Source organism: Rhizobium zaerense, from assembly GCF_051810725.1.
GTDB lineage: Bacteria > Pseudomonadota > Alphaproteobacteria > Rhizobiales > Rhizobiaceae > Rhizobium > Rhizobium leguminosarum_I.
The window spans coordinates 576,605-634,275 of record NZ_CM132690.1 but is presented as its reverse complement, the minus strand read 5'-3'; the positions used below and the strand labels follow the sequence as shown (position 1 = coordinate 634,275).

Annotated in this window: 45 protein-coding genes, 1 tRNA gene and 3 pseudogenes (2 of these 49 running past the window's edge); 25 read left to right on the top strand and 24 right to left on the bottom strand. The window is 60.8% G+C overall.

Annotation, left to right across the window (positions count from 1 at the left end; all coding sequences use genetic code 11):
* Together pyc and ACS4RR_RS03065 are read right to left on the bottom strand one after the other, a co-directional pair.
* A protein-coding gene (gene pyc, locus ACS4RR_RS03070) for a pyruvate carboxylase (protein ID WP_456189689.1) crosses the window boundary here: on the bottom strand, nt 1-1,854 show its 5' portion. Its footprint begins 1,611 nt before the window's first position; 1,854 of the gene's 3,465 nt are visible here — the first part of the coding sequence; the start codon lies at nt 1,852-1,854; the stop codon falls past the left edge of the window.
* Nucleotides 1,855-2,070: 216 nt separating this feature from the next.
* On the bottom strand, nt 2,071-2,826 hold the full coding sequence (locus ACS4RR_RS03065; protein ID WP_170258200.1) for a LuxR family transcriptional regulator: 756 nt from the start codon (nt 2,824-2,826) through the stop codon (nt 2,071-2,073).
* Between the two features lie 318 nt (nt 2,827-3,144).
* On the opposite strand from ACS4RR_RS03065, the gene ACS4RR_RS03060 reads away from it, so the two are divergent.
* Together ACS4RR_RS03060 and ACS4RR_RS03055 are read left to right on the top strand one after the other, a co-directional pair.
* Nucleotides 3,145-4,908: a glucan ABC transporter ATP-binding protein/ permease gene (locus ACS4RR_RS03060; RefSeq protein ID WP_026154346.1), complete on the top strand. Its 1,764-nt coding sequence runs from the start codon at nt 3,145-3,147 to the stop codon at nt 4,906-4,908.
* A gap of 442 nt (nt 4,909-5,350) precedes the next feature.
* Nucleotides 5,351-5,701, top strand: coding sequence for a VOC family protein (locus ACS4RR_RS03055; protein ID WP_170260795.1), 351 nt, complete (start codon nt 5,351-5,353; stop codon nt 5,699-5,701).
* A 49-nt stretch (nt 5,702-5,750) separates the two neighbouring features.
* Here ACS4RR_RS03055 and ACS4RR_RS03050 read toward each other — a convergent pair.
* From ACS4RR_RS03050 to ACS4RR_RS02990, 13 genes and pseudogenes are all read right to left on the bottom strand, one after another.
* Nucleotides 5,751-6,987: pseudogene (locus tag ACS4RR_RS03050) on the bottom strand (OpgC family protein).
* Between the two features lie 100 nt (nt 6,988-7,087).
* Complete coding sequence (locus ACS4RR_RS03045) at nt 7,088-15,607, bottom strand: glycoside hydrolase family 94 protein (RefSeq protein ID WP_260109696.1); 8,520 nt, start codon at nt 15,605-15,607, stop codon at nt 7,088-7,090.
* Between the two features lie 628 nt (nt 15,608-16,235).
* Entirely contained in the window at nt 16,236-16,400 is a 165-nt protein-coding gene (locus ACS4RR_RS03040; RefSeq protein WP_017966088.1) for a hypothetical protein, read from the bottom strand.
* A gap of 127 nt (nt 16,401-16,527) precedes the next feature.
* Nucleotides 16,528-16,716, bottom strand: coding sequence for a hypothetical protein (locus ACS4RR_RS03035; RefSeq protein ID WP_222384373.1), 189 nt, complete (start codon nt 16,714-16,716; stop codon nt 16,528-16,530).
* Between the two features lie 162 nt (nt 16,717-16,878).
* Nucleotides 16,879-17,628, bottom strand: a complete 750-nt coding sequence (locus ACS4RR_RS03030; protein WP_170277792.1) for an ABC transporter ATP-binding protein — start codon at nt 17,626-17,628, stop codon at nt 16,879-16,881.
* Nucleotides 17,625-18,458, bottom strand: coding sequence for an ABC transporter ATP-binding protein (locus ACS4RR_RS03025; protein WP_456189688.1), 834 nt, complete (start codon nt 18,456-18,458; stop codon nt 17,625-17,627). The genes ACS4RR_RS03030 and ACS4RR_RS03025 overlap by 4 nt, the downstream gene beginning before the upstream one ends.
* Nucleotides 18,455-19,389: pseudogene (locus ACS4RR_RS03020) on the bottom strand (ABC transporter permease). Before ACS4RR_RS03020 ends, ACS4RR_RS03025 begins: the two are co-directional and overlap by 4 nt.
* Nucleotides 19,386-20,453 carry an ABC transporter permease gene (locus tag ACS4RR_RS03015; RefSeq protein ID WP_260109698.1) on the bottom strand — a complete coding sequence of 356 codons (1,068 nt, stop codon included), beginning with the start codon at nt 20,451-20,453 and terminating at the stop codon, nt 19,386-19,388. Before ACS4RR_RS03015 ends, ACS4RR_RS03020 begins: the two are co-directional and overlap by 4 nt.
* Nucleotides 20,454-20,471: 18 nt before the next feature.
* Nucleotides 20,472-22,115 (bottom strand): ABC transporter substrate-binding protein, encoded by a 1,644-nt coding sequence (locus ACS4RR_RS03010; protein WP_260109699.1) that lies wholly within the window; start codon nt 22,113-22,115, stop codon nt 20,472-20,474.
* Nucleotides 22,116-22,158: 43 nt separating this feature from the next.
* Nucleotides 22,159-23,217: a dipeptidase gene (locus tag ACS4RR_RS03005; protein WP_260109700.1), complete on the bottom strand. Its 1,059-nt coding sequence runs from the start codon at nt 23,215-23,217 to the stop codon at nt 22,159-22,161.
* Nucleotides 23,218-23,395: 178 nt separating this feature from the next.
* Nucleotides 23,396-24,421, bottom strand: coding sequence for an ABC transporter permease (locus ACS4RR_RS03000; RefSeq protein ID WP_162115016.1), 1,026 nt, complete (start codon nt 24,419-24,421; stop codon nt 23,396-23,398).
* 34 nt (nt 24,422-24,455) lie between these two features.
* A complete protein-coding gene (locus ACS4RR_RS02995; protein ID WP_260109701.1) occupies nt 24,456-25,997 on the bottom strand; it encodes a sugar ABC transporter ATP-binding protein in 1,542 nt (513 codons plus the stop codon).
* Nucleotides 25,998-26,066: 69 nt separating this feature from the next.
* Nucleotides 26,067-26,996, bottom strand: coding sequence for a sugar ABC transporter substrate-binding protein (locus ACS4RR_RS02990; protein WP_017966078.1), 930 nt, complete (start codon nt 26,994-26,996; stop codon nt 26,067-26,069).
* Nucleotides 26,997-27,369: 373 nt separating this feature from the next.
* Between ACS4RR_RS02990 and ACS4RR_RS02985 the strand changes: the two genes are divergently transcribed.
* Entirely contained in the window at nt 27,370-27,867 is a 498-nt protein-coding gene (locus tag ACS4RR_RS02985; protein ID WP_170279964.1) for a DUF1993 domain-containing protein, read from the top strand.
* A 6-nt stretch (nt 27,868-27,873) separates the two neighbouring features.
* On the opposite strand, the gene ACS4RR_RS02980 is transcribed toward ACS4RR_RS02985, so the two are convergent.
* Nucleotides 27,874-29,433 carry an alkaline phosphatase family protein gene (locus ACS4RR_RS02980; protein WP_260109702.1) on the bottom strand — a complete coding sequence of 520 codons (1,560 nt, stop codon included), beginning with the start codon at nt 29,431-29,433 and terminating at the stop codon, nt 27,874-27,876.
* On the bottom strand, nt 29,411-30,394 hold the full coding sequence (galE, locus tag ACS4RR_RS02975; protein ID WP_170277798.1) for a UDP-glucose 4-epimerase GalE: 984 nt from the start codon (nt 30,392-30,394) through the stop codon (nt 29,411-29,413). The genes ACS4RR_RS02980 and galE overlap by 23 nt, the downstream gene beginning before the upstream one ends.
* A 248-nt stretch (nt 30,395-30,642) precedes the next feature.
* Here galE and ACS4RR_RS02970 point away from each other — a divergent pair, with 248 nt between their 5' ends.
* Nucleotides 30,643-31,287: a ThuA domain-containing protein gene (locus ACS4RR_RS02970; protein WP_260109703.1), complete on the top strand. Its 645-nt coding sequence runs from the start codon at nt 30,643-30,645 to the stop codon at nt 31,285-31,287.
* A 155-nt stretch (nt 31,288-31,442) separates the two neighbouring features.
* The gene (locus ACS4RR_RS02965) at nt 31,443-32,012 is read left to right on the top strand and encodes a GNAT family N-acetyltransferase (RefSeq protein WP_170260805.1); all 570 of its coding nucleotides are present in this window, start codon (nt 31,443-31,445) and stop codon (nt 32,010-32,012) included.
* A 33-nt stretch (nt 32,013-32,045) separates the two neighbouring features.
* On the opposite strand, the gene ACS4RR_RS02960 is transcribed toward ACS4RR_RS02965, so the two are convergent.
* Nucleotides 32,046-32,300 (bottom strand): DUF2934 domain-containing protein, encoded by a 255-nt coding sequence (locus tag ACS4RR_RS02960; RefSeq protein WP_017966072.1) that lies wholly within the window; start codon nt 32,298-32,300, stop codon nt 32,046-32,048.
* A gap of 237 nt (nt 32,301-32,537) precedes the next feature.
* Here ACS4RR_RS02960 and ACS4RR_RS02955 point away from each other — a divergent pair, with 237 nt between their 5' ends.
* The 3 genes from ACS4RR_RS02955 to ACS4RR_RS02945 all read left to right on the top strand — a co-directional run bounded on the left by ACS4RR_RS02955 (nt 32,538) and on the right by ACS4RR_RS02945 (nt 36,201).
* A complete protein-coding gene (locus tag ACS4RR_RS02955) occupies nt 32,538-33,968 on the top strand; it encodes a DUF6880 family protein (RefSeq protein WP_260109704.1) in 1,431 nt (476 codons plus the stop codon).
* Nucleotides 33,969-34,006: 38 nt separating this feature from the next.
* Entirely contained in the window at nt 34,007-34,564 is a 558-nt protein-coding gene (locus ACS4RR_RS02950) for a DsbA family protein (protein WP_260109705.1), read from the top strand.
* A gap of 188 nt (nt 34,565-34,752) precedes the next feature.
* Nucleotides 34,753-36,201 (top strand): adenylate/guanylate cyclase domain-containing protein, encoded by a 1,449-nt coding sequence (locus tag ACS4RR_RS02945; protein ID WP_260109706.1) that lies wholly within the window; start codon nt 34,753-34,755, stop codon nt 36,199-36,201.
* A gap of 119 nt (nt 36,202-36,320) precedes the next feature.
* Here the strand turns inward: ACS4RR_RS02945 and ACS4RR_RS02940 are convergent.
* Nucleotides 36,321-36,410, bottom strand: a tRNA-Ser gene (locus ACS4RR_RS02940).
* 305 nt (nt 36,411-36,715) lie between these two features.
* Between ACS4RR_RS02940 and rplU the strand changes: the two genes are divergently transcribed.
* The 4 genes from rplU (at nt 36,716) to ACS4RR_RS02920 (ending at nt 38,707) form a co-directional block, all read left to right on the top strand.
* On the top strand, nt 36,716-37,033 hold the full coding sequence (gene rplU, locus ACS4RR_RS02935) for a 50S ribosomal protein L21 (protein ID WP_003543907.1): 318 nt from the start codon (nt 36,716-36,718) through the stop codon (nt 37,031-37,033).
* A gap of 34 nt (nt 37,034-37,067) precedes the next feature.
* Nucleotides 37,068-37,337: a 50S ribosomal protein L27 gene (rpmA, locus tag ACS4RR_RS02930; protein WP_003543909.1), complete on the top strand. Its 270-nt coding sequence runs from the start codon at nt 37,068-37,070 to the stop codon at nt 37,335-37,337.
* A 126-nt stretch (nt 37,338-37,463) separates the two neighbouring features.
* Nucleotides 37,464-38,120, top strand: coding sequence for a GNAT family N-acetyltransferase (locus tag ACS4RR_RS02925; RefSeq protein WP_017966066.1), 657 nt, complete (start codon nt 37,464-37,466; stop codon nt 38,118-38,120).
* Nucleotides 38,117-38,707: a GNAT family N-acetyltransferase gene (locus tag ACS4RR_RS02920; RefSeq protein WP_170257973.1), complete on the top strand. Its 591-nt coding sequence runs from the start codon at nt 38,117-38,119 to the stop codon at nt 38,705-38,707. The genes ACS4RR_RS02925 and ACS4RR_RS02920 overlap by 4 nt, the downstream gene beginning before the upstream one ends.
* A 46-nt stretch (nt 38,708-38,753) precedes the next feature.
* Here ACS4RR_RS02920 and ACS4RR_RS02915 read toward each other — a convergent pair whose 3' ends face one another.
* Nucleotides 38,754-39,620, bottom strand: coding sequence for an endonuclease/exonuclease/phosphatase family protein (locus ACS4RR_RS02915; protein ID WP_456189687.1), 867 nt, complete (start codon nt 39,618-39,620; stop codon nt 38,754-38,756).
* An 84-nt stretch (nt 39,621-39,704) separates the two neighbouring features.
* Here ACS4RR_RS02915 and obgE point away from each other — a divergent pair, with 84 nt between their 5' ends.
* From obgE to modC, 7 genes and pseudogenes are all read left to right on the top strand, one after another.
* A complete protein-coding gene (obgE, locus tag ACS4RR_RS02910) occupies nt 39,705-40,793 on the top strand; it encodes a GTPase ObgE (protein ID WP_260109708.1) in 1,089 nt (362 codons plus the stop codon).
* Nucleotides 40,780-41,948 (top strand): annotated as a pseudogene (gene proB, locus ACS4RR_RS02905) (glutamate 5-kinase). The gene obgE and the pseudogene proB overlap by 14 nt, the downstream one beginning before the upstream one ends.
* Nucleotides 41,941-43,224, top strand: coding sequence for a glutamate-5-semialdehyde dehydrogenase (locus ACS4RR_RS02900; RefSeq protein ID WP_260109710.1), 1,284 nt, complete (start codon nt 41,941-41,943; stop codon nt 43,222-43,224). The pseudogene proB and the gene ACS4RR_RS02900 overlap by 8 nt, the downstream one beginning before the upstream one ends.
* Nucleotides 43,199-43,861 (top strand): nicotinate-nucleotide adenylyltransferase, encoded by a 663-nt coding sequence (locus ACS4RR_RS02895; protein ID WP_260109711.1) that lies wholly within the window; start codon nt 43,199-43,201, stop codon nt 43,859-43,861. The genes ACS4RR_RS02900 and ACS4RR_RS02895 overlap by 26 nt, the downstream gene beginning before the upstream one ends.
* A gap of 526 nt (nt 43,862-44,387) precedes the next feature.
* Nucleotides 44,388-45,179: a molybdate ABC transporter substrate-binding protein gene (gene modA, locus ACS4RR_RS02890; RefSeq protein ID WP_170260818.1), complete on the top strand. Its 792-nt coding sequence runs from the start codon at nt 44,388-44,390 to the stop codon at nt 45,177-45,179.
* 266 nt (nt 45,180-45,445) lie between these two features.
* Nucleotides 45,446-46,147, top strand: a complete 702-nt coding sequence (gene modB, locus ACS4RR_RS02885; RefSeq protein WP_456189686.1) for a molybdate ABC transporter permease subunit — start codon at nt 45,446-45,448, stop codon at nt 46,145-46,147.
* Nucleotides 46,144-47,211 (top strand): molybdenum ABC transporter ATP-binding protein, encoded by a 1,068-nt coding sequence (modC, locus tag ACS4RR_RS02880; protein ID WP_162114995.1) that lies wholly within the window; start codon nt 46,144-46,146, stop codon nt 47,209-47,211. The genes modB and modC overlap by 4 nt, the downstream gene beginning before the upstream one ends.
* Here modC and ACS4RR_RS02875 read toward each other — a convergent pair whose 3' ends face one another.
* Nucleotides 47,212-47,589, bottom strand: coding sequence for a winged helix-turn-helix domain-containing protein (locus ACS4RR_RS02875; RefSeq protein ID WP_162114994.1), 378 nt, complete (start codon nt 47,587-47,589; stop codon nt 47,212-47,214).
* Nucleotides 47,590-47,799: 210 nt separating this feature from the next.
* On the opposite strand from ACS4RR_RS02875, the gene rsfS reads away from it, so the two are divergent.
* The 6 genes from rsfS to ACS4RR_RS02845 all read left to right on the top strand — a co-directional run bounded on the left by rsfS (nt 47,800) and on the right by ACS4RR_RS02845 (nt 53,590).
* Nucleotides 47,800-48,243: a ribosome silencing factor gene (rsfS, locus tag ACS4RR_RS02870; RefSeq protein ID WP_003589592.1), complete on the top strand. Its 444-nt coding sequence runs from the start codon at nt 47,800-47,802 to the stop codon at nt 48,241-48,243.
* A gap of 118 nt (nt 48,244-48,361) precedes the next feature.
* Nucleotides 48,362-48,844, top strand: coding sequence for a 23S rRNA (pseudouridine(1915)-N(3))-methyltransferase RlmH (gene rlmH, locus ACS4RR_RS02865; protein WP_011654027.1), 483 nt, complete (start codon nt 48,362-48,364; stop codon nt 48,842-48,844).
* Between the two features lie 188 nt (nt 48,845-49,032).
* On the top strand, nt 49,033-50,433 hold the full coding sequence (locus ACS4RR_RS02860) for a murein hydrolase activator EnvC family protein (RefSeq protein WP_260109713.1): 1,401 nt from the start codon (nt 49,033-49,035) through the stop codon (nt 50,431-50,433).
* Nucleotides 50,423-51,745, top strand: a complete 1,323-nt coding sequence (locus ACS4RR_RS02855) for a S41 family peptidase (RefSeq protein WP_017966053.1) — start codon at nt 50,423-50,425, stop codon at nt 51,743-51,745. Before ACS4RR_RS02860 ends, ACS4RR_RS02855 begins: the two co-directional genes overlap by 11 nt.
* Nucleotides 51,746-51,822: 77 nt before the next feature.
* Complete coding sequence (locus ACS4RR_RS02850; protein WP_260109714.1) at nt 51,823-53,019, top strand: divergent polysaccharide deacetylase family protein; 1,197 nt, start codon at nt 51,823-51,825, stop codon at nt 53,017-53,019.
* Nucleotides 53,020-53,056: 37 nt separating this feature from the next.
* Nucleotides 53,057-53,590 carry an RNA pyrophosphohydrolase gene (locus ACS4RR_RS02845; protein WP_162114990.1) on the top strand — a complete coding sequence of 178 codons (534 nt, stop codon included), beginning with the start codon at nt 53,057-53,059 and terminating at the stop codon, nt 53,588-53,590.
* Nucleotides 53,591-53,676: 86 nt separating this feature from the next.
* Here the strand turns inward: ACS4RR_RS02845 and bfr are convergent, their stop codons facing one another.
* The 3 genes from bfr to ACS4RR_RS02830 form a co-directional block, all read right to left on the bottom strand.
* Complete coding sequence (gene bfr, locus ACS4RR_RS02840; RefSeq protein ID WP_017966050.1) at nt 53,677-54,162, bottom strand: bacterioferritin; 486 nt, start codon at nt 54,160-54,162, stop codon at nt 53,677-53,679.
* A complete protein-coding gene (locus ACS4RR_RS02835; RefSeq protein ID WP_017966049.1) occupies nt 54,128-54,526 on the bottom strand; it encodes a (2Fe-2S)-binding protein in 399 nt (132 codons plus the stop codon). Before ACS4RR_RS02835 ends, bfr begins: the two co-directional genes overlap by 35 nt.
* Nucleotides 54,527-54,651: 125 nt before the next feature.
* Nucleotides 54,652-57,671, bottom strand: partial view of an error-prone DNA polymerase gene (locus ACS4RR_RS02830; protein ID WP_260109715.1) — the 3' portion only. Its footprint extends 445 nt past the window's final position; 3,020 of the gene's 3,465 nt are visible here — the last part of the coding sequence; the start codon falls outside the window, past its right edge — the gene reads right to left on this strand; it ends in the stop codon at nt 54,652-54,654.

Genomic DNA, 57,671 nt, shown 5'->3' with positions numbered 1-57,671 from the left:
CATCTGCAGCAGGAGGTTCGGCGCGCCCTCGCGGATCAGCGCCAGGCGCTCCCACGGGTCCTCGGTCAGAAAACGCATGGAGACGTCGAAGGTCGCGCCGCCCCAGCATTCAAGCGACAGCAGGTTCGGCAGCGCGTGCGCATAGGTTCCGGCAATGCGGGCGATGTCATAGGTGCGCATGCGGGTGGCGAGCAGCGACTGGTGGCCATCGCGCATCGTCGTGTCGGTCAAAAGCACACGCTTCTCGTTGCGCATCCATTCGCCGAATTTCTTCGGGCCGAGCGTGTCGAGGAGCTGCTTCGTGCCGTCCTTGACCGTATTGCCGTTGGCGTAGGGGACCACCGGCTCGGCCGCATTTTCCAGCGGCCTCGGCCTGTCCTTGGCTTCGGGGTGACCATTGACGGTGACGTCTGCGAGATAGGTCAGGAGCTTCGTGGCGCGGTCCTGGCGCTTCACCTGCTGGAAGAGTTCCGGCGTCGTGTCGATGAAGCGTGTCGTGTAGCTGTTGTCCCTGAACTTTGGATGGCCGATGATCGCTTCGAGGAAGGTCAGGTTGGTTGCCACGCCGCGAATACGGAATTCGCGCAGCGCCCGGTCCATGCGGGCGATTGCTTCGGAAGGATTGGGCGCCCATGCCGTGACCTTGACGAGAAGCGGATCGTAAAAGCGGGTGATGATGGCGCCCGAATAGGAAGTGCCGCCATCGAGGCGGATGCCGAAACCAGACGCTGACCGATAGGCAGTGATACGGCCGTAATCCGGAATGAAGTTATGCTCCGGATCTTCCGTGGTGATGCGGCATTGTAGCGCATGGCCGTTGAGGCGGATATCTTCCTGGCGCGGCACGCCCGATTCCGGCGTGCCGATCGCAAAGCCGTCGAGGATGTGGATCTGCGCCTTGACGATGTCGATGCCGGTGACGACTTCGGTCACTGTATGCTCGACCTGGATGCGCGGATTGACCTCGATGAAGTAGAATTTTCCGGTATCGGCATCCATCAGATATTCGACGGTACCGGCGCCGATATAATTGGTCGCGGCCGCGATCTTCAGCGAATAGGCGGCGAGTTCCTGGCGCTGCGCTTCCGAGAGGTAGGGCGCCGGGGCGCGCTCGACAACCTTCTGGTTGCGGCGCTGGATCGAGCAGTCACGCTCGAAGAGATGCACGACATTGCCATGCGTATCGCCGAGAACCTGGCTTTCGACATGGCGGGCACGCTCGACGAGCTTTTCCAGATAGACCTCATCCTTGCCGAAGGCGGCCATCGCCTCGCGTTTGGCCTCCGTCACCTCGCGGGCGAGATCCTGCGGATCGCGGATCGCGCGCATGCCGCGCCCGCCGCCGCCCCAGGAAGCCTTCAGCATGACGGGATAACCGATCCCTTCCGCCATCTTCGCCACTTCCGCCATGTCCTCCGGCAGAGGCCCGGTGGCCGGCACCACAGGAACGCCGACCGAGATTGCCAGGTTGCGCGCTGCGACCTTGTTGCCGAGCTGGCGCATCGTATCAGCCCTTGGGCCGATGAAGATGATACCGGCCTTGTTGCAGGCATCGACGAATTCGGGGCTTTCCGACAGCAGGCCATAGCCGGGATGAATGGCATCGGCGCCGGAGAGTTTCGCAACGCGGATCACCTCCTCGATCGACAGATAGCTCTCGATCGGACCCATGTCCTTGGAAAGATGCGGGCCGCGGCCGACCTGGTAGCTCTCGTCCGCCTTGAAGCGGTGCAGCGCCAGCTTGTCCTCTTCCGCCCAGATTGCCACCGTTTTTATTCCAAGTTCGTTGGCCGCACGGAACACGCGAATGGCAATTTCAGAGCGATTGGCAACGAGAATCTTGGAAATGGGCAAAACGGTCTCCTCGGACGTTCAGACGCGGGCATGCTGCACCCGCGAAGGAAATTCTTAACTTCTTGTCACAGAAAGTTCAATTTATCTTGCGACTGCGAAATGCAATTTTTCGACATTCTGGAGCAACTCCAGAAAAAGTGCGAAGCGGTTTTCCGTCCGGAGTTGCATCAAAATAAAAACCAGAGCAATTCCGCTTCGATGAGAGGCGGAATTGCTCTAACTTATCAGTCCATGACGGAAGGCAATCGCCACCGCCTGCTGCCTGTTTTTCGCCTTCAGCTTGTTCTGCAGGCCGTTCATATACCAGTCGACCGTGTGGTTTGAGATCTTCAGCACCTTGCTGATCTCCATCGACGTCATGCCTTCGGCGAGATAATGCAGGATTTCCATCTCGCGCCGCGTCAGCGGCGTATCGGCCGGCAACACGGTTTCCAGCGCCGGCGCCTCGCCTTTCAGATCGAGCAGCCGCCAGAAGGCTTTGCGCGCCACCGCCTCCAACAGTGCGATCTCCACCGGCGACAACTCGATCGGCTTGCCGGCGAGACTGAGGCTGGCGAGAATGCCGTTACGTCCGTGGATCGGAAAGATGTAGCCATCCTCCATTCCATGCCCGAAGGCATCGACCATCATCTGCTCCATGCGGCGCTGATGCGCATCCTTGTGGAAGGCCGCCATTGCCTCCCGCCAGCGGTAAGGCCGCTGCGCATGAGCGAGATAGCGCACCATCGGATCAATCAGAGCATATTTTTTCGCAGTGTATATTTGCGGCCATTGTTCCGGCCAGCGGCCGGCAAGCGCCGCAGCCCAGGGCTCTGGGTTCTGCTGCACCGGGTTCCGCGGCGCATGGCGCAGCAGACCGTAATATTCGAAGCCGCAACCGTGGAGGATCTGCTCCAGTTCGGTGACGACAGCTTCAGGATTTGAGCATTCTTCCAGAATTACAAGCAATTGAATTAACAAATTAATATTCACAAAAATGCCCCTTGCCCGGACCTGATGCCCGCCTGAGGCCGTCGGCGGCTGGTCAAACTGGTCGCGAAACGGTCTTCAATAAATGCAGTCTGTAATTTAATGCTGTGCTAAATATTGAATAAAATGCAAGTGCAAATTGCTGCGAGATATAGCCGGATGGCAATTTCGACGCCACGGCCATCCCGTCGCGTCCTGCGACAGTACCATCGTGTCAGTCATCACATCGACTGAACCCCGAATACTCCGTTAATCGCCCGTTCAGGTAGCCTTTTGTAGCATCGCATCATCCCGTTTTCGCAGATGCACAAGAGGTTCGACGTGACGCTATTTAAGGTCTATGCAAGGGCTCTGCGCTATCTTGGCGTCTACAAGCTGCGCGTATCCCTGGTCGTTGTCGCAAACATTGTTCTTGCGACGATTACCATCGCGGAGCCGATCCTGTTCGGTCGCATTATCGATGCGATTTCGGGCAAGGGCGAGGTCAAGCCCATCCTCTTCATGTGGGCGACTTTCGCCGTCTTCAACACCATTGCCTTCGTCCTGGTGGCCCGCGAGGCCGACCGGCTGGCCCATGGCCGGCGGGCGACGCTGTTGACGGAAGCCTTCGGCCGCATCATTTCCATGCCGCTTGGCTGGCACCATCAGCGCGGTACCTCCAACGCGCTGCATACATTGCTGCGCGCCTGCGAAACGCTGTTCGGCCTCTGGCTGGAATTCATGCGCAACCACCTGTCGACGGTCATCGCGCTTGCCCTTCTGGTGCCGACAGCGATGTCGATGGACCTGCGCCTTTCCGCCGTGCTTATGGTGCTCGCCATTGCCTACTGGCTGATCGGCCGCGTCGTCATGAGCCGCACCAAGGACGGCCAGGCTTCGGTCGAGAACCATTATCACACCGTCTTCTCGCATGTCAGCGACTCGATCAGCAACGTTTCGGTCCTGCACAGCTACAACCGCATCGAAGCCGAAACCCGAGCGCTGAAATCCTTCGCCGACCGTCTGCTCGAAGCTCAGTATCCGGTGCTCGACTGGTGGGCGATCGCCAGCGCACTGAACCGCATGGCGTCGACCATCGCGATGATGGTGGTCCTGATCATCGGCACCATGCTCGTCCAGGCCGGCCAGCTGCGTGTTGGCGACGTCATCGCCTTCATCGGCTTTGCCAACCTGTTGATCGGCCGTCTCGACTTGATGCGCCAGTTCGCGACGCAGATTTTCGAGGCCCGCTCCAAGCTCGAGGACTTCTATACGCTTGAAGACTCGGTGCGTGAACGTGAAGAGCCAGCCGGCAACGGCGAGATCAAGGACGTCAAGGGCGCGATCGAATTCCGCGACGTCTCCTTCGGCTTCGGCAACAGCTCACAGGGCCTGCACAATGTTTCTTTCTCGGTGAAGGCAGGCCAGACGGTCGCGATCGTCGGCCCGACCGGCGCCGGCAAGACGACGCTCGTTAACCTGCTGCAGCGTGTCTACGATGCCCAGGGCGGCAAGATCCTCGTCGACGGCACCGATATCACCAAGGTGACCCGCAAGTCGCTGCGTCGCCACATCGCTACCGTCTTCCAGGATGCGGGCCTGTTGAACCGTTCGATCAGCGACAATATCCGCCTTGGCCGCGAAGGCGCCAGTGAAGAGGAAATGCGCCGTGCAGCCGAAGCCGCCGCCGCTGCCGACTTCATCGAAACCCGCGAGGATCGCTACGATACGCATGTCGGTGAACGAGGCAACAAGCTCTCCGGCGGCGAGCGCCAGCGCATCGCGATTGCCCGCGCCATCCTCAAGGACGCACCGATCCTGGTGCTCGACGAGGCGACCTCGGCGCTCGACGTCGAGACCGAGGCCCGCGTCAAGGCCGCGATCGACAATCTGCGTGAGAATCGCACTACCTTCATCATCGCCCACCGCCTGTCAACGGTCCGCGAAGCCGATATGGTGCTCTTCCTGGATGACGGCCGTGTCGTCGAACAGGGCAGCTTCGACGAGCTCAGCCACAGCAACGGCCGCTTCGCCGCCCTGCTGCGCGCCAGCGGCATCCTGACGGATGAAGAGGTCCGCAAGGCCCACACCACCGAAGCTGCCTGATCGGTTCGGGTTTCAAGATAAAGGCCGGAAGGGTAGCTCCTTCCGGCCTTTTTGTTTGCCTGGGTTAGGCGGCTGCATCGAACTGCATTCAAGATGCCACGCCTTAAGACTTTGCTTTCTCCCAATACCGCTGTGGACGATATGCATTGCAGTGTGCCGTGTGGCCACCCCCCTCTGCCCTGCCGGGCATCTCCCCCACAAGGAGGGAGATCGGCTGGGCGCGATGGTTTCCCCAACCACTGACCAACTGATGTTCCGCACCGTAGTAGAGAGAGATTGAGGGCCAACCACTGGCCAATCTCCCCACTTGTGGGGGAGATGCCCGGCAGGGCAGAGGGGGGTGCCACACGCCGTCACGTCGCCATTTCAAGCCAAACCCCAATTGACCACCGTGCCCATGTTCCTACCTTCCGCCTTGTCACCAAGCATCGGGAGGAAGCCCATGAAGGTCCTGCGCATCGTCGCCAATATCCAGGCACCGGATATCACGCCGGCCCGGCGCTTCTATCAGGATATCCTCGCTCTTGACGTCATCATGAATCACGGTTGGATCGCGACCTTCGGTGCCGCAAGGCCGATGAACGTCCAGCTGAGCATCGCCAGCGAAGGCGGCTCCGGGACGCCGGTTCCTGATCTTTCGATCGAGGTTGATGATCTCGATACGGCTTTCGAAGCGATGTCGGCTGCCGGTTTTCCGATCGAGTACGGCCCGGCCGACGAGCCTTGGGGCGTCAGGCGCTTTTATGTCCGCGATCCCTTCGGCAAGCTCGTGAACATCCTCATTCACAATTGAGCCGGCGGCCATCGGCCGCCGGCTCCTCCATGTCGGGCAAATCCGGGCCCTATTTCCGATCGTTCCGGCGATAGGCATTTGCCGCCCCGCCGATGCGGACGGGAACGGGGATGGTCGGTATCGGCGACAAGTTTCCCCTTGACCTTGCCCTGCTGGCGCTTGCGCTCGAGATAATAGGCATAGGCGAATTGTGTCGCGACTCCAGCGATCACGAAGAGCGGACCGACCAGTTGGTCCTTGTTGGTGATGTAAAGCACCACCTGGCCGATCATGGCGAGGATCGTGCCGGCAACGAAAATGTTCAGCGAGTGGCGGCCGAGGATCGTCAGCGGATGGTCCGCAGGACGGCGCAGGATACGCGAGAGTGCCGGGATGCTGATAACGAGATAAGTCAGCGCCAGCACATGTAGCAGCCGCGGCAGCGACAGGAAGGTCTTGTCGAAACCGGTGATGACGGGCGGCAGGCCAAGGGCTGCCAGCGAGTTGCCGAAAATCCAGAGATGGCCGGTCACCCAGATGAAGGACGAGATGACGTAACCGGCAGCGGTCGCCAGCAGCAACGGATGCTGCGGGATCGAGCCGCCGCGCTTGATATGCAGCATCGAGACGATGCCGATCGAAAACAAGAACTGCCAGGAGAGCGGATTGAGGAACCAGTAGCCCTCGATCAGCATGTTGTACGGCGCCACCTCGTAGATGCCCGCAAGCAGCCAGACCGTGCCCGAGACGCCGAGCGCCAGCCATGGGCTGCGCGCATTCAAGAGCAGGATGATCGGCACCATCAGCATCAGCGCCCCGTACATCGGCAGGATATTGTTGTAGCCGATCTGGTGGCCGAGCAGGAGCAGCGCCGGAATGCCTTCCTTCAGGTTCATCAGAACCGCCAGAATATTGATTTCGACCAGCAACCCCGGCCGATGGAACAGCCAGGCACCGCAGATGAAGAGCGCCAGCGTCATGAAGGTGGTGATCATGTGGGCGAGATAGAGCGTGAAGGCGCGCTTTGCCGCCTTGATCGCCACCGTGAGCCGGTTGCCCGGCTGGAAGCGGCCCCCATAGGCAAGGCCGACGGCAATGCCCGAAATCAGCACGAAGGCTTCGGCGGCATCGGAGAAGCCGAAATTCTTCGTCGTCACATATTCGAAGATCTGTCCGGGAACATGATTGATGAAGATCATGATCAGGGCCACGCCGCGTAAGACGTCGAGCCTCGTATCACGTACTGGCGCAACTGCGGATAGGGAACTGCGCCCCGTGGCGATGGCTTCGGTCGGCGTGCTTGCCATGGGTCTCTCCTTATTATCCGGTTTGCAAACGCGACGACGGCCAAAAGGGTTCCCTTTTGGCCGTCGCGAATCGCCGTGTTTTTCAGCGTGGAGAACGCTGTTATCCGAGCGGATATCCCTCTTCGGGATCGGTGACTTCGCAGCCGTTTATCGACAGAGTGTAGCCGCTGTCATTGGACGCTTTTGAGACCGAAATGCGGTATTTGCCGCCGCCTTGCTCCACCTCTGCCGCAAAACCGTCCCATTCCGAAGGGAGCGACGGGCGCACGTAGAGCCGGCCGTCTTTCAGCCGGATACCGAGGATGCCCTCGACGGCGGCGCGGTAGAGCCAGCCGGCTGACCCGGTATACCAGGTCCAGCCGCCGCGCGACTTATAAGGCTCGTTTCCGTAGACGTCGGCCGCCACGACATAGGGTTCGACGCGGTATTGCTCCGCTGAAGCCTTGTCGAGCGCGTGGGTGATCGGGTTGAGGATCTGGAAGCAGCGGAAGGCATCGTCGCCCCGCTTCAGCTCCGCCAGCGCCATCACGACCCAGGTCGCTGCATGGGTATATTGCCCGCCGTTTTCGCGCACACCCGGCGGATAGGCCTTGATATAGCCGGGATCCCTGGCGGAATTGACGAAAGGCGGCGTGAACAGCCGGATGATGCGGGCATCCTCGTCGACCAGCTGATCGAGCACCGCATCCATCGCCGTGACGGCGCGGGCCGGATCGCCCTCGCCGGACAGCACGCTCCAGGACTGCGCGATCGAATCGATCCGGCATTCGGGGCTTTCCCTGGAGCCGAGCAGCGCACCGTCGTCGAACGTGCCGCGGCGATAGTAGCCGCCATCCCAGGCCGCAGTTTCCAGCGCCTTCTTCAGTTCGGTGAGATGCGCCGACCAGCGCTCTGCACGGGCCGTGTCGCCGCGCTGCTCGGCATAGGGAACGAAGGAGCGCAATGCCCCCGCCAGGAACCAGCCGAGCCAAACGCTGGTGCCGCGGCCGCCGATGCCGACGCGGTTCATGCCATCGTTCCAGTCGCCGCCAAGAAATAGCGGCAGGCCGTTAGCCCCCTTGCGAGCGATGGCGAGATCGAGCGCCAACGCCGCGTGTTCGTAGACGCTTGCCTTGTCCTCGGAAATCTCCGGCTTGTAGAACGAGTCGTGCTGGCCTTCGAGCAGTGCCGGCCCTTCCAGGAAGGCGATCTCCTCGTCGAGGACGTTTTTGTCGCCGGTGACGTTGCAATAGTGATGGATCGCGTAAGCGAGCCAGACGACGTCGTCCGAAATCAGCGTGCGCACGCCCGCACCCGTTCCCGGCAGCCACCAATGTTGCACGTCGCCTTCGCGGAACTGGCGCGAAGCGGCATTCAGGATCTGCCGGCGGGCAAGCGAGGGTTCGTGCAGCACGAAGGCCAGCGTGTCCTGCAGCTGATCGCGGAAGCCGAAGGCGCCGCTTGCCTGGTAGAAGGCGGTGCGGGCCATGATGCGGCAGCCGAGACTCTGATAAGGCAGCCAGGTATTGACGAGATTGTTCATCCCGCGATCTGGCGTCGATATCTGCAGCCTGCCGGTGAAGTCCCGCCAGAAGGCGCGGTTCGCCTCGACCGTCTCGTCGAACGAAGCCTTGCGGATATCGGCGATGACAGTGCGCGCTTCTTCTTCCGTCGGCGTATCGCCGAGGAAGAAGGTGAAGTCGCGCTCCTCGCCGGCGCCAAGTTCGATGTCGATCGCAAGCGCCGCGGCCGGATCACCATCGAGTTCGGTCGCGCCGGAAAGAGCGGCGGCGGAGATGACGGACTGCGGCGCCTGGATCGTTCCCGCCTTGCCGATGAATTCGCGCCGGCTTGCCGAGAAGCTCGAAAGCGTCTCGCTCGCCGCGAAGAAGGCGGTGCGGTTGGAAAAATCGATGCTGTAGGGATTGGTGGCAAACAGCGCCCCCGTCTCCTCGTCATGCTGCGACAGGATGAAAGGCACCGTGCGTGCAGGATTGCTGCCGAGGACCCATTCGACATAACCGTAGAGACGCAGCTTACGGGTGGCCGAACCGGTATTACGCAGGCGCAGGCGTTGCAGTTTCACCGGCTTTTCGCGATCGACCGTCTGCGTCAACTCGAGTGCGATCTCGTGCTGAACGCTGGATAAGACGGAATAGCCGAGCCCGTGGCGGGCTTCGAAACGGATGTCCGGCCGGCGGGAAAGCGCTGCGAACGGCGTCATGACGGCACCGCTGTCGAGATCGGTGAGATAGAACGCCTCGCCCGAACGGTTGACCACGGCATCGTTCGACCAGGAGGTCAGTTGATAGTCGCGCGAATTGACGCTCCAGGTGAATCCGGCGCCCTCGGCCGACACGTGGAAGCCGAAGCTGTCGTTGGAAATGACATTGATCCAGGGCTGCGGCGTCGCATGACCTCCGGGCAGGCGAACGACATACTCACGCCCATCTCGGGCAAAGCCGCCGATGCCGTTCCAGAAGTCGAGATCGCCTTCCTCCTCGATGACGACGGCGGGCACGACAGGCGCTGGCACAGGGGCAACACGCTTGACGGGGGGCTTGTTGCGCTCGGCCCGTTCGATCTCCTGCAGTTCCTCCTTGGAGGGTGCAAACAGCGCCACGGCGCGGTTGATCTGGTCGACCACCTTGCCGTTCTTGGTATGCAGCGTGACACGCGAAGCCGCGATCAGCGCGTGATAGGTGCTCTCCTCCATCAGGTCCTTGCGAACCGCAAAGATATGCTGGCGCAATCCGTCGGCCTGGCCGATGCGACGGACGTTCTCGCACATGGCGTCGAGTGCATGCTGCATGTCCTGCGCATAGGAGGAGGCGCGTTCGTTCATGATGACGAGATCGGCGGTGACGCCGCGCGAGCGCAGATATTCCTGCGCCAGCAGCGCCTCGCGGGCGATCTCGAGATCCATGTCGTCGTTGATGCGCAGCGTGAAGATCGGGAAGTCGCCGGAGATTGCCAGCGGCCACAGCGCCGATTGCGACTGCAAGCCGGCCTCGACGGTCGCCTCGTCCTTGCGCAGTTGCATATCGGGATAGACGAGATAGCGTCCGAGATGCTGGAAGGCCGCCGCCTGCTGCGAGGTGACGCCGACATGGCGCATCTGCACCTGCGTGCGTGTCCAGGCCTGAACGAGCTCGTGGGTGAAGGCGTCGGGATGACGGTAGCGATTGACCGCCTTGTCGACTTCGTCGCGGCTCGGCGCCGCAATCGTCCAAAAGATCACGCTGACTTTCTTGCCGGCCGGCACGCGGACGGTGCGACGCAGCGACATCACCGGATCGAGCACGAAACCATCGCTGCCGGAAAGCGTGGCACCCGGATCGAAGGCGGCCGCATCGGCAAGGCTGCGGCCACGGCCGATGAACTTACGCCGGTCAGTCTCGAATTCGGTATGGCGGGTGTCGCCGGCATTGTCGACGATCAGATGTGCGATGCTGATGTTCGGCTCGTTCGGGTCGCGCTTGTTGCGTTCGGCGCGGATGACGTCGCCGCGCTTGCCGATCTCGGTCTTGACGAACATGCGGGCGAACGCCGGATGCGCATTGTCGGTGTCGTCGGAAGTGATCACCGGTTCGAGATAGGAGGTGACCTCGATGAACCGGTCCTCCGTGCCCATGTTCAGCAGGGTGACGCGTCGGGCCTCGGCATCATGCTCGGTCGCGATGATGCATTCCACCTCGCTTGTGAGGTCACCGACCGTCTTGGTGAACTGCGCCTTCTCGTCGGCAAATTCGACCTTGATTTTTTCGCCTTCGACACCCTTCGGCTCAGATGTCGTCGACCACCATTCGTTGGTGGCGGTATCGCGCAGGAAGATGAAGCTGCCCCAGCGGTCTTCGGTCGGATCGGCTTTCCAGCGGGAAACGGAAAGGCCGTTCCAGCGGGAATAACCGGCACCGGTCGCCGTCAGCATCAGCGAATAATGACCGTTCGACAGGAACACGAGCTCGCGGTCGCGCGATGCCGGATCGCTGATTTTCCTGAGCTCCGGCCGCAGGAGATCGTCCTGGATGCTGGCCGGCGTGTCGGATTCATGCTTGCCGCTCATGACGGGAATGTCGCGCGGCGCCTTTTCCTGCAGCAGCAGCTCCGCTGCCTCGATGACGGGATCGGAGTGGAAGAGCTCGCGCAGATGACCGTTGAAGGCGACGTTGGCCACCGCCGCGATCGACATGCCGTGATGGTGGGCATAATAATTGTAGACCACCGCGCATTTCTTGCCTTCCGGCACGCGCGTCGGCGTGAAGTCGACGGCGTCGTGGAAACCGAACTTGCCGAGCGCCCCGACCTTGCGCAGCCTCTGCAGGTTTTCGAGCGCGGCCGGCGGGTCGTACTGGCTGGCAAGCAACGATGCATAAGGCGCGATGACGGCATTGTGGCCGAGGCCGCGCTTCAGGCCGAGCGTCGGCACGCCGAAATTCGTGTACTGATAATTGAGGTTGTGGTCGCGGGCATTGAAGGCTGCCTCCGAAATGCCCCAGGGAATGCCGAGCTTGCGGGCGTAGTTCATCTGTTCGACGACGACCAGATTGTTGGTCTGGTTGAGAATACCCCCGCCGCGCTCCTGCATGACGAGCGGCGGCATCAGATATTCGAACATCGAGCCGGACCAGGAGACCAGCGCACCGCGCGACCCCACAGGTACGACCTGGCGGCCGAGGCGATACCAGTGTTCCGTCGGCAGATCACCCTTGGCGATGCCGAAGAGGCTGGTCAGGCGGCATTCCGAGGCGAGAAGGTCGTAGCAGGCCTGGTCGAGTTCGCCGCTTTCGACGCGGTAGCCGATCGACAGCAGGCGCCGCTCCGGCCGGAACAGGAAGCCGAAATCCATCGAGAAGGCAAGATCGCGGGCCTTGTCGCGCAGCGCCACCAGGCGCGGCCTCAGCGCATCGACTTTGGAAAGATCGAAGGTGCTGTCGGAAATATGCGCCTCGCAGACCTTCACCAGCGATGCCGCCCACAGGGTGACCTCTTCGCTCTGCTTCGACTTGACCTCATGGTCGAGATTGGCGGCGAGTTTCTCGATGTCGCGCGCGAGAACGGCGAGGTTGATGATGCGGATCGAGGCGAATTCGTGCTCGCGCTTGACGGCGGCAAGCGCGTTCTGGAAGCCGACGATGCGCTCCTCCAGGCGCCGGCGCAGCGGGCGCACGGTCTTGCGGTCATCGGGCAGGTCCGCCAGCACTTCGCCGAGAATGCCGGCCGTGTCGCCGACGCCGTCGAGATTGCCCTGCATATGGGCGGACGGCGCCTCCGCCCAGTTGCGACAGGCCGACGAAATCGCGATCAGATGACCGGCGAGATTGCCGCTGTCGACGGCCGAGACATAACGGGGCCCAAGCGTCTGCAGCGTATCGGTGTGGTACCAATTGAACAAATGGCCGCGGAATTTCTCCATTTTGTCGATCGTCGCGATCGTCTGCTCCAGCCGCTCGAGCGTCTCCTCGAAGGAGAACCAGCCGAAATGCCGGCCGGAAACGACGGAAAGCAGATAGACGCCGATATTGGTCGGCGAGGTGCGCGCCGCAACGATCACATGCGGCGTTTCCTGGATATTGTCCGGCGGCAGATAATTCTGCTCGGCCGTCGTGAAGGTTTCGAAATAGCGCCAGGTGCGCCGGGCGATCTTGCGCAGTTCGCTCGACACCGAATCGGCAACTTCGAGCCGATCCTCGGTCTCTGCCGACTGGCTGACATACCAGGCCACCACCGGCGAAAACATCCACAGCAGCGCGAAGGGAATGCCGACGAGGAAGGCGCTGTTGCCGGGAAGGGCTGCAAAACCGAGCGCCAGCAGCGCCAACGCCGGCGCATGCCACATCGCCTTGTAGTAGGAAATCAACGTGCCCTGGCCGCCGGCCTGAACGCTGGCGGCAGTCCGCCACTGCAGCATCAGCTTGCGGCTGACGAAGAGGCGATAGAGTGAACGGCCGATTGCATCCGCCATCATGCAAGCCGAATCGGCGATGAAGACGATACGCAACGCAACCTGCGCATTGGCGGCCGTGATATCGGACCAGACCGTATAGAGATGGGCGCGGGCGATGATATCGCTGGTGCGCGGGATGATGCCGTTGATGAGCGACAGCGTCGGCGCAACGAAGAGGCAGAAGATCAGCAGAATCTGCCAGATGAGCGCGCCGAGCGGACCCATGAAATACCAGCCGAGCACGGAGGCGAAGAACCAGGCGATCGGCGTCAGCGAACGGCGCAGATTGTCGAACATCTTCCAGCGGCCGAGTGCCGTGACGCCGTATTTCGGATTGAACATGTAGGGGAGAAGCTGCCAGTCGCCGCGCGCCCAGCGATGCTGGCGCGAGGTTTCTACCTCGTAGCGGATCGGGAAATCCTCGACCAGTTCGAGATCGGTGACGAGCGCGCAACGCGCCATTGAGCCTTCGAGAAGATCGTGGCTGAGCACGGAGTTCTCGTCGATCCGTCCCTTCAGCGACGCTTCGAAGGCATCGACATGATAAAGGCCCTTGCCGGTGAATGTGCCTTCGCCGGCGAGATCCTGATAGACGTCGGAAACGGTGAAGACATAAGGATCGAGGCCGCGGTTGATCGAAAAGACGCGCTGGAAGACCGACGCGTCCTTGCCCGTCGTCAGCGACGGCGTGACCCGCGGCTGCAGTACGCCATAGCCGCTTTCGACGCGGCCGGTTTTCGGGTTGATGACCGGGCGGTTGATCGGATGATAGAGCTTGCCGACGAGCTTGGTGACGGCATCGCGCATCAGGCGCGTATCGGCATCGAGCGTCATGACATATTGCACCTTGGCCGGCACGGTATTGGCGCCCGGCAGATAGGTCGTGTCGCGGTCGCCGCGCAGAAGCATGTTCAGCTCGTGCAGCTTGCCGCGCTTGCGCTCCCAACCCATCCAGACGCCTTCCGAGGGATTATAGAGGCGACGGCGATGCAACAGATAGAAACGCGTCTTGCCATCATAGGCATAGCGGGCGGAGAGATTGGCGATCTCGCGCCTGGCATAATCGAGAACCTCGAGATCGGCGGGCGTTTCCTCGGCCTCACTATCCGGCCAATCGCTGAGCATTGCGAAATAGATCTCGCCACGCGGATTGGCGAGATAATGAACCTCGAGATTACGCACGTGGTCGTCGACGCTGTCGCGGTTCGAAATCAGGCAGGGCACGACGAGCAGCGTGCGCGCATCCTCCGGAATGCCTTCCTTGAACTCGTAGCCGACGAGGCGCGCCGGCGTCACGAAGAAGGACAGCACGGTGTTGAAGAGACCTGTCGCCCCCTCCGATGCCGGCACTGAGAACATGATCAGCAGCAGGGCGATTTCGAAAGCACCCATGCCGGCATTCGCCATGAATTTGCCGACAATCGCCATGGCGATGACCGTCAGCAGCATGACGGGCACGGCAATCGCCAGCCAGTTGAACCGGCGCACCGCACGCACGAAATATTGGATGGCCGTCGGGCGATAGTTCGCCCGCGCCTCGAGTTTCGGCCGCTGCGCGCCCGACAGGAAGCCACCGACATTCGGTTCATGCGGCTGCGGCTCGCCGGAGGCCTTGGCGGCATCGGTCATGTCGAGCGCCAGCTGGGCGATTTCCATTTCCGACAGCGGCGAGCGCTTGGCCAGCTTCTCGATCTGTTTGCGGTATTTGTTGCGCGAGCCGGAATCGAGGATGCCGTAATCCGAATGCTCCCAGAGGAGCTTGTCGACATGGCTGACCTGCTCGACCCAGACCGACCACTCGGCATCATCGATCTCGCGAAGGCTGCGGATGATGTTGCCCATCGTCACGTTGCCGGAAGAGAGTCGGCTGTGTTCGGCCGTCGTCGCCTCTTCGGTGTTGCGGCCGAGCTCTTCCAGCCGCTCGTCGAGCCAGGTGATCGCCAGGCTCGATGTCTGCGAACCGTCGCGCAAGCGATAGAGGAACTGCGTCGAGAAGGTATTGTCCTCGGCAAGCGGTTCCAGCGTCTTCAGATAGGCGGCCGCCGCGGCTGGGTCGGTCAGGCGCACCAATTCGTCGGCCGCCTCGTTGGCGCGGCGGCGCAGGCGGCGGCTGGCTTCGACGCGGCTCGAAATACGGCGAAGGTTTTCCACGAGCACGTAGCGCACGAGGGAGGGCAACGCCCAGAGTTCACCGATCCTGAGCGTCTCGCTGGCCTGGAAGCCGTCGACCAGTGCCGTCAGACTTTCTTGCGAGATCGTGCTGTGGGTATGGGCGACGTAGAGCCAGGCAAGCACAAGGGTGCGCGGTACTTCGACGCCGCCGACGACCATGGTCGGCAATTCGCGATAGAAGCGGCGGGGGAAGTCGCGCCGCACCTCCTGGATCGCCTCTTCGACGATATAGTGATTATCCAGCAGCCATTCTGCCGCCGGCGTGATGGTATCGCCGGCCTCGACATCGGTCGCCGTGGTCCTGTAGACGCGCAGGATTTCCTTCTGGTTTTCCTTATGACGCGCAAAGAAATCGAAGGGGGCGAAAGCCGGCAGCTTGTCGACGCCGTTGCGGGCGACCGCATCGCCCATCGCCTTGATGTCCTCGATGGAAAGATAGGTCGAGCGGATCGAATCGTTATGATCGATCTGCTTCGTCTCGGGTTCGCGCGAAAGGCTCGGAGAAAGATTTGAAATAGACATGGGTTCGGTTCTGGATCCAAACGAAGTTATGGCTGTTTTGCTCGGCCTTTTGCACTGCTTATCATGACTGTTACATGAACGGAGCCCTATTCTTCAAAGATCGATGAAGCCGGGGTGAACGACACTTGGCAAGCGATGCAAACGGGTTAAGCCCTGGTCAGGACACGGCCCGACGGGTGATCGAGACCATCGATAACCTCTCCGCGAAAGCCATGTCGAAAATTTGGACATCCTTGGGAAAATTCAAGTCGGGAGGCATTCCCCGCCGCCCAGCGAGCTTGTCTGGGTGCCGGCACCTGGTTCCGGCAATGCAAGAGCTGTTCGATTCCAGAAAAACGAAAGACGCATGATTGCCTCACCATGCTGGCGGCAGTCTGGGCGGCCGGCCCACGCCGTTTGCGCTCGAGATCAAGGCCTTCGTGGGACGCTTCAGATGGCGTAAAAAAATAGAGAAGAACGATGATGGGGGATCGGAATGCCGATCAACCATAACAAAATGCCTCTGGTGACCACTCTCCTTTTGACATTTGAGTGCCAGGAGAATGCCGAGACAAATTGAATGGTCCGGAATTCAATAGAGGCGGAAACCTCCGCAGCGCCGGCATCTGCCGACGCTTCATCCGCCGGATTACCCGACGACGCCGCAAACCATAGCGACCACGAACAGGAACGCCGCGGTGAAGATCGCGCCATGGAGCACCGTCTGAAGCCTGTGGCGCTTGGTGAGCGGCTTCTTGGTCGGTACGGAACCATACTGGTTCACGTGAGCATGCGAAATACCCAGATCTGCCATATGTCGCCTCCGTTGTTCTCGTGCGGCCGGTTGTGCGGCTCGCGTTTATATTCGTATTTTCTCTATCAAGTAGGTAGAGATAAATTTCCGTCCAGAGCGAGCGGAAGAGAAAATTCAACCAGCCCTTTTAGCAGAGCGTGCGCCATGCCCAGATCAACGAGCGCTCGACGGCGTTCTCGTTCTGCGACGGGTTGGAGGAACTGTCGATCAGCCGACGGTCCTTTTCCGAGGGAATGGATGCCGAAATCTGTTCCTGGCGATCGGCTCTCACAGGAGGATCGAGGTAACCCATGGTCATCCCACCGAGAAAGAACATGCCTCAACCTCCATCGATCACGAAAGCTAACAAACGTTAACGGGATCATGACAGAAGCAAGGCAGCTGTCAATAGTCTAGCTGAATGGTCGTCTTTTAGGGAAGCATTATCCTTAACACCGCCGCCGGTCTTTTCTTTTCAACGGCTTCAAAAGATTGACTTTCAGGCTTTGACGAAACCCTTGCTCGCGATCATCAAATTTCTCGTATAGTCCTCGTGAACCGCGCCTTGCGCCAGTTCCTGCGAGCTCAGCCGCTCGACGACGGCGCCGTTGCGCATTACCGCGAGCCGTTCGCACATATGGGTGACGACACCGAGATCATGGCTCACCATCACGAAGGTGAGCTTGCGGTCGCGTCGGATCTCTTCCAGCAGGTTCAGCACCTCGGCCTGCACCGAGGCGTCGAGCGCCGATGTCGGCTCGTCGAGCAGCAGGATCGACGGTTCGACGATCAGCGCCCGGGCGATCGCCACGCGCTGGCGCTGGCCGCCGGAGAGCTGGTGCGGGTAGCGGAAGCGGAAACCATTGCCGAGGCCGACCTCGTCAAGCGCTCGGGCAATGCGCTTCTCGCCGTCGGCGATGCCGTGGATGGCAAGCGGTTCGAGCAGAAGCCGGTCGATCGTCTGGCGCGGATGCAGCGAACCATAAGGATCCTGGAAGACCATTTGTACGCGCCGGTAGAAGACTTTGCTGCGTTTCGAACCTTTCAGCGGCTCGCCATCGATGTTGATCGCGCCGCTGCTCACCGGCGCAAGTCCGGCAACGGCCCGCAACAAGGTCGATTTTCCCGAGCCGGATTCGCCGACAAGACCAAAGGATTCGCCGCGTTCGACGGCGATGCTGACATCCTTCAATGCATGAAAATGGTCGTAAACGACGCTCAGATCGTCGATCTCGAGAGCTGCGCTCATGCCGCCCACTCCGGCTTGCGGTCGAGCACCGGCAGCGGGTGGCGGTTCGCGCCGATCTCGGGCATGCAGTTCAGCAGCCCCTGCGTATAGGGATGCCGCGCATGTTTGAGATCGGCGGCCGCCAGCTCCTCGACGATCTTGCCGGCATACATGACGATGACACGGTCGCAGAAGGAGGAAACCAGCCTCAGATCGTGGGAGACGAAGATCAGCCCCATGCCGCGCTCGGACACCAGCTTGTCCATGATCCTCAGCACGTCGAGCTGCACCGTCACGTCGAGCGCCGAGGTCGGCTCGTCGGCAATCAGCAGCTCAGGCCCGGCAATCAGCATCATGGCGATCATCGCACGCTGCCCCATGCCGCCCGAAACCTCGTGCGGATGCAGGTCGAAGACACGTTTCGGGTCACGGATCTGCACCGCTTCCAGCATGGCGAGCGCGCGCTCGCGCGCTTCCGCCTTGCCGACCTTCTCATGCGTGCGCAGCGTTTCGCAGATCTGCCGTCCGATCGACATGACGGGATCGAGCGAATATTTCGGATCCTGCAGGATCATGGCGATGCGCTTGCCGCGCAGCCTGCGCCTTTCGCCGGCAGACGCATTGACCAGATCGATGCCGTTGAAATCAAGCCTGTCGGCCGTGACGATGCCGTGTTTCGGCGTCAGGCCCATGATTGCCCGGCCGGTCTGCGACTTGCCGGAACCGGATTCACCGACGATGCCGAGTCGTTCCTTGCCGAGTGTGAAGGAGACGCCGCGCACGGCCTCGATCACGCCGGTGCGCGTGGGGTAGCTGACCTTGAGCTTGTCCACCGTCAGAAGTGTTGTCATTGGCCGCTCTCCTTGGGATCGAGCGCGTCGCGCAGGCCGTCGCCGAGGAGATTGAAGCCGAGGCTGACGATGAGGATGGCGATGCCGGGCATCGCCGCGACCCACCATTGATCGAGGATGAAACGCCGTCCCGAGGCAATCATCGCACCCCATTCCGGCAGCGGCGGCTGCGCCCCAGACCGAGGAAACCGAGACCGGCCGCCGTCAGGATGATGCCCGCCATGTCGAGCGTCACACGCACGATCAGCGAGGAAATACAGAGCGGCATCACATGGCGCACGACAATGCGAAGCGGCGAGGCTCCCATCAGCTTCACCGCCGAAATATAGTCGGAACGCCGGACCGTCAGCGTCTCGGCGCGCGCGATACGGGCATAGGGCGGCCAGGAGGTGATCGCAATCGCGATGATCGCATTCTGGATGCCGGGCCCGAGCGCCGCGACGAAGGCGAGCGCCAGCACCAGCTTCGGAAAGGCGAGGAAGATATCGGTAATCCGCATCAGCGTCGCATCCACCCAGCCTCCGGCATAACCGGAGACGGTTCCGACGATCAGCCCGATCGGCGCCGAGATGACGGCGACGAGCGCGACGACGAGCAGCGTCAATCGCGATCCGTAGATCAGCCGCGAATAGATATCGCGGCCCTGGTCATCCGAACCGAGCCAGAATTCCCCCAAGCCGGGCGGCAGCAGGCGGGCATTGCGCAGATCGCCGACCACCGGATTATGCGTGGCGAGCACATCGGCAAAGGCGGCGATGAAAAGCAGCGCCACGATGATCAGCAGGCCGACGACGGCGAGCCTGTTGGCCGTGAACTGCCGCCATGTGACATAGGCACGGCCGAGGCGGGCCTGCAGGCGCGATTGCGGCCGGTCGGAAAGCAGCCATTCGCGGCGGCTCATCGCAGGAGATGGGCTGGCATTGGCCGTCATCGGTTTCGCGTCCTCGGGTCGAGCGTCCGGTAGAGAAGATCGGACAGAAGGTTGATACCGATGAAGATCGTACCGATGACGATCGTGCCGCCAAGAACGGCGTTCATGTCGGCGTTCTGCAGCGAATTGGTGATGTAGAGCCCGATGCCCGGCCAGGAAAAGACCGTCTCGGTCAGCACCGATCCTTCGAGCAGGCCGGCATAGGAAAGCGCGATCACGGTAACGAGCGGCACGGCGGCATTGCGCAGCGCATGGCCCCAGATCACCCGTGTTTCCGAAAGCCCCTTGGCGCGCACGGCGACGATATATTCCTGCGAAAGCTCGTTCAGCATGAAGCTGCGCGTCATCCGGCTGATATAGGCGAGCGAGAAATAGCCGAGCAGGGATGCAGGCAAGATGATGTGGCGGAACACGTCGTAGAAGACATCCCACTGCCCCTGCCAGGCGCTGTCGAAGAGGTACAAGCCGGTGATCGGCGTGAAGGTGTATTCGAAGACGATATCGATCCGGCCTGGAAAGGCCACCCAGCGCAGTTGCGCATAAAAGATGACGAGCGAAATCAGCGCCAACCAGAAGATCGGCACCGAATAACCGACAAGGCCGATGACGCGCACGACCTGGTCGGCGATGCTGCCGCGACGCACCGCCGCGAGAACCCCGAGCGGCACGCCGACGAAAGCGCCGATGAGCGTTCCGAGCGTCGCGAGTTCGATTGTCGCCGGCAAGACACGGCGGATATCGACCATGACGGGATTGGTGGTCAGGACCGAATTACCGAATTCGCCCGAAAGAACGCCTTTGATATAGATGAAGAACTGCTGATAGAGCGGTAGATTGAAGCCCATTTCCTGTCGCACGCGTTCGACAACATGGGTGGGCGCGCGGTCGCCGAGGATGGCGAGCACGGGATCGATCGGCACGACGCGGCCGATGAAGAAGGTGACGGCCAGCAGGCCGAGATAGGTGGTGGCGGCGGCGAAGAGGAACCGCCCGGCCGCCTTGGCGAAGGCGCTGGCACGGCCCTTTCGGGGTCGCGCCGCCTGGGTTGCTTCGATGATGCTCAAGCGACTAGCCCTGCCGGATCATTCCTTGGCGATCGGACCGACGAAATTGGTGTCAAAGCTCGGACCCAGCTTGAAGTCCTTCAGATTCTTGCGATATCCGGCCACTTCCGTCTGCTGAAAGATGATGACGAAGGGGCTGTTGGCGAGAAATTTCTTCTGGATGTCCTCGTACATGGCAGCGCGCTTCGCAGCGTCGCGTTCAAGCAGCGCAGCTTTGGTTTGTTTGTCGAGCTCAGGTGCTTCCCAGGTATTGCGCCATGCCAGCGTCTTCACAGTGCCGGCATCCGAATTGTCAGGATTGCTTGTAAAGGTATCGGCATTCGAATTCGGGTCGAAATAGTCCGAGCCCCAATTGCCGATATAGATATCGTGAGTACGGGCACGATATTTGGTCAGCGTCTGTTTGCCATCTCCAGGGATAATCTCCAGCTTGATACCTGCCTGCGCCAGCGTCTGCTGCATGGATTCGGCGATACCGGTCACCGGCTGCGTGTTGCGCACGTCCATCGTCACCGAGAAGCCGTCCGGGACCCCGGCCTTGGCCAGTAGCTCCTTGGCCTTGGCGACATCGAGTTTGTAGGGGTTTTCATCAAGCGCGCCGAGTTGGCCCGTGGGCAAGAAGGTCTGGTGGATCTCGCCGATGCCTTTGATCAGGGTCTCACCGATCGCATCATAGTCGACTAGATATTTGAAAGCCTCCTGGACTTCCGGCTTCTTCAGGTTCTCGTTCTTATTGTTCAGACTGACGTAGTAAATCGTGCCCTTCGGCGCGCTTGTGGTCGTCAGATCCGCGTTCTTGGAAGCGGCGTCGATGTCACCCGGCTCGAGATTGCGGGCGATGTCAATGTCCCCGGCTTCGAGCGCCAGCCGCTGAGCTGAGCTCTCCTTCATGTAGCGATAGATGACGCGATTGAGCTTCGGCTTGTCACCGTAATAATTGTCGTTGCGCTCCAGCACGACGACTTCGTTTGCCCGCCATTCGCGCAGTTTGAACGCGCCGGAGCCGGCATAGCCGGTCTTCAGCCATTCGTTACCGAAATCATTATCGTATTTGTGGTCCGCATCCGTCGTCACCGCCTTCACATGATCCAGCACCAGCTTCTTGTCGACGACGGAAGCGACCGTTGCTGTCAGGCAGTTCAGCACGAAGCTCGGCGCATAGGCCTTGTCGACCGTGAAGACGAATGTATTGGCGTCAGCCGCTTTCGCCTTTTCGGCAATATTGTCGCCGGTCAGGCCAAACTGGGTAAGGATAAAGGCCGGGCTCTTGTCGAGCTTGACGGCGCGCTCAAAGGACCAGGCGACGTCTTCGGCGGTGATTGGATTACCCGAGGCGAATTTGAGGCCTGGTTTCAGCTTGAAAGTATAGGTGAGGCCGTCATCTGAGACGTTCCAGCTCTCCGCCAGATCACCCTTAACCTTGGATGTGTCGTTGAGGTCGAGGCGAACGAGAAGGCTATAGCTGTTGCTGGTGATCTCCGCCGTGGAAAGTTCGAAAGCCTCGCCCGGATCCATCGTGATGATGTCGTCGATGGCAAGGCCCTCGACCAGCGTATCCTTGGGCGTCTCGGCAAAGGCCGAGGGTGCGGTCGCCATCAGGAGCGAAAGAGCGGCTCCTGCCGAGAGCATGCGGACATTGCGGCTGAGCTTGGTGATCATCATGGTCTGTTCCCCTGTATTGTTTGAATACAAACGTTTTATAGGCCTAGGCGCGGTCCTCCCGCCAAGCTTGTGCCAGAATGCGAAGCCAGTTGTCACGAGCGAGTTTCGTCAACTCTGCCTCACCATAACCAACCTCCCTGAGAGCGGCAATCAGCTTCTGATTGCCGGCGGCATCACCGATTTCCTCAGGAATGGTGGCCCCGTCGAAGTCCGATCCGAGCGCCACGCAGTCGATGCCGATGCGGTTCACGAGATAGTCGATATGGCGGATCATGTCGGCAAGCGGCGTATCGCTGTCCGAGCGGCCGTCGGCACGCAGCATGGCGGTCGCATAATTGACACCGACGACACCGCGGCTTTCGCGGATCGCATCGAGCTGCCTGTCCGTCAGATTGCGCGCGACCGGCGTCAGGGCGTGGGCATTGGAATGGCTGGCGACCAGCGGCTGGTCCGTCGTCTTCGCCACGTCCCAGAAACCGTTCTCGGTGATATGGGCGAGGTCGATCAGGACGCCGAGGCGATTGCATTCCCTGACCAGCGCGAAGCCGGCAGCGGTGAGGCCCGGCGCCGTGTCCGGCGACATCGGGAAGGCGAAGGGCACCCCGTGACCGAAGACATTGTGCCGGCTCCAGACCGGCCCGAGCGACCGCAGCCCCGCCGCGTAGAATACCTCGAGCGCCGAAAGATCGGCGCCGATCGCCTCGCAGCCTTCCATATGCATGACGGCGGCGAAAATGTTATCCGCCATGGCGCCGCGGATATCCTTCACCGTCCGGCAAAGCCGCCAGGCGCCGGCCTGATCGAGGCGCAGCGCGATCGCCGCCATTTCATTGGCGATGGCAAGGGAAGGCAGCGGATCAAGAGGGGCCGCCATCGGCGTGATATAGCGACCGCTGGCATCCGGATCGGCGAAGACGAGATCGCCTGAGGGAATGTAGATGGCGCAAAGACCGCCCGAAAGACCGCCCTCTCTGGCCCGACGCGCATCGATATGGCCGACCGTCGTGCCGTCTACGAATTCCGCGATCGGGTCACTGCCGTCTTTTGAATGTGTCCAGAGTCGAAGGAGAACGTCGTTGTGACCGTCAAATACGAATTGCATCTGTCTTCCTGCGCTGCCCTACTGCCTAATTCCTTAAATCGGAATCGATTGGAGGGCGAATGAAGCGGCAGAATAGAAAAGCTGACGGAATTCGCCACTTCTTTTTTTAGAAATTCGTCAGCACTGAAAACGAAACGGGGGCCGAAGCCCCCGCAAAAAAACCATCGCATGCCGGAGATCAGTGCTTGCGACGTTTCTTCTGTCTGTAGACGTCGATGACAACAGCCGCGATGATGATGAGACCCTTGACGATCTCCTGGTAATAGGCGTCGATCCTGAGGAAGGTGAAGCCGGAGGTCATGACGCCGAGAATGATGGTGCCGATGACGGTGCCGGTGATGCGCCCGACGCCGCCGGTGAGCGAGGTGCCGCCGATGACGGTTGCGGCGATCGCGTCGAGTTCATATCCGACACCCATGCTGGCCTGTGCGGTTTCCGCACGCGCCGCCGTGACGATACCGGCAAGGCCGGCAAGCAATCCGGCAATCACATAGACCTTGACGAGATGCGCCTCGATGTTGATGCCGGAAACACGTGCAGCCTGCGGGTTCGCGCCAATGGCATAGGTGAATTTTCCATAACGGGTATAGCGCAGCGCAATATGAAAGATCAGCGCGACGACCAGGAAGACGACAACCGGCCAGGCTTTCGTTCCGATGAAATGAAACTGTTCGGTGATCCCGGAAACCGGCTGTCCCTTCGTATACCACTTCGCCACGCCTCTGGCCGAAACGAACATGCCCAGAGTTGCAATGAACGGCGGGATCTTCGTGTAGGCGATGAGGGCGCCGTTCGCGAGACCTGCCGTCGCCCCAATCAGCAGACCGACGATAATCGGCACGAAGGCCGGCAGGTCGGTCAGCGAGGGAAAAACCGCTCGTCCCCAGGTCGAGGACTGGGCGAAGCTTGTTGCGATCATCGCCGTCATGCCGACGACCGAACCCGACGAAAGATCGATGCCGCCGGTGATGATGACCTGCGTGACGCCGACGGCGATGATGCCGATGACGGAGACCTGCAGGATCATGATCGTCAGACGCTGCGAATTCATCAGGAAGCTTTGGCCGATGAACATCCAGCCGAGCACTTCGTAGATGAGTGCGATGCCGACGAGCACGAGGAAAATGCTGAGCTCCGTCGGTATGCGCCGCCGCCTTTGCCGGGTTGCGAGCGGAGCCGCGCCCTCTGCTGCCTTGGTAGTCATGTCAAACCTCCCTTGGGCAATCGCCGTCAGCGCATCACTGCGCCGCCAGCTCCATCACCTTGATCTGCGTTGCTTCGTCGCGATTGAGGAAACCGGTCACGCGTCCTTCGTGCATGACCATGATGCGGTCGCTCATCCCGAGAACTTCGGGCATCTCGGACGAGATCATCACCACCGCCACGCCGTTTCGCGCCATCTCCGTGACCAGCCGGTGGATTTCCGCCTTGGCGCCGACATCGATGCCGCGCGTCGGCTCGTCGAGAATGAGGATGCGCGGATCGGTGAGCAGCCAGCGCCCGATCAGCACCTTCTGCTGATTGCCGCCCGAAAGATTTTCCACCCGCTCGTAAAGATTGGGCGTTTTCACGCGCAGCTTTTTTGCCATGTCTTCGCAGGTTGCCTCGACTGCGCCCTGCTGCACGAAGCCGCCCTTGACGTATTTGTCCTGCAGAACGGCGATCTGCATGTTCTCGAGAATATCGAGGATCAGCAGGCAGCCGGTATCTTTCCGGTCTTCGGTCAGGAACGCCATCCGATTGCGGATGGCCTCGGTCGGCGAAGAAATGGTCACCGGCTTGCCGTAGAGCTCGATCGAGCCGGAGCTTGCCGGCGTCACCCCGAACAGCGTTTCGGCGACATTCGACCGACCGGATCCGACGAGGCCGGCGATGCCGAGGATTTCGCCGGCTCTCACTTCGAAGGAGACGTTGGTGAAGACGCCCTTGAGACAAAGATCCTTGACGGAGAGCACGACCTCGCCGATCGGCACCTCTTCCTTGGGAAACATCTGGGTGATCTCGCGCCCGACCATCATGCGAATGATGTCGTCGCGGGTGACGTCGGTCGAGGCATGCGTGCCGATATATCGGCCGTCGCGGAAGACGGAGAACTCATCGGCGATCTCGAAAAGCTCGTTCATCTTATGGGTGATGTAGACGATGCCGATGCCCTGGGCCCTGAGATCGCGGATAATACGGAAAAGATGCTCGACCTCGCGCTCCGTCAGCGCCGAAGTCGGCTCGTCCATGATCAGCACGTCGGAATTGTAGGAAACCGCTTTGGCGATCTCGACCATCTGCCGGTTGGCGACCGACAGGAACCGGACCTCGATATCGGGATCGATTGATATATTGAGCCGAGTAAACAATTCCTCGGTCATGCGGTGCATCACGCCGTGATCGATGAAGCCGAAGCGGTTCTTCGGTTCCCGGCGAATCCAGATATTTTCGGCGACCGTCATGAACGGCATCAGGTTGAGTTCCTGATGGATCATGGCAATGCCGTTTTCCAGTGCGTCGAGTGGAGATTTCAGCTGGATCTCGATCCCTTTCAGGCGAATATCGCCCTTGTCGGGCGTATAGATGCCGGCGAGGATCTTCATCAACGTCGATTTGCCGGCGCCGTTTTCGCCCATCAACGCATGCACGGAGGCGCGCTTCAGCCGGAACTGCACGTCGTCAAGTGCGACGACCCCAGGAAATTCCTTGCGGACACCCTCGGCGCTCAAGAGATATTCCGCATTCGGGACGGCGCCGCTTGCACGAACGGCGGCCATGGTTGTCGGGCTGACGGCCATATCATCTCCTCCAGATACGGGTAGGCGAAAAGGATGCGGGCAAAGCCCGCATCCTGCTTGGCATTCGTCTCAGTTCTTGGTGACGAAGTCCTTGACGTTGGCAGGCGTCACGAGCTGGAAGGGAATGTAGACCTTCTTGTCGATCTTTTCGCCCTTGGCGAGCTTGAGCGCTGCATCGAGAGAGCCCTTGCCTTGGCCGGCGGCATCCTGGAACACCGTGACGTCGAGATCACCGGCCTGCATGGCGGCAAGCGCGTCCTGCGTGGCGTCGACACCGCCGACGACAACCTTGCTCATATCCTTGCCGGCTGCCTTCAGCGCCTGGAGGGCGCCGATGGCCATTTCGTCGTTGTTGGAGATCACGGCGTCGAATTCGATACCGCTGGAGAGCCAGTTGGTCATCAGGTCGGCGCCCTGGGTGCGGTCCCAGTTGGCCGTCTGCTCCTCGACGATCTCCAGGCCCTTGCATTCATCCGACTTGATGACGTCGTGAACGTCCTGGGTCCGCATGCGTGCAGCCTGGTTGGAAAGCTCGCCCATGATGACGACGGCCTTGCCCTTGCCGCCGAGAATGCGGCAGATTTCCTTGGTTTCCAGCGTGCCGGATTCCTGCTCGTTGGATGCAACGAAAGCCTGCTTCTCCGGCAGCGTGTCGACGTTGACCGGCTGGCGGTTGACGTAAACCAGCGGAATGCCGGCATCGGCCGCGAGCTTCGACATTGCCGTGGTCGCATCGGTATCGACAGGGTTGACGATGATTGCATCGACCTTGGAGGCGATGAAATTCTGGATCTGGCTCTGCTGCTTGGAAACGTCGTTCTGTGCGTCTTCGACCTGCAGCGTCACGCCGCTCAGTGTCTTTGCATAATCGGTCATGCCATTGCGCAGCACGGTCAGGAAATTGTCGTCGAATTTTGCCATCGAGACGCCGACCGTTTCTGCGTGAGCGGCCGTCGACATGACGAGCGCCATCGCAGTGCCCAGGATAAACTTTTTCATTTTCACTTCCTCCACAAAGCGGTGCCCGGCTGCACCCTCCTCACGCCGGAGCTCCAGGCATTTGCTCTGAAGCCGCAATTCCCCTGCGCCACCTCTCCCGCGGCGCTCCGCAAAACGGAACAAACAAACCGTCAAATCTGTTCTGCGGAATATTCATTCCATTTTCTGGGAACGGCGTCAAGTATCTTTAGCGACGACGAGATATGGATCAGGGCGCAATGCCATGCGGGCGTCACGACCGCACCGCATTCCTGTGTTGTCAAAGACCAGGCGAGCATCCATCTATGGGATGGGTCGAAGACAGGCTCACGGCCGCAAGCGCTTCGACCGCTCACCGCGGCCTGATCATTTTAAGATTTTGGAGACAGGACAAATGTCCATTTCGATGTATCGCCTTACCGTTCCGATGTTCCAGCGCGGCCTCGCCAGCCTGAAAACCTACCTCGACAAGGCCGAAGCCTATGCGAAGGAAAAGAATATCGATCCGGCTATATTGATCGCCGCTCGCCTCGCGCCCGACATGCTGCCGCTCTCCGGCCAGTATCAGCGCGCCAGCGACACCGCCAAATTTGCGCTCGCCCGCCTGACGGCGACCGATGCCCCGAAGTTCGAGGACAACGAAACGACATTCGACGACCTGCGTGAGCGTCTGGCAAAGACCGACGCCTATCTCGCCGGTTTCTCGGTGGAAGCATTGGAAGGCACAGAAACCCGCCAGATTACCCTGCCGGGAAAGAGTGGGATTGTGCTGCCAGGTGACGAATACATCGCCACCTTCGCCCTGCCGAACTTCTATTTCCACGTCGCGACGGCCCACGCCATCCTGCGCAACCAGGGTGCGCCGATCGGCAAGCGCGATTATCTCGGCTAAGTGATATCAGGGCCGGTGCGTCACCGGCCCTCTTTCCGTCAGCTCGGTATAGGCGAGCGTCTGATCGAGATGGCGCGCTCGGAGCGACAGCAGCTTCTCGGCATAGTCGAGCCGTACCGCCGCATAAGCCGGATCCGCGGCGACATTATTGAGCTCCATCGGATCGTCGGCAAGATTGAAGAGCAGCGGCGGCAATGCGGTGAAATGCACATATTTGAACCGCGCGTCGCGGATCACCGCGAGATTGCATTCGTTGGACCGCAGCCGGAAATGCCGCTCCGCCTCGCCATGCGCAATGTCGCGGAAATCGAATTCCCAAAATGCCGCCTCCCGCCAGCCGTTTCCGCTCCCACCCGTGACAAACGGCATGAGCGATCGGCCATCGAGCCCGTTCTTCGCGTCGATGCCGAGCCTTTGGCAAAGGGTCGGAAAGATATCCGCAGCGCTGGTGAATTTCTCGATGACCCCGCCCGCAGCACTGCTTGCGGGATCGCGAATGACAAGCGGAATATGGTAGCTGCCGTCGAAGAAGCCGCCCTTGCCGAGCATCCAGTGATCGCCGGCCATCTCGGCGTGATCGGAGGTGAAGACAACAAGCGTGTCGTCCCAGGCGGCCGCATCCTTGAGGGCCTGCCAGATGCGGCCGAGCTGTGCATCGACCTCCGATATCATGCCGTAATAGATCGCCCGGATCGCGGCAAAATCCTCGGCGTTCCAGCCGCTGAGCGGCCCCGTTGCACCGTGAATGAAGTTGCCCTTGTCGGAGCGTGGCATGGCATAGGCGAGATAGGGATGACTGTTCTGTTCCGCTTCGCGGTTTGCCGCGCGCGCAAAAGCCGGTCCCTCGCCCGGCATGAACATTCGGTTGAACGGCTCCGGCACGGAGAATGGCGGATGCGGACGTAAGAAAGAGACATGCGCAAACCACGGCCTGTCCTGTTCGCCCATCCAGCGGATGAACTCGCCGGCCAGAAAAGCCGTCTGGGTCTCATCGCGTGAATAGGCCGGTGGCGCATCGGAAATGTCTCCAGCTCCAGCACCGACCGGAATATGGATATCGCGGTTGACGGCATCCGCGTGGCCACGGGACCTGAGCCAGGAGAGCCATTGTCTTTCATGCTCGGGCAGAAGCTGGCGGGCGGTAAAGCCGGGCAGCACGCCTTCATAACTCGTCAGATGCGGATCGGCGGTATCCATCGCGCGCGGATCGGGCGCCGTATCCGTGTAGCCGAACAGCGTCGGGTCGTATCCCGCCCGCCGGGCCGCCAGCGCCAGATTGTCGAAGCGGGCATCGAGTGGCGAACCGTTGCGGCAGACCCGGTGGTTCATCTGATAGAGACCGGTATAGAGTGTGGCCCGCGCCGGTGAGCAGGGTGCTGCCCCGGCATAGTGCCGCCGGAAGAGGGTGCCTTCGCGCGCCAGCGCATCGACACCAGGCGTCTTCACGCAGGCATGACCGACAGCCGACAGGCAATCGCCGCGCCACTGGTCCGCCGTGATCAGCAGGATGTTCGGCCGGCGAGCCTTTTCAATGCCGGTTGGCTCAATGCTGGTTGGATTTTGCATGCCAGTCCCAGGCGGAGCGGATGATCTCAGACAGATCATACTGCGGCACCCAGCCGAGCACGTCACGCGCCTTGTCGTTATTGGCGACGAGCGTATGCGAATCGCCTTCGCGACGGCCGATATATTCGACCGGGAAAGGCCGGTTCGACACGTCCTCGATGGCGCCGAGCAATTCCTTGACTGTCGTGCCGGTGCCGGTGCCGAGGTTGAGCGCGACGGATTGGCCGCCCTTCAGCAGATATTCGACGGCGCGCACATGCGCATCGGCAAGATCGAGCACATGGATATAGTCGCGCACGCAGGTGCCGTCGCGGGTCTCGTAATCGCTGCCGAACACCTTGAAACCTTGGCGGCGGCCGAGCGCCGCGTCGATCGCCAAGGGTATCGCATGCGTTTCCGGCTGATGCCATTCGCCGATACGGCCCTCGAAATCGGCGCCGGCCGCATTGAAATAGCGCAGCACCACCGAGCGCAGGCTTCTGTACTGATCGTAGTCGGCGAGCGCCTGTTCGACGATATATTTCGTCCGCCCGTAGGGATTGATCGGCACCTGCCGGTGCGTCTCGTCGAGCGGCACGCTCTGCGGCAGGCCGTAGGTCGCGCAGGTGGAGGAGAAGACGAAGGCGTTGATGCCGGCCGCCTGTGCCGCCGAAAGCAGCGTCAAAGTGCCGATCACATTGTTCTCGTAGAAGGAAACCGGATCCTTGACCGATTCGCCGACCTCGATCAGTGCCGCAAAATGCAGGATCGCCGCCGGCTGGTGTTTGGCCAGCACCTCGTCCAGGCGGGCGCGATCACGAATATCACCCTCTTCGGCCGGCCCCCATCTGACGAACTCGCGATGGCCGTTCGAAAAATTATCAAAGACGACAGGCTTATAGCCCTTGTTCGCCAAGTCGAGGCACGTATGCGAGCCGATATAGCCGGCGCCGCCGACGACAAGAACAGTTTCACCTGCCATGCACCACCCTTATTGTTCACTGAGAGATGGGAGAAACCTAGACGAGATACACGTCAATAAAAAGAAGGAACTGCGATCGGCGTCAATGGACAATACGTCAAATGCCGAAGCCCCATTCGCGGAGTTTGTGCCGGATCAGCAAATAGTCTTGAATTATTCGCGTGATTTGCACAGTAGCCCGATCTAATGGGCTTTCCACCACCATGTGATGATAAACGGTCTGCAGCTATAAAGCAGGGAGAGCGCGAATGAGGAAGGCATTGGTCGTTTGGGGCGGCTGGCAAGGCCATGAGCCGGAGCAATGCGCTCATATTGTCGCCGACCTGCTGCGCGAGGACGATTTTACCGTCGAGGTGACCGGCGATCTCGGCGTGTTTGGATCTCCGACGCTGGCGAAAGCCGATCTGCTGGTGCCGATCATCACCGGCGAAAAGCTTGAGAAGGAGCATGCCGCTGGCCTCGTCGAAGCGGTGCGCGGCGGGCTCGGGCTTGCCGGCCATCACGGCGCTCTCGCCACGTCCTTCAAGGAAAGCGCGCCTTTTCGCTATGTCTCCGGCGTCACCTGGGTCGCCCATCCCGGCAATATCATCGACTTCCGGGTCGCCGTCACCCGCCAGGACGACCCCGTCATGGAGGGCATTCCCGACTTCGACTATCGTTCGGAGCAATATTACCTCCACTATGATCCCACAGTCGAAATCCTTGCGACCACCACCTTCACCGGCGCCTACGATCCGACAGCCCGCAATGTGGTGATGCCCGTCGTCTTCAAGCGCCATTTCGGTGCCGGCCGCATCTTCTATTCCGCCCTCGGCCATGTCGCAGCCGAATTCGACCATCCCTACATGCCCGTCATCCTGCGGCGGGGCCTGAGTTGGGCTGCACGCCAGTAGCGTCAGGACGATCGCCCTCGAACGAGGATCGGCGGCGACAGCCAAACGATGTCGGCGGCTGAAGAACGAGCTTTCAAGCTGGAGGGCAGCCGCGCATGATCGGCCGGCACGGTCGACCGCTTGCCGATCGTCCGCCTGCGCCATAATTTGGCCGAATGCAGGATCGCTTGTCTTTCTTCCCCGCCACCACCGACCGCCTGGCCGATATAGAAGCGGTCTTCGACGATTGCGCCGACGGCCGGAATTGTCGCTGCGCCTACTGGTATCGTCCGAATGCCGACTACAAGGCAGGATGGGGCGAGGGAAATCGCAACTGGTTCCGGAGCCTGCTCGCCGAACCGCGCCCGCCCGGCATTCTCGGCTACCACGAGAATGAGCCGGCCGGATGGTGCGGCGTCGCGCCGCGCGTCGTCTTCGATCGGCTGCGCCGCTCAAAACCCTTTGCGCCGGTCGATGACAGGCCGGTCTGGTCGATCAATTGCTTCATCGTCCGAAAGCCGTTCCGGCGGCAGGGATTATCGCGATTATTGCTGAAACATGCGGTCGAATTTGCGCAGACAAACGGCGCCCAATGTCTCGAGGCATACCCCGTCGACCAGGCTGCCCGTGCTTCGAACGGAGCCGAGCTTTATCCCGGAACGCTCTCGATGTTTCTGGGTGCCGGTTTCGTCGAAGTGGCAAGACGCCTGCCCGCAAGGCCGGTCGTCCGCCTGGAATGCGCCTGAATATTTCGGCAGCTCAGGAATTGGAAATACGGTCTACCGAGCCGCTTTGATCTGCCGGTCGTTCTCGACGGCGGGGGCCGCCCCGTCATAGATCCGCATCAGCCGCCCGGCTGCCTTCAGTTTCTCGATGAGATCGTTTCCATCAGGCGAAGCCCGCGTCAGCTCCAGCTGCTCGAACTCCCTCAGCGCCTGCGCCCAATGGCTTTCCCCACGCCCGTCCGGCCTGCCTTCCAATTCCCATAGTGAATAAGCGCGCTGGCTGACCCAGGCGTCTCTATTATGACTCATGACCAACCCCAGCGGAAAATTTGGAAGCAATATTCGACAGGCAACAAGGTGCCAAAACCGGCTTTAGGAGTCGTTACGAGGCAGCGTTAGTTTTTAGCTAACGGCCATGATTCGGCGAGACTAACCGGGGATAAAGTCATACGAATTCGCGGTGCGATATGGCTGCACCCCTCGCTCGGCACCTTGGACTGATTTGAATACCGAGTTAGGGTCGGCGCGAAACGATAGCGGTGACCTATGGCAGCAAAGACGACTCTCAACGCGAAAAACCTGGAAGCTCTCGGTGCACAACGTCTCGCCGAACTGCTGATCGAAATCAGCACCGGCAGCGCCGCCCATAAACGGCGGCTTCGGATGGAACTGGCCGGCAATCTGGGCAGCACCGAGGTCGCGCGTGAGATACGCAAGCGCCTCGGCAGCATCGCACGAGCGCAGAGCGTCATCGAATGGCACAAAGTAAAAGCCGTCAACGCGGACCTCGAAACGCAGCGATCCGCGATCGTCACCGTCGTGGCCGCCAATGATCCGAAGGAAGCGTTCGATCTCATCTGGCAATTCCTTGCCGTTGCCGATTCGATTTTCCACCGATCCAACAGCAGCGACATCGCCTTCACGGAGACGTTCCATCAGGCATGCGCCGATGCCGGCATCATCGCCAGGTCCGCGGGAATCGGTATCGATGTCCTTGCCGATAAGGTCTTCACGGCATTGCAGGATAACGACCACGGCCAATATGACCCGCTGATCGCCGAGATGGTTCCGGCGCTGGGCAAGGATGGCCTTGAACGTTTGAAGGGCCTCCTGGTGCAATGGTTGCACGAAGCGGAGGAGGAGCCTGCCGGTGCCGACCGGAAAATTCTCGGCTGGGGCGGCAGCGAAGCGAGCTACCTGAACGAGATCTACGCCAAGCATCGGCAACAGGCGGCGCGCATCGCTCTGCAGGACATTGCCGATGCCCAGGATGATGTCGATGCCTTCATCGCTCAGCAGCCGGAAGAGACCTTAAGGATGCCGATGGTCGCGATCGCAATTTCCGACCGCTTGCTCTTGGCTGGACGCGCCGAGGAAGCATTGAGGATTTTGGACGGCGTCGACCACCGGTTCGAAATGCCTTTTGAATGGCAGGAAGCCCGCGCGGAGACGCTCGAAGCGCTCGAACGGGGGGAGGAAGCGCAGGCCTATCGATGGCAATGCTTCGAGCAGTCGCTGAACGGGGAGCACCTTCGCGCTTTCCTGCGAAAGCTCGCCGACTTCGACGATATCCAGGCCGAGGAGAAGGCATTCGCCTTCGCGCACAGCTTTACGGATGTTGATCGAGCCCTTGCCTTTTTCCTCGCCTGGCCCGCACACGCCGAGGCCGCGAAACTCGTCTCCAGGCATCAGACGGAACTGGACGGCGACCTCTACGAGCTGATGACATCGGGCGCCGAAATGCTGCGGGAGAAACATCCACTCGCGGCAACCATGCTGCTACGGTCGATGATCGGCTTCGCCCTCGAGAACGGCCGATCCAGCCGTTACAAACATGCCGCGCGTCATCTGGCGGAATGCGCCTCGCTCGCGCCTCACATCGACGATTTCGGCAGCGCCCGGCCTCACGACGCCTATGTCGCCGAGCTGAAGCGTCAACACGGAAACAAGCATGGCTTCTGGAGCCTTCTGCGTTAGGCCGAATAGCCAACCTCCTCAACGAAAAGGACATCGCAATGACCGGAACCGCGTGGCGTGCCGATCCGCTGACCTGGGGCAATGGCCCGCGCATCTTCGAGATCTTTCTCGAGCCGACCTGCCCTTACTCCGTCAGGGCGTTCGGCAAACTTGATGCGTTGCTCAGCCAAGCCGGCGAAGATAAGGTCACCGTAAAAATCCGTCTGCAATCGCAGCCCTGGCACATGTATTCCGGCGTGATCGTCCGCTGCATCATCGCGGCCTCGACGCTGGAAGGCGGCAAGGAGACGGCAAAGAAGGTCATGGCTGCCATCGCCGCGCATCGAGAGGAATTCGAGTTCGACCACCACGCCGGCGGCGCGAATATGGGTGCAACGCCAAACCAGATCATCGAGCGTCTGGAAGGCTACAGCGTCATCAAGCTGAAAGAAGCCTTCGCCATCGCGGATCTTGACCGGGAGATCAAATGGCATTGTAAATATGCCCGGCAGAACGGCATCCACGTCTCGCCGACCTTCATGATCGACGGGCTGGTGCAGGCGGACATGAGCAGCGGCGATGAGATTGGAGTCTGGGTGAAGAAGGCGCTGGGCTGACGCTGGCTGCGCGAGGAGTTAGCGTATTCGCAAAACCCTGCTCCGTTCACGACCTTGTGTCAGCAGGGTTCATTCGGTAGGATCGAGGCTGGAAATCTACAGCGGCGCGTTCGAGTATTTAGGTTATTGGGAGCTCGATCCCGGTGGCGCACTGAAATCCGCTCGTAGTGCCTGCGGACAAGTTGATCATGACTGGCGTCGACGATCGGCTTCTCGAAAGCAAGATGATCCAGATCGAGCAGGCTCGATCCTGGAGCCCACGCGTGATCTCTAAGTTCGAAGCGCTGATCAGGGACGGCAACGACCTCTCCCTTTATCGTGTCAATCCGCTGGCGTTTGCACGTGACCGCGCGATAGCTGACACGGAATCCATTGACCTGTTCCTCCATGCCGCCCGATGCGGCCTGTTCGAGATGACCTGGGATGTGCTTTGTCCTCAATCTGGAATGGTGCTCGACAGCTTCGGCGCCTTGCGCACGCTCAAGACCCATTACGTCTGTGGCTTGTGCGACGTATCGGGCGAAACCGACCTCGATGACTTCATCGAAGTTACATTCTCCGTATCACCACATCTTCGGCGGCTGCCGTTTCATGATCCCGACTCGCTCTCGGTCGAAGACTTCCACTGGAAGCTTCGCTTCGCCAACGACGGGAGGCTGCCCGGCCAGCAAGCTCGGTTTCTCGATTACCTGCGCGGATTGGTCCGCGGCCTCACCTATCTGCCGCCGACCTCGAGCGTCACGCTCCGGGCGGAGCTGGGTTCCGGTGTTCTCTCCGGCGTGAATGTCCAAACGCAAGCCGCCTTCATGACGCCGATATCAGGTGAGCCGGCCACAGTGCCCACGCTGCTACGGGTCAGGTATGATGGGCAACGCTTTTCCCCGGCCTTGGCCGTTTTATCGCCGGGGCCGTGTATTATCGAGGTGGAAAATACCGGACCCGTTCGTGGCTCGCTGCTTTTGATAAATTGGCCGCCCGAGGTGGCAGCCCTGACAATCAAGCCGCAGCTCGAATTCGAGCCGTATATCTCCGGCGGGATGTTGCTGGCAAGGCAGACCTTCAGGCGCCTGTTCCGATCCGAGCGCGTTGATGAGCGGGAAGGGCTCGGCATTCGCCAGGTGACTTTCCTCTTCACAGACCTAAAAGGTTCGACGGCTCTGTATGAGCGCCTGGGCGACCTGAACGCCTACGCCTTGGTGAGGGAGCATTTTGCTCTTCTCGAATTGACGGCACAGCAACATTCCGGCGCCATCGTCAAGACGATCGGCGACGCGGTAATGGCCGTCTTCTCTCGTCCAACCGACGCGGTTTCGGCGGCATTGCAGATATTGAAGGAAATCGAGCGCTTCAATCTCGAACATGGTGAGCCGGGCATCATCCTCAAAATCGGAGCACACTGCGGCCCATCGATTGCTGTCACACTAAACGATAATCTCGACTATTTTGGTCAGACCGTAAATGTTGCCGCACGCGTGCAATCTCTGGCGGATGCGGGCGAGATTTGTATCTCGGAAGCGCTCTATACGGCGCCAGGTGTCATTCATCTCCTGGCCGACCACCATGTTGTGGAGTTTGGCTCCTCGCTCCACGGAGTTGAGGGCAATGCTTCTGTGTATCGGATCGTCAACGGACCGTAACCACCTGCGTCGACCTCAAGGGGACAGGTTGCTTCAGCCGCGCCGCAGATGTGGTCGTGCAATCAAATGTGACGCACGTTAAAACCGCACGTGCACCATCATATGACAATTATGTTTGATGGCGGAGAGGGTGGGATTTGAACCCACGATACCCTTGCAGGTATGCCGCATTTCGAGTGCGGTGCATTCGACCACTCTGCCACCTCTCCGCGGTCTGGTCGGCGCTTGTTCGGCGCGGGCGTTCTCATAACGGGCAAATGACAGGCTGGCAAGCCGAAAAGTCGAAGCATTCCATCCTTTTGCCTTGACAGCTTTTTGTCCCTCGGCTATCTCGGCTGCGCAATAGGTTTGGAGAAATCCGCGCCTAGCTGGTCCTGCGCTTGCGCGGGGCTTCACCGGCAGGACGAGTTCGAGGATTAGACCTCTGAAATCCCTGCTTAACTTCGACTGATAAAAAGACGGCCACCTTGCTCAGTCAGCGAGGAGAGCTGGAACGAACATGAAAGGATAAAAAATGTTCGCAGTCATCAAGACCGGCGGTAAACAGTACCGTGTGGCAGCCAACGACGTGCTGACCATCGAAAAGCTGGAAGCCACCGCTGGCGACTCCATTGAATTCACCGAAGTGCTCGTGATCGGCGAAGGCGCCGACGCTGCGATCGGTGCGCCCTTCGTAACCGGCGCTTCTGTCAAGGCAGAAGTCGTCGAACAGAACCGCGGCAAGAAGGTCATCGCCTTCAAGAAGCGCCGCCGTCAGAATTCGAAGCGTTCGCGCGGCCATCGTCAGCATCACACGGTCGTCCGTATCACGGACATCGTGGCTGCCAAGTAAGATCAACGGGACAAGGTTTTAAAGGAGAACTCCAATGGCACACAAAAAAGCTGGCGGTTCATCGCGCAACGGTCGCGATTCTCAGTCCAAGCGCCTTGGCGTGAAGAAGTTCGGCGGCGAAGCCGTCATCGCAGGCAACATCATCGTGCGTCAGCGCGGTACTGAGTGGCATCCGGGTTCCAACGTCGGCCTCGGCAAGGATCACACGATTTTTGCGCTTACCGCCGGCAATGTGAACTACCGAACCAAGGCCAACGGTCGCGTCTACGTGTCTGTCATGCCGAAAGCGGAAGCAGCGGAATAAGCCGGTAGCGCTCAAAAACAGCCGGCGTCTCATCGACCCGGCTGGCCGTATCAGGTTCAGTCTAGAAAACAGGGGAGATGGGGCGCCATCTCCCCTTTTTCTTTACCCCTCAAGGAGGACTGAACCATGCAAGGCGAATTGTTAAGGGCAGACCAATCACGGTCTCCCCGGGAAGACCAGCGGTCTTCCGAAGAACGGCTGAGGCCGGAACGGTTAAGGACCGATTGCCCTGTCTTGTTATCGGAAAGGCTCGTCATGCGCGCGCCCCACGAAGAAGACATCGACGCCCTTGCCCATCTCGCCAACAACGCCAAAGTCGCCACCATGGTATCGCGTATGCCGCACCCTTATACCGCCGATGATGCTGCTGACTTCGTGCGTCGCACGAAAAATGGCGATATTGGCAAGTGCGTCTATGCGATCACCAAGGCCGAAAACGGCGCCTTTATCGGCTGCTGCGGCGTCGAGCCGCATGCGGACGGCAGAACCGTCGAGATCGGCTACTGGCTGGGCGAGCCCTATTGGAACAAGGGTTATACCACCGAGGCCTGCCATGCCCTGGTCGATATGGTGTTCAGGACCCGTCAGGACGTCGATCAGATCGACGCCCGTTGCCGGGTCATGAACGTCGCCTCGCGCCGCGTCATCCAGAAGTGCGGCTTCCAGTTCCAGGGTTCGGGGCTCGCCGCCTCGCTGGCGCTCGGCAGCAACGTGCCGGTCGAATGGTACAGGCTCGACCGCAAGACCTGGATGTCCCTCCGAAGCTGGGGGAACATCGCATGAGCACGACTGCGCTGCAAAGGCCTGAGGTCAAGCCGATGATGCCCGGCCCCGCGCCTGTCATCTCGACCGCCCGGCTGACGCTCCGCCCCCACAGGCTGAGCGATGCGCCTGCGATCGCGGAATCGCTCTCCGATTTCGCGGTCACGCGCATGCTGTCCCGCGTACCCGCGCCGTTCGACCGGCAGGATGCGCTGGACTGGCTGATCCCGGTCACCTCGGGCACCCTGCCCGACTGGCCGCTGGCGATCACCGATAAGGACGATGTCCATATCGGCAACGTCTCGATCGAGCTGCGCCATGGTCGCTGGCACCTCGGCTACTGGCTGAACCGCTACTACTGGCGGCGGGGCTATATGAGCGAGGCGGTGGCGGCGATCATCGAGCGTTTCTCGCGCCGCATGCCGGAGACGCCGGTTCATTCCGGCGTTTTCGCCGACAACCCGGCTTCGCTGCGACTGCAGGAGAAGCTCGGTTTCCGCATGACGGGTTGCGGCGAAATCTATTGTTTCGCCCGCAACACCATGGTGTCGCACATCGAAACCGTGCTGCAGTCGGGTATGCTGCAGCCGCCGCGAAAGATGGCGTGATTAAACCCGAGACGTCGCCGCACCGGCGGCGTCTCCATCAATTCCATCAATCGCCGATCTCGACCCATACGGGGAAATGATCGGAACCGACGGATTGCGTATCGATCCGGGCGGATTTCAACCGGCTCTGCAGGCCGCAACTGACGAAGCAGTAATCGAGATGCATGCGTTTGCCGTGATCTTCGGGATCCATCCAGCTGTAGCTCCCCGGAGAGTAAGCCTCCAGCGCCGCAAAGGAGTCGACCGGCGTGCCGATCCTCGCCACACGGCCATAATATCCGCCGCCAGCACCGGCGAGCGCGCAATATTCCGGCGATTCCGGCTCCATGTTGAAATCGCCCATGATCAGGTAATCCTCCGGCAGCGGCGGCTCCGGCAGGTCGAATTCGCCAGCCCCGGTCAGCGACCCACCCTCCTGGACGAAAGCATTGATATGGGCATTCAGAAATTGCAGCTGTCGGATGCGCTCGTCAGGGGAGACATGGTCGAGATGCACGCAGTAGACGCGGATCGCACCGCCGGGTGCGTCGATTACCGCCTCGGTTGCGCCGCGCTGCAGGTTGATCTTGCCGATCGTCCGGCTGCGCGGCAGAAGCAGCGTTCGGGTCGAGACGATCGGCCAGCGCGACAGCACCATGTTGCCGAACTGAAAACGCGTGCCGCGCACCGGCTGGAGCCCGTCTTCATCCGCTTCGACATGCATGTCGCAGACTGGCCCATACACCCAGAAATAGTCGGGAAAGAAGGCCGCAACATCGGCCACCATGTCGGCAAAACCGTTGCGGGAGAAGCCGCGGGTCACCTCCTGCAGCGCGATGACGTCGGCTCCCTCGAGGCTCCGGGCAATGCGCGCCAGATCGTACCCGCCGTCGAGACCGAAGCCGTACTGTATGTTATAGCTCGCGAAATTCACGATAATCTTTGACCTCCGTCGGAACCGCCTATATCGAATGGGCCAAGACGGGCCGTCCAACTGCCACTGAGTATTGGAAGTAAAATGAAATTTCTCGACGAAGCAAAGGTCTATATCAAGTCCGGGGACGGCGGCGGCGGCAGCGTTTCCTTCCGGCGCGAGAAATTCATCGAGTTCGGCGGCCCGGATGGCGGTGATGGCGGACGCGGCGGCGACGTCTGGGTCGAGGCCGTCAACGGCCTCAACACGCTGATCGATTTCCGCTTTCAGCAGCATTTCAAGGCGACGATCGGCACCCATGGCATGGGCAGGAACCGCACCGGCGCCAATGGAAGCGACGTGACGCTGAAGGTTCCCGTGGGCACCCAGATCTTCGAGGAAGACCAGGAAACGCTGATCTGCGACCTGACTGTCGAAGGCCAGCGTTACTGCCTCGCCCATGGCGGCAATGGCGGCTTCGGCAACGCCCACTTCAAGACCTCGACCAATCAGGCGCCGGATTGGGCCAATCCCGGCCTGCCCGGCGAAGAAAAAACCATCTGGCTTCATCTGAAACTGATTGCCGATGCCGGCCTCGTCGGCATGCCCAATGCCGGCAAATCGACCTTCCTGGCTGCCGTCACCCGTGCCCGGCCGAAAATCGCCAACTATCCCTTCACCACGCTGCATCCCAACCTCGGGGTCGCCACCATCGACGAGCGCGAATTCATCCTGGCCGATATTCCGGGCCTGATCGAAGGCGCCCATGAAGGTGTCGGCATTGGCGACCGTTTCCTCGGCCATGTCGAGCGCACCCGCGTGCTGCTCCACCTCATCTCCGCCCAGGAAGAAAAGGTCGGCAAGGCCTATAAGACGGTCAAACACGAGCTCGAAGCCTACGGAAACGAGCTGACCGACAAGGCCGAGATCGTGGCGCTGTCGCAGATCGACGTGCTCGACGATGCCGAGTTGAAGAAGAAGACCAAGGAACTGGCCAAGGCCTGCGGCAAGACGCCGTTCCAGATTTCGGCCGTTACCGGCAAAGGCATGACCGAGGTGCTGCGTGCGCTGCGCGACATCATCGTCGACGCCAATACCGAAGAGAGGCCGGCCAAGGTGCCGAAGCTGCGCCATCGCGACATGGTCGTCACCGATGAGGGCCAGGACAAGGACGAGGACGATGACCAGCCGTAAGCCGCTTGGCCGCTACCGTCGCATCGTCATCAAGATCGGATCCGCGCTTCTGGTCGATCGCAAGGCCGGGCTGAAGAAGGCCTGGCTCAATGCCATGTGCGCCGATATCTCTAGCCTGAAGGCCAAGGGCATCGACGTGCTCGTCGTCTCCTCGGGCGCAATCGCGCTCGGCCGCTCGGTGCTCGACCTGCCGTCAGGCGCGCTGAAGCTGGAGGAAAGCCAGGCGGCGGCGGCCGTCGGCCAGATCGCGCTGGCGCGCGCCTGGTCGGAAAGCCTGTCGCGCGACGAGATCGTCGCCGGCCAGATCCTGCTGACGCTCGGTGACACCGAGGAGCGCCGCCGCTATCTCAATGCGCGCGCCACCATCAATCAGCTTTTGAAGATCGGCGCCGTGCCGATCATCAATGAAAACGACACCGTCGCCACCAGCGAGATCCGCTATGGCGACAACGACCGCCTGGCCGCCCGCGTCGCGACGATGACCGGCGCCGATCTGCTCATTCTTCTCTCCGATATCGACGGCCTCTACACCGCGCCGCCGCATCTCGATCCGAACGCGACGTTCCTGGAAACGATTGCCGAAATCACCGCCGAGATCGAGGCAATGGCCGGGGTGCTGCCTCCGAGCTTTCGCGCGGCGGCATGCGCACCAAGATCGATGCCGGCAAGATTGCAACGGCATCGGGCTGCGCGATGATCATCGCTTCCGGCAAGACCGACAATCCTCTGTCGGCGATCGAAAACGGCGCGCGTTCCTCGTGGTTCGCGCCATCGGGCACACCCGTGACCGCCCGCAAGACCTGGATTGCCGGGCAGCTGCAGCCGGCCGGCGAATTGCATGTCGATGACGGCGCCGTCGCAGCGCTCGGCGCCGGCAAGAGCCTGCTTCCCGCCGGCGTGCGTAGCGTTTCCGGCCTCTTCAGCCGCGGCGATACGGTGGCGATCATCGGCCCGGCCGGCCGCGAGATCGCCCGCGGCCTTGTAAGCTACGATGCCGACGACGCCCGCCGGATTGCCGGTCGCAAGTCGGCGGAGATCGAGGCCATCCTCGGTTATGCCGGGCGCGCCGCCATGGTCCATCGCGACGACATGGTGATGACCGCGCAGATCGGTTCGAAATCGGAAAGGCAGAAGAAGGACGCGAGCTATGCTTGATACCGTTGCGCCGAGCCCTGACATTGACGTGCTGATGAACGACATCGGCCGCAAGGCAAAGGCTGCCGCACGACCGCTGGGCTTTGCGTCCACCGAGGCCAAGAACAGCGCGCTGAACGCCATGGCCGATGCGATCCTGGCGAACAAGGCACATATTCTTGCCGAGAATGCCAAGGACCTGAAGGACATCGAAGGCACCGAGATGCTCGCTTCCTTCGTCGACCGGCTGACGCTGAACGACAAGCGCATCGCCGAGATGGCCGAGGGAATCCGCGCCATCGCCGCCCTTGCCGATCCGGTCGGCGAAGTCATCGCTGCCTGGGACCGGCCGAACGGCTTGAAAATCGAGCGCGTCCGCACGCCGCTCGGTGTCATCGGCGTGATCTTCGAAAGCCGGCCGAACGTCACGGCGGATGCCGGCGCCCTCTGCCTCAAGGCAGGCAATGCCGTCATCCTGCGTTGCGGCTCGGATTCGCGCCGTTCATCGCAGGCTATCCATGCCTGCCTGGTCGAGGGCCTGAAAGCGGCAGGGCTTCCAGAGCATGCTATCCAGCTCGTGCCGGTTACCGACCGCGCCGCCGTTGGCGCCATGCTGCGCGGCTTGGACGGGGCGATCGACGTCATCGTGCCGCGCGGCGGCAAGAGCCTGGTCGCCCGCGTGCAGAGCGAGGCGCGTGTGCCGGTCTTTGCCCATCTCGAAGGCCTTTGCCACATCTATGTCGATGCCTCGGCCGATATCGAGATGGCCAAGAGGATCATCGTCAACGCCAAGATGCGCCGCACCGGCATCTGCGGCGCAGCCGAAACCCTGCTCGTCGATGGCGCCGCAATCGGCACGCATCTGACGCCGCTGCTCGAGGTTCTCACGGAGGCCGGCTGCGAGATCCGCGCTTCGCCGACGGTGCTGAAGGTCGCCCCCGGCATGAAGCCCGCGACCGAAGAAGACTGGTCGACCGAATATCTCGACGCGATCATTTCGGTTGCCGTCGTCGACGGCATTTCGGGCGCCATCGCCCATATCCAGAGATATTCCTCGAACCACACCGAGGCAGTCATCGCCGAGGACCCTGACGTCGTCGCGCGTTTCTTCACCGAGGTCGATTCAGCGATCCTGCTGCACAATGCCTCGACGCAGTTTGCCGATGGCGGCGAGTTCGGCATGGGTGCGGAAATCGGCATCGCCACCTGCAAGATGCACGCCCGTGGTCCGGTCGGCGTCGAACAGCTCACCTCTTTCAAATATCGGGTGCATGGTGCCGGACAAACGCGGCCCTGACGTGACGACCGACAATGTGGACCGGCACTATCTGCGCATGCCGCACAGCGAGCGCGGCATGGTCGTGGGTCTGTTCGGCGGTTCGTTCAATCCACCGCATCAGGGCCACGCGCTCGTCGCCGAGATCGCCCTCAAGCGGCTCGGCCTCGACCAGCTCTGGTGGATGGTCACACCCGGCAATCCACTGAAAAGCCGCAACCAGCTCGCACCACTCGCCGAGCGCATTGCCGAAAGCGAGCGTGTTGCACCCGATCCCCGCATCAAGGTCACCGCCTTCGAACAGACGCTCGGCACCAGCTACACCGCCAACACGCTTGCCCGCGTCAAGGCGCGCAATCCGCATGTTCATTTCATCTGGATCATGGGCGCAGACAGCCTGCAGACCTTTCACAAATGGCAGAAGTGGCAGGAGATTGCCCGCACCTTCCCGATCGCGGTGATCGATCGGCCGGGTGCGACGCTTTCCTTCCTCTCCTCGAAAATGGCCAGGACCTTCGATTTCGCCCGTGTCGATGAGGATGATGCCCGTATTCTCTGGAAGAAGCGTGCCCCGGCCTGGACCTTTATCCACGGGCCGCGCTCCGGCCTGAGCTCGACGGCAATCCGCAACGGCTCGTCGCACGGCGACGCCGAATAGAGCGCCGAGCGCCCGGCAAGACGCATGCGTCAGCCTGATTTCAGAAGATCCAGAAAACGAGAAAGCCCGACGGGGGAGGAGATCCGTCGGGCTTATAAACTCGATCGACAACTGGGAGGAGGAGTGTTGTCGACCCTATCGAACGGCTATGGGAGGAGGAGAAGCCGTATCGATGAGTATGTTTTATCATATTCGACAAAAAGGTGAATACCGATTGGTGCATTGCAGCAATGCACCGGATGCAAATCTCGAGGTGAATTTTGCTTCCCCATTGCTGTTTTTATTAGCAAACAATAACGAACCAGTCCCGGTCGCCGGGAGTCCTTGCGGTTTGTAAACTGACTCCCGGGTATTTTCGCGCTGCTGATCTCACTTTCGGCGGAAGCCATGCACCTCACGAATGCGTGAACATTGCGCCGCTGCGAACGCGAGCGTCGATACGGTTATATTTTCCTGGATATATCCCTAGCCAAGACGTCTCGACCGTTATATTCGTCGCAATATTTCGAACTTCGGAGAATGAATTATGCAGAACCGCCGCCGATGGATGAAACTGGCAATCGCCGCGATCTCAGCCCTCTGGCTTGGCGCGACAGCGCTTTCGGCGCCTGCAGCCGCAGCCGAAAAGCTCACCGTCTTTGCTGCGGCGAGTCTCAAGGATGCGCTCGACGCCGCCAATGCCGCCTGGACGAAGGAAAGCGGCAAGGAAGCCGTCGCCTCCTATGCGGCGAGCGGGGCGCTGGCCAAGCAGATCGAAAACGCGGCCCCTGCCGATGTCTTCATCTCGGCCGATCTCGACTGGATGGATTATCTCGCCAAAAAGAGCCTGATCAAGGCCGACACCCGCTCCAACCTGCTCGGCAACAAGATCGTGCTCGTTGCGGAAAAGGACAAGGCAAAACCGGTTGAGATCAAGCAAGGCTTCGATCTCGCCGGGCTTCTGGGCGACGGCAAGCTTGCCATGGGTGAGCCGAAATCGGTTCCGGCCGGCAAATACGGCATGGCCGCGCTCGAAAAGCTCGGCGTCTGGAAATCGGTCGAAACCAAGGTCGCCGGCGCCGAAAGCGTGCGCGCCGCCCTTGCCCTCGTCTCGCGCGGCGAAGCGCCCTTTGGCATCGTCTACCAGACGGATGCCGCAGCCGATAAGGGTGTCGCCATCGTCGGCACATTCCCCGCCGATTCCCACCCGCCGATCATCTATCCGATCGCAATCCTTGCCGAGAGCAAGAACCCGGATGCGACAGCCTATCTCGACTTCCTGAAATCCGACAAGGCCGCCGCCTTCTTCGCGGCGCAGGGTTTTACCGTTCTCAAGTGATTGAGGGGCGAAATGATTGCGGAATCAACAGTGACGGCCTAGCGTGAGGCTGCCCCTCACCCTAACCCTCTCCCCGTAAACGGGGCGAGGGGACGTGCCCTGCGAAAGGTTTGAGAGGAACCGAGAGGGTGCGGCTATTCCCCTTCGCCCCGCAAGCGGGGGTCCGAAGGACAGGTCGAGACCCGTGGCTCGACCCTGGTTGGTGCCGGCAGGCGGATGAGGGGCAGGCACTGGGTGACACCGAATTTCCAGGGAGACAACTGCATTTGGACATCTTCGGCTTGAGCAATGAGGAATGGACGGCGATCCTGCTCAGCCTGCGCGTCTCGATCGTCGCCATGCTGGCGAGCCTGCCCCTCGGCATCCTCGTCGCCTTGTTGCTTGCCCGTGGCCGCTTCTGGGGTAAGTCGATACTGAACGGTGTCGTTCATCTGCCGCTGATCCTGCCTCCGGTCGTCACCGGTTTTCTTCTCCTCATCCTGTTCGGCCGCCGCGGTCCGATCGGCAGCCTGCTCGACCAGTATTTCGGCATCGTCTTGTCTTTCCGCTGGACGGGTGCTGCGCTGGCCTGCGCCGTCATGGCCTTTCCGCTGATGGTGCGCAGCATCCGCCTGTCGATCGAGGCGGTCGACCGCAAGCTGGAAGAGGCGGCCGGAACGCTCGGCGCCGGCCCCGTCTGGATCTTCCTGACGATCACCTTGCCGCTGACCCTGCCCGGCATAATCGTCGGCATGATCCTCTCTTTTGCCAAGGCGATGGGCGAATTCGGCGCGACGATCACCTTCGTTTCCAACATTCCGGGCGAAACCCAGACGCTGTCGTCGGCGATCTACACCTTCACCCAGGTGCCGGGCGGCGATGCCGGCGCGCTCCGCCTGACGCTCGTCGCCGTCGTCATTTCCATGGCCGCCCTGCTCGCCTCCGAATTCCTCGCTCGTCTCGCCGACCGGAGGATCGACCCGGAATGACGCTGATCGTCGAGGCAAAACAGAGGCTCGGCGCCTTTTCGCTCAATGCCGCCTTTACCTCCGAGCGTGGCGTCACCGCGCTGTTCGGCCGCTCCGGCTCCGGCAAGACCTCGATGATCCGCATCATCGCCGGTCTCGCCCGCCCGGACGAAGGCCGCGTCATCCTCGACGGCGAAGTCTTGACCGAAACCGCAACCGGCATCTTCGTGCCGAGACATCGTCGCCGCTTCGGTTATGTCTTCCAGGAGGCCCGACTTTTCCCGCATCTCAGCATTCGCGCCAATCTCACCTATGGCCGTTGGTTCGCGCCGAGACCGGCACACGGCGAGAGCTTCGATCACATCGTCGACCTGCTCGGCATCGAGACGCTGCTGGAGCGCAGCCCATCAAAACTTTCCGGCGGCGAGAAGCAGCGCGTTGCCATCGGCCGCGCACTTCTCTCCTCGCCCCGCCTGCTGTTGATGGACGAGCCGCTCGCCGCCCTCGATGATGCGCGCAAGGCCGAGATTCTGCCTTATCTGGAACGATTGCGCGACGAGACCGACATACCGATCGTCTATGTCAGCCATTCGATCGCTGAGGTGGCGCGGCTGGCAAACCAGGTCATCGTCATGCGTGACGGCAAGGTGGAAGCGACAGGCCCTGCCATCGACATATTGAGCCGCCCCTCCACCGCCTCCGACCGGCGGGAAGCGGGCGCACTGCTGGAAGGCACGGTCGAAAGCTTCGATGCGCGGCACCGTCTATCGACGGTCGCGCTGAAATCCTGTCAACTCCATATTCCGGGCGCCGCCCTTGCGCCCGGCAAATCGGTTCGCATCCGCATCCCCTCCCGCGATGTCATGCTGGCGACCGCAAGGCCAGAGGGGCTCAGCGCGCTGAATATCCTGGAAGCAAGGATAGACGGGATGTCGTCGACCGAGGACGGAACGGTGGAAATCCGGCTCGATTGCGGCGGCGATATCATTCTTTCCCGGATCACGACATTGTCCTGCGAGCGTCTGGATCTTCGACCGGGAAGGGCGGTCTTCGCCGTCATCAAGACAGTTGCCCTGGAGGCCTGATCAGCCGCGCTCGCCTTGCTGTAGGTTGCGCTTGCCCTCAAGCCATGCGAGATCGTCGGCAAGGCTGGTGCGCATCGTCCTTTCCATCCGGCGGAAACGCTCGAGCAATTCCTCACCGAACGGCGTCAGCGCCGCGCCGCCGCCCTTCTGCCCGCCGCGCTGCGATTCCACCACCTGTTCGTTAAACATCCGGTTCATCTCGCTGACCAGCAGCCATGCCCGCCGATAGGACATGTCCATCGCCCGCCCGGCCGCCGAGATCGATCCGGTCTGGCGGATATGTTCCAGCAGTTCCATCTTGCCATGGCCGAGACGATCCTCATCCGGGAAGCTGATTCGCAGGACGGGCACGAGTGTTTTTGCGGCTGAGTCGGTCATTGAATCGGGAGATCGTGGAATTTGCCGCACTTTACGCTGCGGCATGGAAACTGTACACCGCCCGCACGAGGCCGCCCCGAGCAGCCAAATGCTTCAATTCGAACGGCAGATCGGGTTTTCGGCCGTTCCGTACCTTAGCATGTCTTGAAACATTAATGGTTTGATGCCTATCTTAACCATGATCCGGTCGCGATCGGATCTGTGTTGTGCATGGTTTGTCATTCCAGGAAAGGGAAAGCACTGACAACAGTACACGCCAAGGGAAAAACGTTTGCCGTTATCCCGAAGAGTGCGGAACGTGGCGCCGATGCCGCCGCCCGCGCCCTAGAAACCGTCCTCGCCAGCCTCGAGGACTCCAAAGCTGAAGATATCGTTACCATCGACATTGCCGGAAAATCGGCCCTGGGAGACTACATGATCGTCGTCTCCGGCCGCTCGAACAGGCATGTCATGGCGATCTCGGATCACCTGCTCACCGACCTTAAGGACGACGGCCTCGGTACGGCCCGCGTCGAAGGTCAGGAAGGCGGCGATTGGGTCCTGATCGACACCGGTGACATTATCGTGCATGTGTTCCGTCCCGAAATCCGCGAGTTCTACAACATCGAAAAGATGTGGGCGGCTCCGGATATGGATGAAGAAACACGGCACTGACGGGCGAGCCGGCATTCTGTCCGGCGCCTGAGACGTGGCATTGGCTGGCCGGCAAACATCACAAGCCGGCCGCTGGTGCAGTGTGCGCCCGAAGTGTCGCATGAGCGGGAGCCGATGAATGCGAATAGGTCTTTTTGCGGTGGGACGGCTGAAGTCCGGCCCGGAAAAGGATCTTGCCGCCCGTTATTTCGATCGTTTCGCCAAGGCCGGCCCTGCCGTCGGCCTCGAACTGACCCGTGTTGCCGAAGTCGCCGAAAGCCGTGCCTCCAATGCGGAGACCCGCAAGCGCGAAGAGGCGGCGATGCTTCTGAAATCGCTTGCAGATGGCAGTATCCTCATTCTTCTCGATGAACGCGGCAAGGCGCTCGACAGCGAAGCCTTCGCAAACCTGCTCGGCTCCTATCGCGACCAGGGCAAACGCGAACTGACCATCGCGATTGGCGGCGCCGACGGACTCGATCCCTCCCTGTACGATCGTGCCGACGCCACGCTGTGCCTTGGCAAGATGACCTGGCCGCACCAACTCGTGCGCACGCTGATCGCCGAACAGCTCTATCGCGCCGTTACCATCCTGTCCGGCCACCCCTATCACCGCGTCTGATGCCGTGTCGGCCTGATTCGTCGGCCCGATACCCCGGCAATGCGTCGGAATGTCACGCAGCCGTGTTTGCCTGGCCACCCGTTCTCCTTCGAACTTTCTGGCAAAGTGCACCAAATCAGCTTAGTCTCCGCGCGATTTGAGAAAGTGCCCCAACACGCATGACGAGAGCATCCATCAGGCGACACCGCATGATCCTACCGGCTATCGCGGCCGGCGCCGCTGTGGCGGTGATCGTCGTGTCGGCAGATCCGTTCATCGTCCGGGCGCAAGATGCCGCGCCCGAGGCGACACAATCTGCACCGCAGCCGGCAGCCGGGCTGGCGCCACCCGATCCAGCCGCCGAACTTGCCGCCAAACGTGATCAGACTCGTGCCGAACTCGAAACCCTGTCGAAGACGATCAGCCTCTCCACCGACAAGGTGAGCGCGCTTCAGCAGAGCATCGCCGATCTCGAAAAGAGCACGGAAAGCATCCGCCAGGCACTGATCGATTCCGCCGCCCGCCGCAAGGCACTCGAAAAGCAGCTCCTCGAAAGCGAGAACAAGCTTGCCGATCTCGGTGTCAAGGAGGACGGCATCCGCCATTCCCTGCACGAGCGGCGCGGTCTGCTGGCCGAGGTGCTGGCAGCGCTCCAGCGCATGGGCCGCAACCCGCCGCCCGCTTTGCTTGTCACCCCCGACGATGCGCTTGCCTCCGTGCGCAGCGCCATTCTGCTCGGCGCCGTCGTGCCCGGCATTCGCAAGGAGACCGACAAGCTTGCTGCAGACCTCGCAAACCTCGCCGCATTGCAGACCGCAAGCGCTGCCGAGAAGACCTCGCTGACAGCGACGATGACCAACGGCATCGAGGAAGAGCGGCGCATGGATCTGCTGCTTGCCGAAAACGACAAGCTCAGCCGCAGCAACGCCGCCGAACTCGAGACCGAACGGAAACGCTCGGAGGAATTGGCAGGCAAGGCGACGAGCCTCGAAGGCCTCGTCGCCTCGATGGAATCAGAGATCGCTTCAGTGCGGGATGCCGCCGCTGCCGCCCGCCAGGCGGAGGAGAACCGCAAGCTGCTGACGGACGAGCAGCGCGCCCAGGCCAAGGCACTCGCCGACAGCGGCGTGCCCGATAAAAACCGCATTGCGCCCGCATATCCCTTCGGAGAATTGAAGGCGAAATTGGAGGTGCCCGTTACGGGCGATATCCTGCGCCAGTTCGGCGATGCCGACGGCACCGGGCATGAAGCCATGGGAATGACGGTCGCCACCAATCCAGAAACGGTGGTGACGGCGCCTGCGGATGGTCTGGTGGTTTTCGCCGGCGCATTCCGCAGTTACGGCCAGATGATCATCCTCGACGCGGGCGATGGATACCACCTGGTTCTCTCGGGAATGGATACGATCAATACCCGTCAGGGAAAATTCGTTTTCTCCGGTGAGCCACTTGCGGTGATGGGCGCGAAAAGAGTGGCAAGCGCAACTGCATTGGCGCTGGAAACGAACCGGCCAACGCTTTACATTGAATTTCGAAAGGACGGTAAACCGGTCGATTCCCGGCCGTGGTGGACCGCCAAAGACACTGGAAAGGCACGCAATGATTCGTAGGGCTTCTCTTGTTCTGGTCGGCGCATTGATGGGTGCGACCGCAATGAGCGTCATTTACTCGGCGGGTGTGCCGGCAGAAGCGGCCGGATCCTCGACTTACAAGGAACTTTCGGTTTTCGGAGATGTCTTCGAACGTGTGCGTGCGCAATATGTGACGCCGCCTGCGGAAGACAAGCTGATCGAGAACGCCATCAACGGCATGCTCTCCTCGCTCGACCCGCATTCGAGCTACATGAATTCGAAGGACGCCGAGGACATGCGCACCCAGACCAAGGGTGAGTTCGGCGGCCTCGGCATCGAAGTCACGATGGAAGACGAACTCGTCAAGGTCATCACCCCGATCGACGACACGCCCGCCGCCAAGGCCGGCGTTCTTGCCGGCGACTATATCTCCGAAATCGACGGCCAGTCCGTGCGCGGCCTGAAGCTGGAAGACGCCGTCGAGAAGATGCGTGGCGCCGTCAACACGCCGATCAAGCTGACGCTGATCCGCAAGGGTGCCGACAAGCCGATCGAGCTGACGATCGTCCGTGACGTCGTTGCCGTCCAGGCAGTCAAGTCGCGTGTCGAGGACGATGTCGGTTATCTCCGCATCATCTCCTTCACCGAGAAGACCTATCCTGACATGGAAAAGGCGATCAAGAAGATCAAGGAAACCGTTCCGGCCGACAAGCTGAAGGGTTATGTTCTCGACCTGCGCCTCAATCCGGGCGGTTTGCTCGACCAGGCGATCAACGTCTCCGATGCCCTGCTGCAGCGCGGCGAAGTTGTTTCGACCCGTGGCCGCAACCCGGATGAAACCCGCCGCTTCAATGCCGGCCCGGGCGACCTGACGGATGGCAAGCCGGTGATTGTGCTGATCAACGGCGGTTCGGCTTCCGCATCGGAAATCGTCGCCGGCGCTCTTCAGGATCTGCGCCGTGCCACCGTTCTCGGCACGCGCTCCTTCGGCAAGGGTTCCGTCCAGACGATCATCCCGCTCGGCGAAAACGGCGCGCTGCGCCTGACCACGGCGCTCTATTACACGCCGTCGGGCCGCTCGATCCAGGGTACCGGCATCACTCCCGACATCAAGGTCGAGGAGCCGCTGCCGCAGGAACTGCAGGGCAAGATGGTGACCGAAGGTGAATCCAGCCTGCGCGGCCACATCAAGGGCCAGAGCGAAACCGACGAAGGTTCGGGCTCCATTGCCTACGTACCGCCGGATCCGAAGGACGACGTTCAGCTGAACTACGCGCTCGACCTTCTGCGCGGCAAGAAGACCGATCCGGCCTTCCCGCCGAACCCAGATAAGGCCGTCGTCGCCAAGTAATCGATCGTCTCAAGGCCGGGCACCTCGCCCGGCCTTGAGCCTTTCTGCTGTTTCCCGGTTTTGGAGCGGGCGAAAAATTGGGAACGGACCTGCATACGCCTCTGGGCCGCAACCGCAAAACCGGCCGCAAGCGTCCGGGTGTTCTGCGCCTGGGCCGCATCGCCGCCAGTCTTTGCCTTTTCGCCATAGGCGGCTTTTCCCTCTATACGGCGTTTCGCGGCAATGAGCTCGAACGCATCAAACCACCGGCGGCCGAACAAGCCGCAACGCCCCCTTCCAATAGCCCTCAGCCGCCGATGGCCACCGCGGACAAAGCGGGCGACGGTATGCCCCGCGCCGACCCGCGCTCGGGAGCCAATGTCGAGCAGATGGTCACGGGCGACGGCTCGGTTGTCACCAAATTCAGCCCCCGCCCGCGCGACGGCGGCGGGCCGGTGCTGGTCGACGCCATGCAGATCGGCCAGGATCCGCGCATCGCGGCCCAGCCCAATGAAGCACTGCTCGAAGAGACGCCTTTTGGCAGGCTGCCGATCGTCGGCCCCGATGGCCGGCGGCCGATGGATCAATATGCGCGTCCCTCGTCCGGCGCGCGCGGCGTCCGTATCGCCATCGTCGTCAGTGGCCTCGGGCTCAGCCAGACCGGAACGCAGCGCGCCATCGCGCAGCTGCCGGAGGAGATCACCTTCGCTTTTGCCGCAAGCGGCAACAGCCTGCAGCGCTGGATGCAGGAAGCCCGCCGCGGCGGTCACGAGATCCTTCTGCAGGTGCCGCTCGAACCCTTTGATTATCCGGCAAACGATCCGGGCCCCGAAACGCTGTTGACTACGAAATCGGCCGCCCGCAACATCGAAAACCTGCACAAGGCGATGGGTGAGATCACCAATTATACCGGCGTCATGAATTATCTCGGCGGCCGTTTCCTGTCTGATCCCGCCGCCATGGAACCTGTCATGCGAGACATCGGCAAGCGCGGGTTGCTGTTTCTCGACGACGGCACCTCGGCGCAGTCGAAGACGGCGGCGATCGCCAAGGGAACCGAACTGCCCTATGCCTTCGCCGACCTGCAGCTCGACGGCCAGCTTGATATCAACGCCGTCCTGAAGAAGCTCGACGAGCTCGAGCGCATCGCTCGCAAGAATGGCCAGGCGATCGGCATCGCCTCGGCTTTCGATGAGAGCGTTGACGCCATCGCCAAATGGAGCGAGGAGGCGGCGATGCGCGGCGTCGAGATCGTCGGCGTTGCCGCCCTTTCCAACGACCCCCGGAATCCTTGAGAGCATCCCTGAGAAGAATCCCAAAACGGAGAAGAAGATGAACCAGGCGAGCGTGAAAGCCGAGGATCTGCCCTACCGCCCCTGCGTCGGGGTGATGATCCTGAACCGCGATGGCCTCGTCTGGGCCGGGCGGCGCATCCCCGATGGCAATTCCGAATATGACGGCTCGCCGCAGCTCTGGCAGATGCCGCAGGGGGGCATCGACAAGGGCGAAGATCCATTGGACGCTGCCTACCGCGAGCTTTACGAAGAGACCGGCATGAGGACGGTGACCCTGCTTGCCGAAGCGAGAGACTGGATCAATTATGATCTGCCGCCGGCACTGATCGGCATCGGGCTCAGGGGAAAATTCCGCGGCCAGACGCAGCGCTGGTTCGCCTTCCGCTTCGACGGCGACGACAGCGAGATCGCCATCAACCCGCCGCCTGGCGGCCACGAACCGGAATTCGATGCTTGGGAATGGAAGCCGATGCAGCAACTGCCGGGGCTGATCGTGCCCTTTAAGCGCGCCGTCTACGACCAGGTGGTGGCCGAGTTCCAGCATTTGGAAACACTTCAATCGGAAGACTGATCACGGCGGGATGACTGCCGCCGTTTGCCTCGGCGGCGGGAATAGGATCTCCGGCCGCCATGAGCGGCCGGCATCCCGTTCGAACCTTATTCGGCTTCATTGGCGGAATCGGCGTTGAGCTGGCCGTATTTGCTCTCGCCGATTTTCTCGAGCAGGTCGATCTGTGTTTCGAGGAAATCGATATGACCTTCCTCGTCGGCCAGCAACTCCTCGAAAAGTTTCATGGAAACGTAGTCGCCGGCGTCATGACAGATATCGCGCGACTTCTTGTAGGCTGTGCGGGCGTCGTACTCGCCGGCAAGATCGGCTTCCAGAACTTCCTTGACGTTCTGGCCGATGCGTAGAGGTGCAAGGGTCTGCAGATTGGGATGGCCTTCAAGGAAGATGATGCGGGCGACAAGCCTATCGGCGTGATGCATCTCTTCGATGGATTCGGCGCGCTCCTTCTTGGCGAGCTTGGTGTAACCCCAGTCCTCAAGAAGACGATAGTGAACCCAATATTGGTTGACTGCCCCGAGCTCGAGGAACAACGCCTCGTTAAGCCGCTCGATGACCTTTTTGTCGCCTTTCAATGTCCGCTCTCCTGTTTTCCTCATGGAATTGTTTCAAGCGGGACATGAAATCAAATATTTCGGTCTCCGTCGAGTGACGACGGGCGTGATATTCCTCGGTCGTCTGGATAATGATGTCGACGACGTTGGGAAAACAGCCGCAGCAGCGGCCGCGTTTTTCCATGGCGTGGTAGACCTTCGCAGGCACAATAAGCTGCCAACAATCTTCATCGAGAAGGTTGGTGATAACCTCCCGGATTTCCTTATCGGTTATATAATTGCAGCTGCAGACAAGCACGTCTTCATTCCAAACATGACACTGACTATCGTGTTTTCTGCTAAAGAAGATGGTGACTGTCAAGAAAAAATTTGAGTCGCGGGTCATTCAGTCGCGGCGGCCGAAGGGCGCTCCGGAGGCGGACAGCTTTTGAAGAATTGGCCTGAAATCCGAATTTCTATCTAGATCAAAGGTATACAGCACAACGTCGTCCGAAAGCGCGTGGCGTTTTTTTAATGGAAATTCCGTCCCCGCGGCATGACTTGGGCTGTTTCCGCCACAACCGCATGGCCGCTTGCGGCAGCCATCCGCTTTTCCAGCTCCGCCCTCTCTCGTACCTGCGCGAGCTTTCTCTGCCGCTGATCGACACCCGGCCTCAGTACCTCGTCCGATCGCTCGCAGACGCCGAAACGCCGGGCCTCGCGTTGCAGGATACCGAGCGCCGGCGTCATGTCCTCGATATGCTCGACAACGGTATGGATCACCCCGCTCTGGCTTTGCAGCCTGCCGCGGATTTTCACCAGCCGGGCACCCATGACGATCGCCCGGTATTTATCGAATACTTTGCTCCAGACGATGGCATTGGCGACCCCGGTTTCGTCCTCCAGCGTCATGAAGATCACCCCTTTGGCCGAACCTGGACGCTGCCGCACCAGCACCAATCCAGCAACTGTCACCCTCTTTCCGTTCGGTACTGTCAGAAGATCGACATTGCGCGTGATGCCCATTTCCTGAAGTTCCTCCCGCAGGAAGGAAACCGGATGCGCCTTGAGCGACAGGGAGAGATAACGGTAATCCTCGATCACCTGTTCGCCCGGCAGCATGTCCGGCAGCTTCGTCGCAGGCTCGGCCTGGAGGTCGACATGACGGACCTGCTCGAAAAGCGGCAGCTCCTCGGTCGCGCTTTTCACATCCAGCGCCCGCACCGCCCAAAGCGCGTCGCGTCGTGACAGTTTGAGGGACTGGAACGCATCGGCATCCGCCAGTCGCTCGATGACGGATTTTTGCAGGCCGGACCGCAGCCAGAGATCGCGCACCGAACTGTAGCCTTTGCCTCGATTGTCGACGAGCTGTTTCATATCGTCTGTCGAGAGACCCTTGATCTGCCGGAAGCCCAGCCGCACCGCATGCCGGGTCTTGATGATCTCGCGCATCTTGTCATGCCGGAAATCGATGGCATTCCGATCGAAGGCAGCCTCTTCCAGACCGCACTCCCAGTTCGATGCATTGATGTCGACCGGCAGGATCTTTACCCCGTGCTCGCGTGCATCCCGCACCAGCTGCGCCGGCGCATAAAAGCCCATCGGTTGGGAATTCAGCATCGCCGCGCAGAAGACGTCGGGATAATAGGCCTTGAGCCATGAGGAGGCATAGACGAGCAGCGCAAAGGAGGCGGCATGGCTTTCCGGAAAACCGTATTCACCGAAGCCTTTGATCTGGTTGAAACACTGTTGCGCGAACTCCGGATCATAGTCCTTTGCGACCATTCCCTCGATGAACCGCTTTTCGAAGTTACCGATCGTACCCGTTCTTTTGAATGTCGCCATCGCTCTGCGAAGCTTGTCGGCTTCCGCCGGTTTGAAGCCTGCGGCGGTAATGGCGATCTGCATGGCCTGTTCCTGGAACAAGGGCACGCCGAGGGTTCTTTCCAGAACCGTTTTCAGCTCCTTGCTCGGATATTTGATCGGAATGTTCCTGGCCCGCTGCTCCCGGCGTTTCAGATAGGGATGCACCATGTCGCCCTGGATCGGACCTGGCCGAACGATCGCCACCTCGATGACGAGATCGTAGAACACCTTCGGCTTAAGACGCGGCAGCATGCTCATCTGCGCCCGGCTTTCGATCTGGAAGACGCCGAGCGTGTCGGCTCGGCCCATCATCTCGTAGACCGGCTCACCTTCGTCCCCGTGCTCCTTGTGGCCAAGGTCTGCGAGCGTCTTCTTCACATCGTAATGCAGCTCCAGCAGCGAAAAGGCCTTCCGCAGGCAGGTCAACATGCCGAGCGCCAGCACATCCACCTTGAGGATCTTGACGTTGTCGAGGTCGTCCTTGTCCCATTCGATCATGTAGCGATCCGGCATCGCCGTCTTCATGATCGGCACCACCTCGTCGAGCCGGTCCCGCGTAATGACGAAGCCGCCGACATGCTGGGTGAGGTGGCGCGGGAACCCGAGAAGCTCGGAGGCATATTTCAGCACGTTCTGCGTCACCGGATCCTTGACGTCGAGACCCGCCGCCTTGGCGTCGCGTTCGGAGAGATTGTCCTCCGACCACCCCCAGACGAGACTACTGATCGCCGACTGGACATCCTCCGACAGCCCGAAGGCCTTGGCGACTTCGCGGCCGGCCGAACGGGTGCGGTAGGTGGTCACTCCCGCCGTCAGCCCGGCATGTTCTCTTTTGTAGTTTTTGTAGATGAACTGGATGACCTCTTCGCGTCGGTCATGCTCGAAATCGACATCGATATCCGGCGGTTCGTCGCGATCCATCGAAATGAAGCGATCGAACAGCAGCGTGCTCTTTTCGGGATCGACCTCCGTTATCTCAAGACAATAGCAGATGACCGAATTTGCCGCCGATCCGCGCCCTTGGCACAAGACCTTGAGTTCATAGCGGGCGTGCTGGATGATCCGGTGCACCGTCAGGAAATAAGAGGCGTAATTCTTATCACTGATAAGCTTCAGTTCGTAATCGATCTGCTTTGCAACTTTCTCAGGAATGCCATCAGGATAACGTTTTGTCGCTCCTGCTCTCGTCAGCCTTTCGAGAGTTTCCTGCGGTGTTTCGCCGGGATCGTTTTCAGGCGGATAATTATGCTCCAGTTCCTTCAGCGAAAAGGTCAGCCTGTCGAAAAAAGCCCGCGTGTTCTCGACCGCACCGGGATAGTCCCGGAAGATCCGGGCCATTTCACGTGAATCCTTGAGATAGCGTTCGGCATTCGGCGCCAGCAGGAATCCGGCTTGCGCTATCTGCACATGCTCCCGGATCGCGATCACGACATCCGAAAGCGGCCGGCGTTCGGGATGGTGGTAAAGTGGTTGGTTGGTCGCAATCAGCGGCACGCGATTTCCGGCAGCAAGCATGGCAATCACCGCAAAGACTTGCCTGTCTCGACCGTCATAGGCTGGCGCCAGCGCCATAAAAAAAGCCTTGCGGAAGCGTCTGCGAAACCGTTCCAGATAATCTTCCAGCGTCGACTGACCCGCCTGATGACCGACAAGGGTGCGATCGGGAACGAGGGCAAGCATCATCT

What these genes read in the sequence shown, in the direction of transcription:
- ACS4RR_RS02920 (WP_170257973.1), top strand. Translation starts at nt 38,117, where the DNA reads ATGAGCACGACTGCGCTGCAAAGGCCTGAGGTCAAGCCGATGATGCCC.
- ACS4RR_RS03035 (WP_222384373.1), bottom strand. Translation starts at nt 16,716, where the DNA reads ATGTTCTTTCTCGGTGGGATGACCATGGGTTACCTCGATCCTCCTGTG.
- ACS4RR_RS02875 (WP_162114994.1), bottom strand. Translation starts at nt 47,589, where the DNA reads ATGACCGACTCAGCCGCAAAAACACTCGTGCCCGTCCTGCGAATCAGC.
- rlmH (WP_011654027.1), top strand. Translation starts at nt 48,362, where the DNA reads ATGCGAATAGGTCTTTTTGCGGTGGGACGGCTGAAGTCCGGCCCGGAA.
- ACS4RR_RS03045 (WP_260109696.1), bottom strand. Translation starts at nt 15,607, where the DNA reads ATGTCTATTTCAAATCTTTCTCCGAGCCTTTCGCGCGAACCCGAGACG.
- ACS4RR_RS02945 (WP_260109706.1), top strand. Translation starts at nt 34,753, where the DNA reads ATGACTGGCGTCGACGATCGGCTTCTCGAAAGCAAGATGATCCAGATC.
- rsfS (WP_003589592.1), top strand. Translation starts at nt 47,800, where the DNA reads ATGGTTTGTCATTCCAGGAAAGGGAAAGCACTGACAACAGTACACGCC.
- ACS4RR_RS03010 (WP_260109699.1), bottom strand. Translation starts at nt 22,115, where the DNA reads ATGATGATCACCAAGCTCAGCCGCAATGTCCGCATGCTCTCGGCAGGA.
- ACS4RR_RS02960 (WP_017966072.1), bottom strand. Translation starts at nt 32,300, where the DNA reads ATGAGTCATAATAGAGACGCCTGGGTCAGCCAGCGCGCTTATTCACTA.
- obgE (WP_260109708.1), top strand. Translation starts at nt 39,705, where the DNA reads ATGAAATTTCTCGACGAAGCAAAGGTCTATATCAAGTCCGGGGACGGC.
- ACS4RR_RS03040 (WP_017966088.1), bottom strand. Translation starts at nt 16,400, where the DNA reads ATGGCAGATCTGGGTATTTCGCATGCTCACGTGAACCAGTATGGTTCC.
- ACS4RR_RS02980 (WP_260109702.1), bottom strand. Translation starts at nt 29,433, where the DNA reads ATGCAAAATCCAACCAGCATTGAGCCAACCGGCATTGAAAAGGCTCGC.
- ACS4RR_RS02845 (WP_162114990.1), top strand. Translation starts at nt 53,057, where the DNA reads ATGAACCAGGCGAGCGTGAAAGCCGAGGATCTGCCCTACCGCCCCTGC.
- ACS4RR_RS03030 (WP_170277792.1), bottom strand. Translation starts at nt 17,628, where the DNA reads ATGAGCGCAGCTCTCGAGATCGACGATCTGAGCGTCGTTTACGACCAT.
- ACS4RR_RS02835 (WP_017966049.1), bottom strand. Translation starts at nt 54,526, where the DNA reads ATGACCCGCGACTCAAATTTTTTCTTGACAGTCACCATCTTCTTTAGC.
- ACS4RR_RS03005 (WP_260109700.1), bottom strand. Translation starts at nt 23,217, where the DNA reads ATGCAATTCGTATTTGACGGTCACAACGACGTTCTCCTTCGACTCTGG.
- ACS4RR_RS02965 (WP_170260805.1), top strand. Translation starts at nt 31,443, where the DNA reads ATGCAGGATCGCTTGTCTTTCTTCCCCGCCACCACCGACCGCCTGGCC.
- galE (WP_170277798.1), bottom strand. Translation starts at nt 30,394, where the DNA reads ATGGCAGGTGAAACTGTTCTTGTCGTCGGCGGCGCCGGCTATATCGGC.
- ACS4RR_RS02895 (WP_260109711.1), top strand. Translation starts at nt 43,199, where the DNA reads ATGGTGCCGGACAAACGCGGCCCTGACGTGACGACCGACAATGTGGAC.
- ACS4RR_RS02855 (WP_017966053.1), top strand. Translation starts at nt 50,423, where the DNA reads ATGATTCGTAGGGCTTCTCTTGTTCTGGTCGGCGCATTGATGGGTGCG.
- ACS4RR_RS02950 (WP_260109705.1), top strand. Translation starts at nt 34,007, where the DNA reads ATGACCGGAACCGCGTGGCGTGCCGATCCGCTGACCTGGGGCAATGGC.
- ACS4RR_RS02955 (WP_260109704.1), top strand. Translation starts at nt 32,538, where the DNA reads ATGGCAGCAAAGACGACTCTCAACGCGAAAAACCTGGAAGCTCTCGGT.
- modC (WP_162114995.1), top strand. Translation starts at nt 46,144, where the DNA reads ATGACGCTGATCGTCGAGGCAAAACAGAGGCTCGGCGCCTTTTCGCTC.
- ACS4RR_RS02970 (WP_260109703.1), top strand. Translation starts at nt 30,643, where the DNA reads ATGAGGAAGGCATTGGTCGTTTGGGGCGGCTGGCAAGGCCATGAGCCG.
- rpmA (WP_003543909.1), top strand. Translation starts at nt 37,068, where the DNA reads ATGGCACACAAAAAAGCTGGCGGTTCATCGCGCAACGGTCGCGATTCT.
- ACS4RR_RS02900 (WP_260109710.1), top strand. Translation starts at nt 41,941, where the DNA reads ATGCTTGATACCGTTGCGCCGAGCCCTGACATTGACGTGCTGATGAAC.
- rplU (WP_003543907.1), top strand. Translation starts at nt 36,716, where the DNA reads ATGTTCGCAGTCATCAAGACCGGCGGTAAACAGTACCGTGTGGCAGCC.
- ACS4RR_RS02995 (WP_260109701.1), bottom strand. Translation starts at nt 25,997, where the DNA reads ATGGCCGTCAGCCCGACAACCATGGCCGCCGTTCGTGCAAGCGGCGCC.
- ACS4RR_RS02990 (WP_017966078.1), bottom strand. Translation starts at nt 26,996, where the DNA reads ATGAAAAAGTTTATCCTGGGCACTGCGATGGCGCTCGTCATGTCGACG.
- ACS4RR_RS02925 (WP_017966066.1), top strand. Translation starts at nt 37,464, where the DNA reads ATGCAAGGCGAATTGTTAAGGGCAGACCAATCACGGTCTCCCCGGGAA.
- ACS4RR_RS02860 (WP_260109713.1), top strand. Translation starts at nt 49,033, where the DNA reads ATGATCCTACCGGCTATCGCGGCCGGCGCCGCTGTGGCGGTGATCGTC.
- ACS4RR_RS03000 (WP_162115016.1), bottom strand. Translation starts at nt 24,421, where the DNA reads ATGACTACCAAGGCAGCAGAGGGCGCGGCTCCGCTCGCAACCCGGCAA.
- ACS4RR_RS03055 (WP_170260795.1), top strand. Translation starts at nt 5,351, where the DNA reads ATGAAGGTCCTGCGCATCGTCGCCAATATCCAGGCACCGGATATCACG.
- modA (WP_170260818.1), top strand. Translation starts at nt 44,388, where the DNA reads ATGCAGAACCGCCGCCGATGGATGAAACTGGCAATCGCCGCGATCTCA.
- ACS4RR_RS02985 (WP_170279964.1), top strand. Translation starts at nt 27,370, where the DNA reads ATGTCCATTTCGATGTATCGCCTTACCGTTCCGATGTTCCAGCGCGGC.
- ACS4RR_RS03025 (WP_456189688.1), bottom strand. Translation starts at nt 18,458, where the DNA reads ATGACAACACTTCTGACGGTGGACAAGCTCAAGGTCAGCTACCCCACG.